Raw genomic sequence first — 57,244 nt, 5'->3', positions numbered from 1 at the left:
CGCGAGCGGCGTCTATATCGAGCGCGAGCTTTTCAAGCGGCTCGGCATCGAGGACCAGGTGAAGGCCAAGGCGAAGATGATTCCGAAGATCCCGGTCGCCTCGGTCGTCGCCAATGGCGACTATGAAGTGGGCTTCCAGCAGGTCAGCGAATTGCTGCCCGTGGCGGGCGCCACGTTCGTCGGCAAGATTCCGGAATCGGTGCAATCCGTCACGCGCTATGCCGCGGGTATTCCCGTCGGCGCGCCGCATCCGCAGGAAGCGAAAGCGCTGCTCGAGTATCTCGCGTCGCCGGATGCGCAGGCGGCGGTCCGATCGACCGGCATGGATTCGGTGCCCGCGCACTGAAGCCCTACTTGCCGCCATGGTGGGCCGAGGGTGTGCATCGCATCCGCGAATTGCATCCGCGAATTGCACCTGCGCATGTCGCCCTCACTCACTCGACTCGCGGCGCCCGCACCCCACCCCATCAAAACAGCTTGCCCGGATTCAGAATCCCGTGCGGGTCCAGCGCCTGTTTGATCGCGGCCATCGCCGCCATCTCCGCCGGCGAGCGCGAGATCGGCAAGAACTCGCGCTTGAGCAAACCGATCCCGTGTTCCGCCGACACCGAGCCATGCAGCGGCCCAAGCATCTCGTAGACAAACGCGTACACCGCGTGATGCGTGACGCCCGGAATCGAATGACCGTCCACGGTCACATGCAGATTCGAATCGCCGATATGCCCGAAGAAATACGCTTCGTTGCCCGGCCAGCGTTGATCCAGCGCGGCGCGACAACGGTCGACGAATGCGCCGATCCCGCTGATCGGCAGACTCACGTCGAAGTTGATGGCGTCGAGCCGCACCGGAAACTCCGCCGTGCATTCGCGGATCGCCCATAACGCGCGTGCATCCGCCACGGATTGCGCGATCACCGCGTCGCGGATCGCGCCGGCGTCGAGCGCTTCGCTCAACACGGCGGCAAAACGCTCGCCGTCGTCGCCGACATCGAAACTCGCATGTTCGATCAGTGCATACAGCGGATGCGACGCGGCGAACGGCGAGCGCGTACCCGTCAGCTTCACGCCGAAGTCGTAGAAATCCGGCCACATGATTTCGAATGCGCCGATGTCGTTGCCGAAACGCGTCGATAGACGGCGCAGCAGACTTACCGCCGCGTCGTAGCCGTCGAGCGCGACCAGCGCCGTATGCCGCGCGGCACGCGGCGGATGCAGCCGCAATACCGCGCGCGTGATCACGCCGAGCGTGCCTTCCGAACCGATGAACCAGTGCTTCAGGTCATAGCCCGTGTTGTTCTTGACCATCTTGCCGAGCGACGTCAGTACGTCGCCGTTGGCGAGCACGACCTCCAGTCCGAGCACCTGATCACGCGCGGTGCCCGACTGGATCACGCGATTGCCGCCCGCGTTGGTCGCGAGATTGCCGCCGATCTGGCACGAGCCGCGCGCGCCGAGATCGAGCGCGAGTTCGAAACCGGCTTGCGCCGCCGCTTCCTGAGCCGTTTGCAACGTGGTGCCGGCACGCACGGTTAGCGTGGCCGACGCGGCGTCGATTTCTTCGACACCGCTCAAGCGCTCCAGCGACAACGCAATATCCGTGGCGCGTGCAATCGCGCCGCCCGCGAGGCCGGTCATGCCGCCTTGCGGTACCACCGGTTGATGCGCCGCGTGGCAAATGGCCAGCGCGCGCGATACGTCTTCGGTGGTACGCGGCAGCAGCAACGCTGCCGGGCGCGTCGGGTCGTGGCGCGTCCAGTCGGTCATCGCGCGTTCGCCGATCTGCTCGCCCACGCGGACCGCGTCGTCGCCTAGCGCGGTACGCAGCGCGTCGAGCGTCGACGCCAGCAGCGCCGTGTCGTGCGCTGTGTCGTTTATCTTGCCGTGATCTGTCATGCAGGAGTTCCTTGCGCGCCTTCAGCTTTGCGCGGCTTCCGCGCGTTTCTTTCGATAGCCCATCGAATCGTTGATGCGCCCGAGAATATAGTCGCCCGCGGCGACCGGCTGATATCCGACCTCGGCTTCGCTAGCGCCGAGATCGCGCGGATCGACGCTCGCGCCGTAAGTCGGATCATAGAACGTCGCGATCGAATAGCGCTCGCGACCCGACGCGTTGATCACGCGATGCAAGGTGGAGCGGAAGCGGTCGTTGGTCCAGCGCGCCAGCAGATCGCCCACATTCACCACGAAACTGCCCTCGACCGGCGGCGCGTCGACCCACGTATCGTTGGCGATTTCGCGCACCTGCAGGCCGCCCACCTGATCCTGCCACAGCAACGTGATGCAGCCGTAGTCGGTATGCGGCGCGACGCCGAACTGATCGGCGTCCGATTGCGGAGGCTGCGGCGGATAGTAGACCATCTGCGTGCGCTGCATCCGTTTCGTATAACGCGGCGCGAAGAAATGCTCGTCGACGCCGAGACTCACGGCGACCGCACGCAGCAGATCCGCGCCGCACGCCGCGACCGACTCGTAGTAGCCGTACAGCGCGGGCCGCAATGCGGGCATGAACTCCGGCCAGTTGTTCGGGCCACGCAGCGCCTGGCCGGCGAGCACGTCGGGATCGTCCTCGGGCAGTTCGAGGCCGATGCTGAAAAACTCCTTGTAGTCGGGACGTTTGGCCTGGTACATGGTCGCATCGCCCAGCGCATTGAATCCGCGATGCCGGTGATTGACCGCCACGCGCCGTTTGGTCTCCACGGGGAACGCGAAGAACTCGCGCGCCGCCTGTTCAGCGGCATCGATCGACGTTTGCGGCACGCCGTGATTGACGATGTAAAAGAAGCCGATCGTCGTGCACGCCTCGTGAATTTCACCCGCCACGCGCTGCAAGGCCTGCGGGTCGCCCGCGCGTACGCCGGCGAGATCGATGATCGGAATGCGGGTCACAGGCATCGCGTGGCTCCCTGAAAGGCCGTTGCAATCTACCGACGAAAATACGGACGAAAAAGCGCCGCGCGCTTCGTGCATGTGCAGTTGTATATACCGCCAAAAGCACCCCCGCAAGTCGCATTTCAATGCGCTGGATTAGGGCTTTTCTCTAGTCGCCGGTTTATTTTTTTCGCGGCAAAAACGCGGTATATACTGCCTCGCATGACTCGCGCCGGGCTCGAACCGCTCATCGCTCATCGTTTCTTACGCCCAGCCGTTGCGCGCGACACCGCTTTGCCCACCGGAGAATCCCATGCGTATCCTTGCAGGCTGGAAGTGTCGTTTGTTGATGTTGGCGTTGTGCGCGGCAAGCGTCACCGCGCACGCGGAAGATCAGCTCGCCAAAGTGAAGAAAGCCGGCGAGCTGGTGGTCGGCACCGAGATGCAGTTCGCGCCGTTCGACTTCCTCGAAAACGGTCAGCAAGCCGGCTTCAACAAAGATCTGTTCGCCGAGGTCGGCAAGGAAATGGGCGTGAAGGTGCGCTTTATCGACCTGCCGTGGCCGAGCGTGCTGCCCGGCCTGGAGGCGGGCAAATTCGACATGGTGGGCGGGCCATTGACGGTCACCAAGGCGCGCATGGAGCGCTACACGTACACGCTGCCTATCGCGGACGCCACCGACGCGCTGCTCAAACGCGCGAACGACACCTCGCTCAAACAATCGTCGGATATCGCCGGCAAAACGGTCGGTGCGGGCAAGGGCTCGGCGCAGCTCGACCAGTTGAAGACCTACGTCGCGACGCTGCCGAAACCGCCTGAGATCCGCGAATACGTCGACAACAACCAGGCTTACGCCGACCTCGCCGCCGGCCGGATCGCGGCGGTCGCGAACTCCATGACCAACATTGCATACGTGGCCAAGCAGCGTCCGGAAACGTTCGCCGTGGTGCAGCCGCCGTTCGGCGCGAAGGTGTACTTCGCCTACTGCCTGCGTAAAGACGCGGACAGCAAGCCGCTCGCCGACGCGTTCAACGCCGCGCTAATCAAACTGCACAACGACGGCCGCCTCGCGACCTTGCAGAAGAAATGGTTCGGCGTGGCGATGGATGCGCCGACCACGATGCCCATGCCGAACTATTGATCGCGTGAGAGCGCGACGCTTATGTTCAGCACGACCGTCTTCGTTCAGGGCTTGCCGCTGCTGTTGCACGCGGCGCTCGCCACCATCGGCATTTCGCTGACGGGGCTCCTGATCGGCTTCTTCGTCGCGATCGGCGTGTGCGCGGCGCGGCTCTCGCCGAAACGCGCCGCCCGTTCATTCGGCGGCGCCTACGTGTTCTTCTTTCGCGGCGTGCCGATGCTGGTGCAACTGCTGCTGGTGTACTACCTGCTGCCGTTCGCGGGCATCAACGTGTCGCCCATCGTCGCCGCGATCAGCGCCGTGTCGCTGTGCTCCGCATCGTATATCGCCGAAATATTGCGCGGCGGTTTTCTCAGCATTCCGCCCGGCCATCTCGAAGCCGCGCGCATGCTCGGACTCTCGCCGTTCGACATGCTGCGGCGCATTCTCGTGCCGCAAGCCATTCGCTTGACGCTGCCTTCGCTCGTCAACGAAATGGTGCTGCTGATCAAGGCTTCGTCGTTGATCTCCGTGGTGGGTGTCGCCGAATTGACGCGCACCGCGCAGAACATCGCCGCCAGCACCTATCGGCCGCTCGAAGCGTATCTGGCTGCCGGGCTGATCTACTTCGTGATCTGCGGCGCGCTCGCGCTCGTCGCGCATGCCGCCGAATACCGGCTGCAGCACGCCTGACCGACACCGGACCCACGTCATGCAACAGTTCGATCCGACCGTCCTCACGCACAACCTTCAGCCGATCGCCGCGGGCTTCGCGACGACGCTCGGCACGTGGATCGCGGGCGTCGTGCTCGGCCTCCTGATCGGCTTTCTGATCGCCGTGCTGCAACTCTTTTGCGGCCGCTGGGTGCGCGGCGTTTTGCGCTTCTATATCGAGCTGTTTCGCGGCACGCCGTTTCTGGTGCAACTATTCCTGCTGTACTACGGTGGCCCGTCGTTCGGCCTCACGCTCGAACCGATGACAGCCGGCGTACTGGGCCTCGGCCTCTACGGCAGCGCCTATTTCGCCGAGGCGTTCCGCTCCGGCTTTCAATCGGTGCCGCCGGGCCATCTCGAAGCGGCGTCGTGTCTCGGGCTCACGCGCTGGCAAGCGGTGTTGCGCATTCAGGTGCCGCAAATGCTGGTGCTGATCGTGCCCGCGCTGACCAATCTGATCATCGTGCTGAGCAAGGAGACGGCGGTGTTGTCCATCGTCACCGTGCCCGAGCTTACCTTCGTGCTGACCGGCATCGGCTCGGCCACCTTCGCTTTCGTCGAAACCTTGCTGGCGCTGTGCGTGTGCTATCTCGCGCTGGTCGAGCTGACCTCGCGCGCGGGCATGTGGGCCGAGACCCGCCTCGCACGTTTCATGGCATGACTGCAATCCGGACTCCCTGATGAACGCTATCGCCGACATGCCCTCTTCCGCGTCCACCGTCACCACGGCCACTAGCGCAGCCGCACCGCTGGTCGAAGTGCGCGATCTGCGCAAACGCTTCGGCGACGTCGAGGTGCTGCGCGGCGTCGATCTGGAAATCGCGCGCTCCGAAGTGGTGTGCATCATCGGCCCGTCGGGTTCGGGCAAGAGCACGCTGCTGCGCTGCCTCGCCGCGCTCGAGACTTACGATCAGGGCGAGGTGCGCATAGAAGGCGAATTACTCGGCTATAGCGAGCGCAACGGCAAACGCGTACGGGCAACGCAAGGCGAGATCAACCGCGTGCGGCGCAACGTCGGCATGGTGTTCCAGCAATTCAATCTGTGGCCGCACATGACGGCGCTCGGCAACGTGATGGAAGCGCTGCTGCGGGTGCGCCAGCTCTCGCGCGACGAAGCGCGCCGCCGCGCCAATGCGATGCTCGAGACGGTCGGTCTCGCGCATAAGGGCGACGCCTACCCGGCAAAGCTCTCGGGCGGTCAGCAGCAACGCGTGGCGATTGCACGAGCGCTGGCCATGGAGCCGCACATCATGCTGTTCGACGAACCGACCTCGGCGCTCGATCCGGAACTGGTCGGCGAAGTGCTACAGGTGATGAAGCAACTCGCGCGCGACGGCATGACGATGGCCGTGGTGACGCACGAAATGGGCTTCGCCGCGCAGGTCGCCGACAAGGTCATGTTTATCGATCAAGGCAAGATCGCCGTGCAGGGCGCGCCGCGCGAGGTCTTTCACGACGCGGGCCAGCCGCGCTTGCGGCAGTTCCTGCAAAACTATTTCGACCGCAACGCGTTCTGGGCGCGCGGCCCCGACGACGCGCCGACGCCATGAACACGCGCGCCGCCGCGGCGCCGGCCGCGCGCTACGAACAGGTCAAGCACCACATTCGCCGCATCATCGAATCGGGTGAGCGCCAGGCGGGCGACCGCCTGCCCTCCGAACTGGATCTGGTCGCCACGCTCGGCGTGTCGCGCATGACGGTGAATCGCGCGCTGCGCGAACTCGCCGACGAAGGGCTAGTCACACGCGTCTCCGGCGTCGGCACCTTCGTCGCGCAAACCAAGCCGCAATCCACGCTGCTGATGATCGCCCATATCGGCGACGAAATCCGTTCGCGCGGCCACGAATACCGCTACGACACGGTGCTGTCGCAACGCGAAACGGCTTCCGTCATGGTGTCGAATGCGCTCGGCCTCGCGCCTGGCGCGTCGGTGTTTCATGTGATCTGCGTACACCGCGAGAACGGCTTGCCGGTGCAACTCGAAGATCGCTATGTGAATCCCGCGACCGCGCCGGCATTCCTGCAGCAGGACTTTTCAACGGTCAGGCCGTCCGAGTATCTGTATGCCGTCGTGCCGGCGCACGACGTCGAGCACGTTGTCGACGCGGGTCTGCCGACGCGCGCCGAAGCCGACCTGCTCGAAATCCGCGCCGAGGAGCCCTGTCTTACGCTAATGCGCCGCACGTGGACGAGCGGCGTGGCGGTGACGTTCGCGCGCTTCGTGCATCCGGGTTCGCGCTACCGGCTGGGTTGCCGGTTTTCGCCGGATCTGTCGCAGCGCCAGGGCTGACGCCCAAGGTGCAAAAATACCCAGGGCACTGAAGCGCTCAAGGCGCGCTAAACATTCCCCGCCAGATGAAAACGCGACGCCGGGTGCCACAACTGCACCGAGGTCGCGACATCGTCACCCACCCACGTACGGCGCCATAGCTGCAAACACGGCTCGCCGATATCCATCATCAGATGACGGCGCACGTACGCGTCGGGCTTCTGCGCATAGATGCGGAATTCCGCGCGCTGGATCGGCGCGAGCCGCACCATGTAGTGGTTCGGCGTTTCGACCGTGAAGTCCTGCTGCAGGTACTCGGGGAACACCTTCGGGTTGACGTAGCGGTCCTCGTACTGGATCGGCTCGCCCTCCTCGCTGTGCACGATGCACGAGTGAAATGCCAGGCCGCCGGCGAGACCGAGCGCTTCGAGCGCCTGCGGGTCGTCGCTCGGATCGAGGGTCAGCACGCGCGCCGAATGGCGATGCCCGCGCGCGGCGATTTCGTCGGCGATATTGCGGATCTCCAGCACGGTCGACTCGTAGCGCTGCGGCGCGACGAAGGTGCCGGAGCCTTGCACGCGCGTCAGCACGCGCTCGGTGGTCAGTTCGCGCAACGCGCGCGAGACCGTCATGCGCGCCACGCCGAACTCCTTGACGAGTTCCGTTTCGGACGGAATCAGGCCGCCCGGTTTCCAGTCGCCTTCGCTGATGCGCCGGATTACGTAGCGCTTGATCTGTTCATACGCGGGCATGGCCTTCGCCGGCGTCTCCTGACAGCGTTCCTGCGTCTCTGCGGGTTGCGCGTTTATCGTTGTGTTCACTGCGACCTCGTGGGTGGTACGCGGGTTGTACAGGGTGTTGCGCCCCAAGGCAACGCCCCCGGAATGCGCCCCGTAGGAAGTCCCTCGTGGAGGACGCCCCGCAGGAAGTGCCCATGGGGCACACCTTGGCCGGTGCACGGGCGGGTAAGCCCACGCACCGCCGTTGTCTCCATCAAGCCGTCTGCGTCGCGCCGTGCCCGTCGTTGAGCGACACAAGCGCGACGTTGGCAACATTCGCGACATCGGCGGCGCGCAGTTTGCCCGCCGCCGCCAGATTCGTGACGGTTGCAGGCGCAACCAGATCCGCGCCCTGCGCCGACGTGACCGGCCGAGGCCCAATGTTACCCGGGTTCGGCAGCGGTGGCGGCGTCTGATCGGCGATCATGCGAAACGCCACGCTCATATCGTGCGCGAGCGGCCGGTCGTCGCGATAGGTCGGCACGACGCGCCGCACGCGTTGCCACAGCGCCTCGGTGTGCGGCGCGCGCGGCGCCTCGATGCTTTGCAGGTCGTACGCCTGCGCGGCCGCCAGCAATTCGATCGCGACGATGCGCCCGGCGTTGTCGACGATTTCCAGCGCCTTCAGCGCGGCCGGCGTGGCATGGCAGAGGTGATCTTCCTGCAGGCCGGAGGTGATGCCGCCGTCGAGACTCGCCGGCAGCGCCAGACGCCGGTTCTGCGCGACCAGCGACGCCGCCGTGTACTGCGCGATCATGAAGCCGGAACAGGAGCCGCCCGGCTGCGCGAGAAACGCCGGCAAGCCGCTGACCAGCGGATTGACGAGGCGGTCGAGACGGCGCTCGGCCATGGCCGCGACTTGCGCGATCGCGGTGGCAAGGCTGTCCATGGCCAGCGCGATCGAGGCGCCGACGGCATGCGCCTGCGAATAGACGCGCGGCGCCTCCGGCGTACCGGCGACGATCGGGTTATCGGTAATCGATGCAAGCTCGCGATTGACCACGTCGGCAGTCGCGGCGAGCACGTCGCGCGCGGCGCCGTGCACGTGCGGAATGGTCCGCATGCTCAACGGATCCTGGGTGCGCTGGCCGACCACCGCCGCCAGAATGCCGCTGTCGGCGAGCGCGGTGCGCATCCGTTCGCCCACCTGGTTCAAGCCCGGCGAAATGCGCAAGGCGAGCGAATCTTCGTCGAACGCGGCCAGTTGGCCGCGCAGATTCTCGAAGCTCATCGCGGCGACCATATCGGTCCAGTCGAGCAGACGTGCCGCGCGCGCCAGCGCCAACGCCGCCAGACCGGCGACGCACGGCGTACCGTTGACGAGACTCAAGCCCTCTTTCGCTTCGAGGACCAGCGGTTCGAGCCCGAGCCGCTGCAGCGCGTCGCGTCCCGTGAGCCGTTCGCCGCGATAGCTCACGTGCCCTTCGCCAATGCAGACCAGCGCGATATGCGCCATATGGCTCAGATAACCGACCGAGCCGAACGCCGGCACCTCCGGCAAACAATCGGCATTGAGCAGGGCCACCAGTCGATCCGCCACGTCGAGGCGAATGCCGGAGTGCCCATGCGCGTAATTGTTGACGGCCGCGGCCATGATCGCGCGCGTCTCGGCAACACCGAGCGGCGCGCCGACGCCGACCGCGTGGCTCATCAGAATGTTGCGCGACAGGCTGCGCTGTTCGGCCGGCGAGACGATCACGTCGCACAGCGCGCCGACGCCAGTATTCACGCCATACGCGCGAATGCCGCGCTCGACGATCTGCTCGACGAGCACACGCGCCGCCGCGATGCGCGCGCGGGCGCCGGTGGAAAGTTCGAGCGGTTCGCCGGCGGCGACAGCCGCCACCTGAGCCCAGTCGAGAGGACGATCGGAACGGATCACGGCCATGGTAGTGCTCTGCTCAGTGGTTAGCCCGGCGACACGGCCGGGCGAGTACGGCATGCTCACGCAACCGGGCGAGCGCCCGGCAATGCGGCTCAATGCGTGGTGCGGTCCTGGTGGCTCGACACGAATTGCCGGAAGCGCTCCGACTTGCAGTCGACGAACACTTCGTCCGGCGTACCGTCGGCTTCCACCTGGCCTTGATGCAGAAACATCACGCGATCCGACACGTGGCGCGCGAAACCCATTTCATGCGTGACGACCAGCATGGTGCGGCCTTCTTCGGCGAGCGAACGCATCACGCGCAACACTTCGCCGACCAGTTCAGGATCGAGCGCCGACGTCGGCTCGTCGAACAGCATCACTTTCGGATGCATGGCCAACGCGCGCGCAATCGCCACGCGCTGCTGCTGACCGCCCGACAGATGCGCCGGATAGTGGCCGCGTTTTTCCGCTAGGCCGACTTTCGCGAGCAACGCTTCGGCCTCCTCGACCGATTCGGCGCGGCTGCGCTTCTGCACGCGCATCGGCCCTTCGATCAGATTCTCCAGCACGGTCATATGCGACCAGAGATTGAAGTTCTGAAACACCATGCCGAGTTGTGAACGCACGCGGTCCACCTGGCGGCGGTCGCTCGGTTGCAGCTTGCCGTCGCCGCGGCGCTTCATTTTCAACTCTTCGCCGCCCAGCGCGACCGAGCCGTCGTCGGGCGTTTCGAGCAGGTTCAGGCAGCGCAGAAAGGTGCTCTTGCCCGAGCCGCTGGCGCCGAGAATCGAGATCACGTCGCCCTGATGCGCATCGAGCGAAATGCCTTTGAGCACGTGGTGCTCGCCGAACGACTTATGAATGTTCTTGACCGACAGTGCGACGGGAGCCGTAGCGTTCATGGAAATCTCCAGATTCATTCGGAATGGCCGGCCGTTCAGGACGCAGCGCGATGGGCTTCGGGATTGGCGGACACCGCGCGGTTCGATGCGGCCTGCGCAGGCGCGGCGCGCAGATGGCGCGACAGCCGCGTCTCCAGCATGCCGAGCAGGCGCACGATGACGAAGTTCAGGAACAGATAGATCAGCGCGGCGCAGATGAATACTTCGCTCGTGCGATAGGTTTGCTGAATGATCTGCTGGGCGACGCCGGTCAATTCCCACACGGTCACGAGACTCGCGAGCGCGGTCGATTTGACGAGCAACACGGCTTCGGTCGAATACGCGGGCAGGCACTGACGCAACGCGATCGGCCCGATCACGCGGCGCAGCAGCGCAAAACCCGACAGGCCGATCGCATAGCCCGCCTCGATCTGGCCGACCGGCACGGCCATCAAACCGCCGCGAATGATTTCAGCGGTATAGCCGGCGGTACACAAGGCCAGCGATAACACAGCGCACATATACGGCTCGCGCAACACCGGCCACAAAAAGCTCTCGCGGATCACGCCGAACTGGCCCATGCCGTAATACACGAGGAACATCTGGATCAGCAGCGGCGACCCGCGAAACACGAGGATATAAGCGCGCGCGAAACGATTCGGCAGCCAGTGCGGCGACACCCGCATCGTGACGATCACGAGCGACAGCAAGCCGCCCAGGATCAGCGAACAGAAGAACAGCCCGAGCGTGGTCGGCACGGCGGCCAGCAATTGCTTGAGCGTGTCGAACAGGAAGTCGAAATCGAAATGCATGATGACCGTCCTCGTCAGTTGCGCGCGAAGTTGCGCTTGAAGGACCGGCCCACGCGCGCCTCGGCGCGGTTGAAGACCCGGTTCGAGATGCTGGTCATGACCAGGTACAGCGCGCCGCCCACCACGAAGAACGTGAAGTACTGATGCGTGGAGCCCGCCGCCACCTGGCTGGTGCGCAGCAATTCGGCGAGCCCCGTGACGGAGATCAGCGCCGAATCCTTCAGGCTCAGTTGCCAGACGTTGCCGATACCCGGCAGCGCGAAACGCAGCACTTGCGGAATCAGAATGCGCCGCGCCATGGTCAGCGTCGGCATGCCGATCGAGCGCGCGGCTTCGAGTTCGCCGCGCGACACGGCGAGCACCGCGGCGCGGTACACCTCGGCCTGGTACGCGCCGGAGATCATGCCGACCGCGAGCGCACCGATCACGAAGGGCGGCACGCCGACGAAGCCATCCGCGCCGAACCACTGGCCGATGGTCGTCACCAGCGTCGAGCCGCCGAAATAGAACAGATAGATCACGAGCAGTTCGGGCACGCCGCGAAACACCGTGGTGTAGATGTCGCCGATCACGCGCAACGTGCGAAACCGCGACAGCTTGGCCGCCGCGATCAGGCCGCCGAATACCGCGCCGACCGCAAGCGCGGCGAGCGTCAACGCGACCGTCATCAAGGCCGCGAGCAAGATCACGCCGCCCCAGCCATCCGGCCCGAAGCCGAGCATCTGTATCAGTGCCATTCCCTACCCCTCATCCATGACATCGGATCGAATCCGTGGACGCGCGCGGCGCGTGGGTCGCACACGCCGCGCGCGCCCGGCCCAGCGAATCAAGGCGTGACGTCGGTCTTGAACCACTTGGCGGACAGCTTCTTGACGGTGCCGTCGGCGAGCGCCGCGCCGATCGCGGTGTCGAACTTCGCCTTCAGATCGGCGTCCTGCTTGCGGAACGCGAGGCCTTCGCCCGGCCCCCAGATCGGGCCGCCGATCTTCGGACCGGCCATCACGATCGACGCGGTTTCTTTCTTGTCGATGTTGGCGGCGTAGTACGTCACGTCGTCGAACGAAGCGTCGATGCGGCCGTTGGCCAGATCCAGATCGCGCTCGGGCGAGGTCTTGTAGACGCGAATGGTGGCGACGTCTTTAAAGCCGTCGTTGATGAACTTGGTGTAGACCGTGCCCGACTGGATGCCGATGGTCTTACCCTTCAGCTGCTTGCGCAGTGCGTCGACGGTCGGCTGGTCGGCTTTCGGATCGCCCGACAGCTTGACCACGCCCGCGCCCGGCGCCGCCTTGGGCAGCACCTTCGCGTCGGCCACCGCGAAGGTGGCCGGCGTGGCGGCGTACGGCCGCGAGAAGGCGATGATCTTTTCACGCTCCGGCGTGATCGAAATCGCGTCCATCAGCACGTCGAACTTGCCCGCCTGCAGACCGGGAATCATGCCGTCCCAGTCTTGCGCCACGAGGTTGCACTGCAGCTTGATGCGCTCGCACAGATTCGCGACCAGCTCCGGTTCGAAGCCGCCGAGCTTGCCGCCCGGCAAGGTCAGGTTCCACGGTGCGTAACCGCCTTCCAGCGCGATGGTCACGGTCTTCCAGTCTTTTGCCTGCACCGGTGCCGCGAAAATTGTCGCAGCGCCGAGCACGGCGCCCATCAATGCTTTTGCTAACGTCGTGTGCTTCACTTTCACGTCGAAACTCCTTTGATTGAGGAAACCGTCGAACCGGAAGTTCTCACCACCGCTGAATTTGTATAGACAAGTCTGCATGAGTCAAAAAGCCGTCGCAAGGGGTTCGGCCGGAAAAACCGCCATTCATCGGGTAAGCCCCTATCAACGCATTCTGGCGGGGTTCTGCGGGACGGAACGTGGATTACGGAAGAGTCGTGACGCATCGAATGCACGCGTCGGCGTGGTGCATTTTGTCTAGACAGGTTGGTGCGCGATGAACCAGGGTGGGGATGTAGGAACGCGCGCGAGCCGCGCCTCGCCTCACGCGTTAAGCGACGCGACTCAGGGGCTGCCTTTACCAGATAAGCGGCACGAAGCGATATTTGACGCGGGCGGTGTAGGCGGAATAACCGTCGAGTTCGGCGTTCAGCAAACGCTCTTCGCGCACCGCGCGCCAGCCGATGCCGAGCACCATGACCGGCACGCAGGCGAGTCCCCACCACGAGCCGAGCAGCAAGGGCGTGCCGACGAACAGAAACAGCGCGGCGGCGTACATCGGGTGACGCACGTACGCATACGGACCACTGTCGATCACCTTGTGGCCACGGCTCGCCTGAATCTTCACGACGGGCGCGGCATAGCTGTTGGCGCGAAACACCGCGCGGCACATCACCAGACAGACGACGATGCACAGCGAGCCGAGACTGACGAGCACCAGAGGCACCGGCGGCGACCAATGCAGGCGCACGGCGTCGAGGCCCATCAGCACCAGCCACGCGCACCACGCCAGCGACACGCCAATCATGAACACACGGTCCCAGCGGCTTTGCTGCGCCTGCACGATCGGCGCGAGCCGCTCGGCCAGCAGCCCCGGATCGTGCCGCGCGAGCCACAGCCCGATCCACAGACTCAGCGCGCCCGTTTCGATCAGATACCACCACCCGGCCGGCCACGCGAGCGTGCCGGCCGCGCCGAACAGCAGCACGCCCATGGCGGCGAGCCAGACCGCCGTTTGCAGAACGAGGCGCTTGACCATGCAGGTGGCTGAGTTTCTAAACGTTGTGGACCGGCGTACGCACGCGGTTGAACACCTCGACGAGATCGATGTCGCCGGTATTCAGGCCGAACTGATCGCGCAGGCAGGCCGCGAGTTCGTCCGCGCTGGCGAGTTGCCGTTCGCTGACGATCTCGCCGTCCGCGCCGCGTTCGATTAACTGGTCGTTGCGCAGCGAGAGCCGGGAGTCGTCGAGCACGCGGCAAACAATCAGCGTGGTGGCAAAAATCGATTCCGGCGCCGTCGACGTGTACCAGTTCGAGGTTTCATAGTCGACCCACTCGACCGCGTGCAGATCGAAACGATAGACGCGCGTCCAGCTTTCGTCGCGCGCCTGCACGTCGAGGTAAAGCGCATTGTGCGAGGCATCGGCGAGACGGAACGTGCCAAGCGGCGTGCGCTGCGCGATGCCCGCGGCGAGACGCAACGGCGCGGTCAGCGTGACGCTGCCGAAACCGACGTCGACGATCCACGCCTCGTTCTCCAGGTCGATCCGCAGAACCATATGCGTGCGCGGCGGCGCCTCGTCGGAGTCACGACCCCACAGTACGCGGGCGAGCAGCGGTGTGACCTTGAAGCCCAGTTGCATCAGCACGTTCGCGAACAGCGCGTTCTGCTCGAAGCAATACCCGCCGCGATGATTCGTGACGAGCTTGCGCTCGACCGATTCGAGGTCCAGCTTCACCGCGCGGCGCGTGAACGGGTTCAGGTTCTCGAACGGAATGGCGCGCGGATGCAGCCGGTGCAGCGTTTGCAGTACCTCCAGCGTGGCCGCGCGCGGGCCTTCGTAGCCGATGCGGGTGAAGTAATGGTCCAGATTGACGGCGTATGACATCGGCATGTTCCCGGTTAAGTCTGAAGCGCTGAACGCTGATGGATCTCGTGCCGCCAGGCGGCCTCGGAAAAGATCATAGCGGCTTTCTTTGTCCGTTCGACGCGCAGGGTTTTCGGGTTTTCGTGGTGGTCCGGTAACAGGGTTGGTCAGCGCTGTTGTTAATGCGCCCGCCCACCCCTCCGCTTGACTCATCGCAACGCCATTGCACGCCGGGCTGTGTTATTGGAAACACCTTCTATAAGACCACAACCATACGTTTCAATTACGTTTAAATTCACGTTTCATTACGCGCAAATAGCCGTTAATAGCAGTCCGTAAAGATCAAAGTTACATGTCAGTAATATTGATGCGAATCGTTCTCATTTGTGTTGACGCACCTATTCCGCATGCGTACGATCTCGCCATCTGCTGTGCCCGGCGTCGCGACCCGTCGCAGCAAATCGCAGTCGTGACAGCAACGTCATACCGCGGTGATCAGTTCAGTCGATACAACACCAACAAGGATTTCGATGAAGTTCGCCCAACTCAACGGACCCGCTGCTCAAGCGCGTCCGCTTCGCGATTCCGCCAGGCGTGCCGGCGTCATCAGCCGCTCGCGTCTGCCCGCCATGCGGCGCGTCGCGCTCTTCACCGCGTTTGCCTGGGCTTCGCTGACCGCCGGCGTTGCGATGGCTGAAGCCAATCCCGACGCGACCCCCGAAGCCCCCGAGGCCGACCTGAACATTCAGGCCACCCAGACCAATCAGTGGACGGGTGTGTGGAATCGTCAGCAGTTGCTTGGCGACATCGGCGGTCTGCGTCCGTGGCTCGGCAAATACGGTGTGACCTTGCAGCTCACCGAAACCAGCGAAGTGCTGGCCAACGTGCGCGGCGGTCTCGCGAAAGGCGCGGACTACGACGGCCTGACGACCGCCACCGTGCAGATGGATACGCAGAAGGCCTTCGGTCTGCCGGGCGGTCTGTTCAACGTGAGCGCGCTGCAGATTCACGGCGCCAATCTGAGCGCCAACAAGCTCGGCACGCTGAACACGGCGAGCGGTATCGAAGCGCAGGACACCACCCGTCTGTGGGAGTTGTGGTATCAGCAGTCGTTCCTGAACAAGCGTATCGACGTGAAAGTCGGTCAGCAAAGTATCGACCAGGAATTCATCACCAGCACGAACTCGGCGCTGTTCGTCAACACGATGTTCGGCTGGCCCGCGCTGCCTTCGTACGACATGCCGTCGGGCGGCCCGGCTTATCCGCTCGCCGATCTCGGCGTGCGCGTGCGCGGCCAGATCACGCCTTCGTTGACGGCGCTCGCCGGTGTCTTCGACGGCGACCCGCTCGGCAATAGCCCGAACAACAAGAGCGGCACCAACTTCAACCTGCACAACGGCACGCTGTTCATCGGCGAGTTGCAGTACGCGATCAACCAGCCGGCCGACGGCGAAATGGTCGGCATGGGCGGCGGCGGCTTGCCGGGCACCTACAAGCTCGGTCTCTGGTACAACAACCAGAGCTTCGCCGACCAGCGTTTCGACAACACCGGTCTGTCGCTCGCGAATCCGGCCTCCAGCGGCGTCGCCCAGAATCATCACGGCGACTACAGCTTCTATGCGGTCGCCGACCAGATGATCTGGCGCCCGGACCCGGACGAACCGCGCAGCCTGAACGTGTTTGCCCGCGTGATGGGCGCGCCTGGCGACCGCAATCTGGTCAGCGTGGCCGCGAACGTGGGCGTCGTGCTGAAGGCGCCCTTTGCGGGCCGCGACAACGACAGCGCCGGCATCGCGCTGACGTACATCAAGATCGGCAATCACGCGAACGGTCTCGACCAGGATAACCAGGCGTTCAGCGGCGGCCCGTACGGCGTGCGCACCAGCGAAACCACGCTTGAAGCCACTTATCAGTATCAGGTCAATCCGTGGTGGCAACTGCAGGCGGACGCACAGTACACGTTCAACGCCGGCGCCGGCCAGAACCCGAGCGATCCGACGCAGCCGCTGCGCAACACGTTCGTCATCGGCGTGCGGACCAATATCACGTTCTGATGCCGCGCTCGCCTAACCTACACGCTACCGACCCATCGAATCCCATGCTTTCGATCATGACCGCCATCAACGCTTTGTGCGCCCGCACGGAGATCCAATCATGAACCAACCCACGCGCAAGTTTTCGCCGCGCGCCGCGCGGGCCCTGATCGCCGCCGCTGCCGGCGCCGTCGCGCTGAGCACGGCCGCCAGCGCCTATGCCGAACCGCAAGGTTTCCTGGAAACCATCAAGCACCACACCACGCTGATCAACACCGTGCCGGGCAACGGCGACCAGAACCCGTACGCGGTCGTGGTCGCGCCGGTGAGCGTCGGCACCGTCAAGAAGGGCGACGTACTGGTCGGCAACTTCAACAACTCGACCAATCTGCAAGGCACCGGCAGCACGATCATCAACTACCATCCGGACACTAAGGAAATGACGGTGTTCGCGACGGTGCCGCGCGATCTGAAGGCGTGCCCCGGCGGCATCGGTCTGTCCACCGCGATGACCATGCTGAAGTCCGGCTACGTGATCGTCGGCAGCACGCCGAGCAACGACGGCACCACCGGCACCAAGGGCGCCGGCTGCCTGATCGTGATCGATCCGCAGGGCAAGGTCGCCTCGACCATCACGAGCCCGAACATCAACGACCCGTGGGGCAACATGGCGGTCGTCGACAACGGCTCGAGCGCCACGCTGTTCGTCAGCAACGCCGGCTTCGGCGTGGGCGGCGCGGACGGCAATCCGCCGGTCTTCAAGCAGGCTACCGTGCTGCGTCTGGACCTCGACGTGCCGGCCGACAAACCGCCGGTCGTGAAGAAGGAAACCGTGGTGGGCAGCGGCTTCGGCGCGCAGGCGGACAAGGGCGTGTTCCTCGTTGGGCCGACCGGCCTCGCGCTGTCGGGCGATCAGAAACTGCTGTACGTGTCCGACGCGATCGGCAATCGCGTCACGGAAATCGACGAACCGATGACGCGCGACACCAGCGCCGGCGTGGGCCGCCAACTGACCGCCGACGGCCTGCTGCACCGCCCGCTCGCCATGGTCACGGCGCCCAACGGCCACCTGCTGGTGACCAACGCGCTGAACGGTCAGATCGTCGAGATCGACCCGGTCAGCGGCAAGCAGATTTACGCTCGCTGGATCGACACGGACAAGGCACAATCGCCCCCGGGCAACGGCGACCTGTTCGGTCTCGCGTTGACGCCCGAAGGCGACGGTTTCTACTACGTGCAGGACGACGTGAACACGCTGGTTCTCGCGAAATAAGCAAAACACCCCACAGCGTAATGAAGGTGAAGTAGCCATGGCACACGATCAACCCCCGCGCCCCTCACGGCGCGGATTTTTGAAGGCCGGCGGCGCCGCGGTCGCCGCCGGCGCGAGTCTCGGTGCGGCGCAAGCCGCTCAGGCCGCGCTCGCCAAAACACCGGCGCACAGCGCCGATCCGCACCTGGCCGTCGAGCCGTTTTACGGTTTGCATCAGGGCGGCATCGTCACGGCGCAGCAGAGTCACACGTACGTCGCCGCGCTCGATCTGACGACCGAAAAACGCGCCGACGTGATCGCGCTGCTGCGTGCCTGGACCGAGGCCGCCGCGCGCATGACGCAAGGCAACACAGCCGCTCCGCTGCCGACCGCCGCGACGCCGCAAGCGGCCCAGGCCGAAGGCATGGTCGACAGCACGGCCGCCGCCAAGTCCGGCGCTAAGGACGACGGCAGCGCCTACAGCCCGGTCAACGGGAAAGCCGCGCCCGATTCCGGCGACGTGCTCGGTCTCGGCCCGTGCGGCCTGACCATCACGTTCGGCTTCGGCCCGGGCCTGTTCACGAAAGACGGCAAGGACCGCTACGGCCTCGCCGCGCGCCGCCCCGCCGCGCTCGTCGATCTGCCGCGTTTCAACGGCGATCAGCTGATCGAGCAGAAAACCGGCGGCGACCTGTTCATCCAGGCCTGCGCGAACGACCAGCAGGTCGCGTTTCACGCGGTCCGGCAACTGGCCCGTCTCGCTTACGGCACGGCCGCCATGCGTTGGGGTCAGGCGGGTTTCCTGTCGGGTCCGCGCGGTCAGACGCCGCGCAATCTGATGGGCTTCAAGGACGGCACCAACAATCCGTCCACCGCGAAGCCGCAGTTGATGAACGAGTTCGTCTGGGCCGGCGCCACCGCGGACGCGCCGTGGATGGAAGGCGGCACGTACACCGTCGTGCGACGTATCCGCATCACGCTGGAACACTGGGACAACACCGAGCTGGACTTCCAGGAACAGGTGTTCGGCCGTCACAAGTACAGCGGTGCGCCGATCGGCAAGAAGAGCGAGTTCGACGCGGTCGATCTGAAGGAAGAAGACAAGGACGGCAATCCGGTGATTCCGGAGAACTCGCATGTGCGTCTGTCGAATCAGGCCAGCAACAACGGTGCGCAGATTCTGCGCCGCTCGTATTCGTACAACGACAGCACGGATTTCTACATCGAGCGCTGGCCGCCATGGCGTCAGGAAACCGAGTACGACGCGGGGCTGATTTTCGTCGCTCACCAGAGCGACCCGCGTAAGGGCTTCATTCCGATCAACGACCGGCTCGCGAAGTTCGACATGATGAACCAGTTCACGACCCACGTAGGCAGCGCGGTGTTCGCCGTGCCGCCGGGCGCGAAGCCGGGTTCGTATATCGGCGCGGGGCTGTTCGAGGCGTAATGAAAGCCCGGTAGGATGCCGTGCCGGCCGGCCGCACACGCGGTCCGCCGGCACGGTGAACAGGCAGGCGACGCATCGAAAGATCAACAACAACATCACCAACGGAACACAGGATCATGGCTCAATCATGGTTTGGCACCCGCGTGCGCCTCATCGGCAGCGCAGCAGCGCTCACGCTCGCGGCTTTCGCGACGGTGCCTTCGGCGGCGCAAGCCGCGTCGATCACGGTTTATAACGCGCAGCACGAACAGGTCGTCAACCTGCTCGCCAAAGACTTCGCAAAGCAGTCGGGCATCTCGGTGAAGATCCGCAACGGCGAAGGCCCGGCCATGGCCGCGCAGATCGTCGCGGAAGGCTCCGCTACGCCGGCCGACGTGTACTTCACGGAAAACTCGCCCGAGCTGATGCTGCTCGAAGAGAAAGGCCTGCTGAACAAGGTGGACAGCGCGACGCTCGCCACCGTGCCGGCACGCTTCAGCTCGCCGACGGGCTCGTGGGTCGCGGTGACCGCGCGTGAAAACGTGCTGGCCTACAACACCACCAAGCTGCAACCGTCGCAACTGCCGCAATCGTTGTTCGATCTCGCCAGGCCGGAATGGAAAGGTAAGGTCGGTATCGCACCGAGCGACGGCGACTTCCTGCCGCTGGTGAGCGCCGTGCTCGCGCTGAAGGGCGAAGCGCAAACGGTGCAATGGCTCAAGGGCCTGAAAGCCAACGCGCAACTTTTCGACGACGACGAAGGCGTGGTGGCCGCCGTCAATCGCGGCGGTGTCGCGACCGGTCTGATCAACAACTACTACTGGGCTCGCCTGCACGCTGAAATCGGCGACGGCAAGACCCGCAGCGCGATCTATCACTTCGGCAACGGCGACGCCGGCGCGGCGGTGAACGTGTCGGGCGCGGCGATCCTGAAGACCGCGCACAACGTGGACGGCGCGCAGAAGTTTCTCGCGTATCTGGTCAGCGATCGCGCGCAACAACTGATGGCGAACAGCCACGTCATGTTCGAATATCCGCTGCGCGCAGGTGTCGCATCGGACCCGATCCTCAAGCCGTTCACCGAACTGAAGCCGCCGGCACTGACCATCGAGCAGCTCGGCGACGACAGCCAGGCCGGCAAACTGTTGCGTCAGGCAGGTCTGCTGTAAATGAGCGAAGCCTTGTCAGCCGGTCCACCGGCTGTATCGACCGTCACGGCGCGCGCGCGTTCGCGCGCGCCGCGCGGTTTGTTCGCGGCAGCAGCAATCAGCGCTTTGCTGGTTCTGCTGCCGATTGCGTTTACGTTCTGGCGTGCCGCGAGCTTCGGCGCGGGCGAAGCGGCCGATCTGATTTTCCGCCCGCTGGTCGGCGAACTGCTGGTCAACACCGTACTGATCACCGTCTCGACCACGCTGGTGTCCGCGGTGCTCGGCACGGCGGCCGCGTGGTTCGTCGAGCGCACGCATCTGCCGGGGCGGCGCCTATGGGCAGTGCTCACGGCCGCGCCGCTCGCCATGCCCGCGTTTATTTCGAGCTATGCGTGGGTGTCGTTGAGCCAGGATTTGCAGGACTTCAACGGCGCGCTGCTGGTGCTGACCTGCGGGTATTTCCCGCTGGTCTACCTACCGGTGGCCGCCGCGCTGCGCAGCATGGACCCGGCGCTCGAGGAAAGCGCACGCGCGCTCGGCTGCAGCCGCTGGAGCAGCTTCGTGCGGGTGGTGCTGCCGCAACTGCGCCCTGCATTGCTCGGCGGCATGCTGCTGGTGGCGCTCGGCGTGCTGTCCGAATTCGGCGCGTTTACGCTGCTGCGTTTTCACACCTTCACGACGCAGATCTACGCGGAATTCCGCACCAGTTTCGACGGCGGCGGCGCCTCGCTGCTTGCCTGTCTGCTGATCGTGATCTGCCTGATCGTGCTCGCGTTCGAGTTTCGCGTGCGCGGCGCGGCACGGTATGAACGCGTCGATCGCGGCACACGTCGCGCGGTATTGCGCTACGACCTCGGCGCATGGCGCTGGATCGTCGCCGCCGGCTTTGCGCTGCTCACGATCACCACGCTCGGCGTGCCGCTCGGCATGATCGGCTACTGGCTCACGCAACCGGGCGCGGCAGCCGTCACGCCGGCCGACGTGTCGCCGGAACTGCTGTTCAACGCCACGTTGTCGTCGGTCGGTTTCGGCCTCGCCGCCGCGGCGTTGACCACCTTGCTGGTGATCCCGCTCGCGTTCCTGCTGGTGCGTTACCCGACCCGTTTCGCGACGCTGTTCGAGCGCAGCGTGTTTCTCGCGCAGGGCGTGCCGGGTCTGGTGATCGCGCTGGCGATCGTGTCGCTCGCGGTGCATGCACTGCAGCCGCTCTATCAAAGCGCGACGCTGCTGGTGGTCGCCTACGCGATGCTGTTCATGCCGGTCGCGCTGGTCAGCGTGCGCGCTGCCTTCATGCAGGCGCAGCCGCGTCTGGAGGAAACCGCGCGCGCGCTCGGCCTGAACTGGTCGCAGACGCTGTTCCGCGTCGTGTTGCCGCTGGCGGGTCCGGGACTTGGGGCCGCCGCGTCGATGGTGTTCATTTCGGTCGTCACCGAGCTGAACGCGACGCTGCTGCTCTCCCCGCTCGACACGCAAACGCTCGCCACCCAGGTCTGGGCCGACACGTCGACCATGGCGTTCGCCGCCGCCGCGCCGTATGCCGCGCTGCTCACCGGCATTTCGTTGTTCGCCTCGGGCCTGCTGTTCGCCCTGCTCGGCAAATCGGCGCTGCTCGGCGAACGCGGCTGATTCGGTGCTGATCGATGCCCCTGCTCCCCCTGCTTTAATGATCGGATTTTCATGAGCGAACTTCGTATCCGCGGACTGCAAAAATCGTTCGACGGCCACCCGGTGCTGCACGGCATCGATCTCTCGGTCGAGCGCGGCACGTTACTCGCGCTGCTCGGCCCGTCCGGCAGCGGCAAGACCACATTGCTGCGCCTGTTGTGCGGCTTCGAACGCGCGGATGGCGGCAGTGTCGAAATCGACGGCCGTAGCGTGGTCGGCGATAACCTGCACGTGCCGTCGGAACAGCGCCGCATTGGTTATGTGCCGCAGGAAGGCGCGCTGTTTCCGCATCTGTCGGTGGCGGACAACATCGTGTTCGGCTTGCCGCGCACACAGCGGCGCGCGCGGCATCGGGTCGCCGAGTTGCTGGAGCTGGTCGGTTTGCCGGCGGACTTCGGCACGCGCGCACCGCAGCAACTGTCGGGCGGTCAGCAGCAGCGTGTCGCGCTGGCCCGCGCGCTCGCGCCGTCGCCTACGTTGGTGATGCTCGACGAACCGTTTTCCTCGCTCGACGCCGCCTTGCGGCTCGAAACCCGTCAGGCGGTAGCAAGCGCGCTGGCCGCGACCGGCGCTACGGCGGTGCTGGTCACGCACGATCAATCCGAGGCTCTGTCGCTCGGGCATGAGGTCGCGGTGCTGTGGAACGGCCGGCTGATTCAGACGGCGACGCCGCAGACCTTGTACCGGCTGCCGGTCACGCGCGAGCTGGCCTCGTTCGTCGGCGAAGCGGTGTTGCTGCCGGGCACGGTCACGCAGGATCGCGTGAGTTGTGAGCTGGGCGACTTGCCGTTGTCCACGCCGATCGGCCAGGGCGCCGTGGACGTGATGGTGCGGCCCGAGCAGATCCGCCTGTTTCGCGACGAAGATCGCCTGGTCAACGACACCCGGGCTTACGACGCGATCGTCACCGAGGTGACGTTCCAGGGGCAGGACGCCGGCGTTGCGCTGCAAATGCAGTCCGGCACGCGAACCATGGTGCGCGCCCGCGTGCCGGGCTATCTGTCGCCGCAGCCGGGCGAACGCGTGCGGCTGTCGGTGGACGGCGAGGTTACCGCCTACCCGCGCGCTTAAGCCTGCGCCGCGCTCGACGACGCCTTCGAGCGCGACTGCACCTGCGATGGCGACTGCGTCTGCATCTGTGGTCCCAACGACAAATCCTGCACCATCTGCGCGGCCAGATAATCGCAAGTCGGCCGGTCCGATTTGGCGCTGCGGGCCACCACGATTTCCAGCGGCGCGATCTTCGGCAAGCCTTGCGCTTCGCCGAGAATCGCGAGACGCGAGGGCACGCTGCAACGCGTGAGCGCGATCACCGACAACCCCGCATCCACGGTCGCGACCAGCCCCATCAGACTCGCGCTGCTGAACGCCGCGCGATAGCGGATGCGCGCGCCGTCGAGCGCGGCCAGCGTATGTTGCCGCGCCACGCAACCGGGCTCGTAGAGCCCCACCGGTAACGGCGACGCCGCCAGCACCGGTGTATCCACCGACGCCCCCACCCACACCATCGGCTCGCTGCGCACGAATTCGCCGCGCAGTTTGCGGTCGCGCGTGACGAACGCGAGATCGATCTTGTTGTCCGCCAGCATCGGCGCGAGCGAGGTGCTCTGCGCGCAGACGATTTCGATTTCCACGTGCGGATACAGCGTCGAGAAACGCCGCAACACCGGCGACAGCAGCGACGACACATAGTCGTCCGGCGCGCCGAGCACCACGCGCCCGCTCACTTCGGGCCGCACGATCGCCGACCACGCTTCCTCATGCAAGGCCAGCACCCGCCGCGCGTATTCGAGCAAGGTATTGCCGGGCCGCGTCAGCGAAAGATTGCGCGTGTTGCGGGCGAACAGCGTGGTGCCGAGCATGGTTTCGAGCCGCTTGATCTGCATGCTGACCGCCGCCTGCGACCGATGTACGGTCGCCGACGCCTTCGTGAAACTGCCCGTTTCCACCACCGCGATAAAGCTGCGCAGCAAATCGACGTCGAACTCGGGATGCATGATTTATCAATCCAGCTTATGGAATTACTCAATTTAATTCGTTTGTCGGTGCCATGCAAGCCGCGCAATACTTGGCGGCATCAACTCACGGAGACCGCTTCGCATGTCCCTCACCCAACGTCAACAAGGCGCCATCACGCTGGCCAGCGGCGGGCTTCTGATGGGCACGATCGGCGCCTTCGTCGAGGAAGCGCGGCTCGGCGCGCTGACCCTCGTGTTCTTTCGCTGCCTGTTCGGCTTTCTGTCGCTGGCCGCGTATTGCGCGTGGAAGGGCTATTTCACGCGCGCGCATTTCACGCGCCGCACGGTCGTGCTGGCGCTGGTTTCCGGCGTGCTGATGGTCACACAGTGGGTCGGCTTCTTCGACGCGATCCATCGCACCAGTATCGCGGTCGCGACCGTGGTGTTTCATGTGCAGCCGTTCTGGGTCGTGCTGATCGGCGCCGCGCTGTTCAACGAGCGGCTCGGCATCGACCGGCTCGGCTGGATCGCGACGGCGTTCGTCGGTCTCGTGCTCGCGTCGGGCGTGGCGGCCACGGAGAATCTGCAAGGCCATACGAGCTATCTGATCGGGATCGGCGAAGCGCTCGCGGGGTCGGTGCTTTATGCGAGCGTCACGTTGATCGCCAAAGGGCTCGGTGAGTTGCGCCCGCATCTGCTGACGCTCGTGCAGTGCGCGGTCGGCGTGGTGTGTCTGCCGTTCATCGCGCCGCTCACTGCCGTGCATATCGGACCGACGCAATGGTTCTGGCTGGTGGGCATGGGCGTGCTGCATACGGGGCTCTCGTATGTGCTGATCTACGGCGCGCTGCCCAAGCTGACCACGCCGATCATCGCCGTGTTGCTGTTCGTTTATCCGCTGACCGCGATCGTGGTCGATGCGCTCGTGTACGGACGCGCACTCTCGATGCCGCAACTCGCGGGCATGGCGTTGATCGTCGTCGCGAGTCTGGGGGTGAATCTCGGTTGGCCGCTGCTCACGCTGTTGCGGCCCGGCGCGCGAGCGCGACGGCATGCGGATTGAATTTACAAAAACCTGTGTTTTTCCATTCAATTAGCACAGTCGAGAATCGTTCTCGTTTATAATTTCAAGATATTACAAGCTGGACACTGATCCGGCTTCTGCTGCACCTCCCAACCCCACATCGACATGCCATTCCGAGGCAGCCGATGTCACGTCCGCACCCTTCTTACGCTGACGCACGGCGCCCCGGCCGTTTCAATTTCGAACTCATCCGATCGCTTCAGGGGACTTCACCACTTCGCTTCAACTGACCGACCACACGGCGTTCCGCTTTGCCGTGCGCGTGCGCTTTTGCGTACGTTTTTGCCGTACTCCAAACCGATAACACCACCGATCCATACTCGAAGAACGTCTTCATGAACGTCAAAAAGAAAACTTACCGCGCGTTGCTGCTCGCCACGTCGCTGGCCAGCGCCCGTCCTTTGCTGGCTCAAGAGGCCGCGCCCGCCGTCGGTCCGGCCGACAACACGCTGCCGGCGATCGCCGTCAAGGCCGCCGCCGACCGCTCGTACGACGGCAGCACCTCGAACACCGCGACGAAGATGAACATGTCGCTAATGGATGTGCCGCAAACGGTCAACGTCGTGCCGCGCGCGCTACTCGACGAACAGAACGCGACCTCGTTGCAGGACGCGTTGCGCAACGTGCCGGGCATCGGCTTCTCCGTCGGCGACGGCCAGCGCGACCAGATCACGCTGCGCGGCTTCAACAACATCACCGATCAATACGTCGACGGCATTCGCGACGATGCGCTCTACTACCGCGACCTCTCGAACGTGGAACGCGTCGACGTGTTGAAGGGACCGGCCGCGGTGCTCTACGGACGCGGCTCGGCCGGCGGCCTGATCAATCGCGTGTTGAAAAAACCCAGCGCGAATCCCGAGCAATCGGTCGGCGTGACGCTCGGCACCGAAGGCGAGCGGCGCGGCGAGTTCGATCTCGGCTGGAATGCGAACGACGCCGCGCGTTTTCGCATCACAGGCGCGGCCGAGAACTCGAACAGCTTTCGCGACCAGTTTCAGTTGAATCGTCAGGCCGTGGCGCCGTCGGTGCAATTCCGGATCGATAAAGACACCACGCTCAATCTCGAAGCCGACTACCTGCACGATCGCCGCACTTCGGACCAAGGCTTGCCGGCTTATCTCGGCCGCCCGGTCAACGTGCCGATCAACACGTATTACGGCTCGGCGAACGCGGCGAACACGTCGTATAACGACGTCGACGCAAAGAGCGCGACCGCGTCGCTCGATCATCGCTTCAACGATTCGTTGTCGCTGCACACCGCCGTGCGCGCGTACGACTTCTCGCTCGAACGCAAAAACTACGTGACGTACGAGCCGATCAAGACCGCGTTGAATCCGGTCGTGACCCTCGATCAGAGCACCCGCTTCCGTCAGGATCACGGCGTGGACGGTCTCTTCGAACTGACGCAGAAAACCACGCTGTTCGGCATGAAGCACGAACTGCTGTACGGCGTCGAACTCTCGCAGCAGCAGAAATTCGACACGATCTACTCGACCACCAAGGTCGCCACCTACAACCTGTACAACCCACAACTGGTGAATCTGCCCGGCGTGAGCCCGGGCGTGCCGGCCAGGACGAACGCGGCGACGGTGCTGGGGCTGGCCGGCGTCTACGCGCAGGACCTGATCTCGCTGACCGAGCACTGGAAGATTCTCGCGGGCTTGCGCTTCGACTATCTGACGCAGACGCGCAACGACTACACGTCGGCGCACGTCAATCTGGACCGCACGGATCGCGCGTGGAGTCCGCGCGTCGGACTGATTTACGAACCGCTCGACTGGGTGTCGCTGTACGCGTCGTATAGCCAGTCGTTCTCGCCGCTGGCCGATACGCTGATCAGCAGCGGCGCGTTCGCGAACGGTTCGGCGCTCGCGCCGCAAAAAACCACCGCCTTCGAAGTCGGCTCGAAATTCGACCTCGGCCGCGCGAGCGCGAGCGTCGCGCTGTTCGATATGAAGCAGACCAATCAGCAGATCGCCGATCCGGCGAATCCCACTTACGCGCTGCCGATCGGCACGCAGCACACGCGCGGACTGGAACTGTCGATGACCGGCGAAATCGCGCCGAAGTGGTCGGTCTACGCGGGCTACGCGTACCTGAACGGCAATGTGGACGGCTCGCCGCAAGCGAGCTCGGCCGGCCTGCTGTTGAACCAGAACACGCCGGGGCTGATGCCGCGTCACAGCGCGAGTGTCTGGATCAAGCGCGATCTGAAGTACGGTTTTTATGCGGCGGGCGGCGCGCAATTCCAGTCGGCGCGTTATACGTCGGCCAGCGACGCGGTGACGTTGCCGTCGTTCGTGACGTTCGATCTCGGCGCGGGTTATCACGGCAAGAACGTCGACGTGGCGTTGACGCTGGATAACCTGTTCGACCGCAAGTACTTCATCGCGGCGCACGGCAATGCGGACATGTACAACATGCCGGGCGCGCCGCGCACGCTGACGGCGTCGGTGCGGTGGAAGATGTAAGCGCATCGGCACGCGAGGCGCGCCTGGCGCGCCGCGGACGTCAATGAAAAAACCCGGCGTTTCTCGCGAAGCGCCGGGTTTTCCGTTTAATCCTCGTAGTAGAAGCGACAGGCGATCACTGCGGCAACACCTCCCCTTTCGTTTCCGGCGCGAACGGAATGACGAACAGTCCGACCACGAACGCGAGCGCCGTCAACGCCACCGGCACGCCGAGCGTATGCATATGCAGCACCGCCGCGCCGAGCAGAAAGTTGACCCCGGCCCCGACAAAACGCCCGAACGACGTGCAGAACGCGAACGCCGTCGCCCGTACGCGGGTCTCGAATTGCTCCGGCAGCCATAAGCTGAACAGCGCGAAGTTTCCGCCGAAGAACCCCAGCACGAACAGCCACGCGATAAACGGCGCGAGTCCGTTCGGCAGATAGAACGCCCAGCCGAAACTGCCGACGATCGCGATCGCCATCCCCGCGAAGTACACCGCCAGCGTCTTCTTGCGGCCAATCCGTTCAGCCATCGGCGGCAATGCGAGGCAACCGAGAATCGTCGCGATGGACAGCAGCCCCGTGGCCAGCGAAGCGGTCCTGATCGCGTCGTTCTTCGCCATGCCGGCCTTGGTCGCCAGTTGAATCACCGCGGACGGTTCATACACCGCGCCGGCCCACAACCCGATAATCGCGATCGTCAGCAGAATGCACGCCACCCACGTGCGACGCCGATACGCCGGCCCCATGATTTCGCGCAGCGGCCTGGCGCGCGCGGCGCCGGCCTCGGCCTTCTGCCACTTGTCCGTTTCCTTCACGCGCAACAGCACCAGAATCGCCACCACCACCGGCACCGCGCCGGTCAGGAACATCACGCGCCAGCCGTAGTGCACGCCGACCGTGTAATTGAGCGCGGCCGCAAGGAAGAAGCCGGCGTAATAGCCCGTTTGCAGATAACCGGCGCCCATCTTGCGACGATCTTCCGGCCAGGATTCCGCTACGTAGGTGCCGGCCAGCGCCCACTCGCCGCCGATCCCCACGCCCGCGATAAAGCGGTAAATGCCCAGCTCCCACACGTTATGCGAGGTCGCCGCGAGGCCGGTGAAAATCGCGAATGTGAAGATCGTGCCGGCCAGTACCTTGGTGCGGCCGAAGCGATCCGCCAGCGGCCCCCAGATAAACGACAGGCCCCAGCCGACCAGGAACAGCGCGAACAGGATCGACCCGGCGAGGCCGACATTGGCCGGCGTGGCCGCGTAACCCGAACGCGGCAACAACTCGGTCAAGGCCGGTGTCAGCACCAGCGCATAGATGAACGAGTCCATGCCGTCGAGCGTCCAGCCGGCCCACGCGCCCCAAAAACCGGCGATCTGCGAACGATTGAGCGGCGTGCGCCGCCGCGTGACCGACGTGCGGTCGGTTAGTGAATTCATCTTGCTGCTCCTCCGGCCCTGCAGTTGACGTACGGGTTTGGGTGCCCATCAAGGGAATCGACGAAACGGCGCACGGCGGCTTGAACGAACCGCGCCGTCCTCGTACAACAAAGAGGAACGGTCCGCGGCGAGCCGAAAAAACTTTCCGGGTTTGCCGGGTTTGTCCCATCCATAAATGCTCTTTTTTATATATAATATTCAATATTATGAGCGACGCAATAGATGGTTTTCCCCTGGACGCTTCCGCGCGCAGCCCGCTTTTACCGGCGGCGGCGCCCCGTGAGAGCACGTCCCGCGTGATCGCGGAGGCGCTGCGCGCCGCGATTGTCGACGGCACGCTGGCGCCTGGCGCGCCGCTGCGCCAGGACGCGATCGCGCGGCATTTCTCGGTCAGCGCAATTCCCGTGCGCGAAGCCTTACGCCTGCTCGAAACCGAAGGCTGGGCGAAAGCCGCCGTCCACAAAGGCGCAACCGTCGCGCCGTTGTCGGCGGACGAAGCACGCGAAATCTACGAGATCCGTTCGGCGCTGGAGAGCCTGGCCATCGGCCTCGCCATTCCTCATCACACGGCCGCCACGCTGCGCGAAGCCGCGAAGCTCTGCCGCGCCGCCGAACGCGAACCGGACCCCGCACTGTACGTAGCACGCAATGTCGCGTTCCATATGAGCCTGTATGCGCCCGCCGCCCGTCCGCAACTCGAGGAGATGATCGGAACGCTGCATCGGCGCGGTGAACGCTATCTGCGGCTGAAGCTGGACCTGCCGTCGCGCAAGGGCGAATCGGACCATGAACACACCGCCCTGCTCGACGCCGTGCAGCGCCGCGATATTCCCGCCGCACAGGCGCAGGTCGTCGCGCATCTGCTCGGCACCGGCGACCTGCTGCACCGTTTTCTGACCGAACGCGCGCAGGCCGAAGCCGCGCTCGCCAATCAACCCAAGCCGCGCGGCCGACGCCCGCGTCTTGCCACCGGGAGTTGACTGAGCCGATGAACCAAGCTGCCGAAATCACCGCTGCGTCCGCCGCTACATCGCCGCCTGCCGCGCGCTCGTGGACCACGCGCCGCGATGAAAAAAACCGCCGCCTCGCGGCCATCGCACCCTGGCTGCAAGACGGTGTGCTGCCTACCCACCGTATCGTCGATGCACTGGAAACGCTGATCCGCCCCGGCGACCGCGTCGCACTCGAAGGCGACAACCAGAAACAGGCCGACTTCCTGTCGCGTTCGTTCGCCCAGGTCGATCCGCAAAAAATTCACGACGTACATCTGCTGATTTCGAGCATTGGCCGTCCGGAACATTTGACGCTGTTCGAGCGCGGCATCGCGCATAAGGTGGACTTCTCGTTCGCCGGGCCGCAGAGTCTGCGGGTCGCGCAACTGCTGGAAGACGGCCAGCTCGAGATCGGCTCGATCTACACCTACGTCGAGCTGTACGCGCGCATGTTCGTGGATCTGACGCCGCACGTCGCGCTGCTATGCGCGGAAAAAGCCGACCGTCACGGCAATCTGTACACCGGCGCGAATACCGAAGACACCCCCACCATCGCCGAGGCCGCCGCGTTCCGGCATGGCATCGTGATCGTGCAGGTCAATGAGATCGTCGACGAACTGCCGCGCGTCGACATTCCCGGTTCGTGGGTCGACGTGGTCGTGCAAGCCGACCGGCCGTTCGCCGTCGAGCCGCTGTTCACGCGCGATCCGCGCCATATCGGCGACCTGCAGGTGTTGACCGCGATGATGGTGATCCGCGGCATCTACGAACCGTATGGCGTGACGTCGCTGAATCACGGCATCGGCTTCGACACCGCCGCGATCGAATTGCTGCTGCCCACGTATGGCGAAGCGCTCGGCCTGAAGGGCAAGATCTGCCGCAACTGGACGCTCAATCCGCATCCCACCATGATTCCGGCGATCGAATCGGGCTGGGTCGACAGCATTCATTGCTTCGGCAGCGAGGTCGGCATGGAGGCGTATATCGAAGCGCGTCCCGACGTGTTCTTCACCGGCAACGATGGCAGCCTGCGCTCGAATCGCGTGCTGTGCCAACTGGCCGGGCAATACGGCGTCGACCTGTTTATCGGCTCGACCTTGCAGATCGACGCGGACGCGAATTCCTCCACCGTCACGCGCGGCCGCCTGGCCGGTTTCGGCGGCGCGCCGAACATGGGCCACGATCCGCGCGGCCGGCGTCATTCGAGCGAAGCCTGGCTCAAGCTGCTGAAAGATCAGGGTCCGGTGTCGCGCGGCCAGAAACTGGTCGTGCAAATGGCCGAGACGTACAAGAAAGGCGGCGAGCCGACCTTCGTCGATGAACTCGACGCGGTCGCGGTCGGCGCGAAGAGCGGCATGCCGATCGCCCCGGTCATGATTTACGGCGACGACGTCAGCCATGTGGTGACCGAGGAAGGCATTGCGCATCTGCACAAAGCCGAAGGCATCGACGAGCGGCGCGCGGCGATTGCCGCCGTGGCGGGCGTCACGCCGATCGGCCTGCGCGCCAAGCCTGAGAAGACGGCGGAGTTGCGCCGGCGCGGCATCGTCGCGTATCCGGAAGATCTCGGCATTCGACGCGGCGAAGCCAAGCGCTCGCTGCTGGCGGCACGCAGCATCGACGATCTGGTGACGTGGTCGGGCGGTCTGTATGCGCCGCCGGCACGCTTCAGGAGCTGGTAAGCATGGCGCCCGCTGCGTTGTTGAAGCGTGTCGAGCGGTCGTCCGCGCGGGTCCCCGCCCTGCCTTCCGACGCGCAACTTGCCCGCTACGCGGTCACCGCGCTGATCGACGAAGTCCAACTCACCCCCAAGCCCGCGCTGGTCGATCGGCGCGGCAGCGGCGCGCATCGCGATCTCGATCTCGCCCTCATGCTGCGCTCGGCGCATTCGCTCGAACCGACCTTCGCGGCGCTCGCGCACGCGGCGCGCCGCCGTGGCGAACCGTCCGCGTTGTTGCGCGCCGAGCTGGCGCAGATCGGCCGCAGCGGCGAGCAGGACATGCTGCGAGCCACCGGCGGCAGCAACGCGCATCGCGGCGCGATCTGGATCGTCGGCCTGCTGGTTGCGGGCGCAACGATGGCGACCGGCGACAACGCGACGAACCGGTCGAAAGCCTCGCGAATCGGCACCTATGCCGCGCAAATCGCCTGCTTTCCGGACCGCTTCGCCGCGCCCTCCGACAGTCACGGCGAACGTGCACGCCGGCGCTACCAGGTCGGCGGCGCGCGCCGCGAAGCGCAGGACGGCTTCCCGCATGCGATCGACGTCGGCCTGCCCGCCTTGCTCGCGGCGCGTGCGCGAGGCGTCGACGAAAACGCCGCGCGCGTCGACGCGCTGCTCGCGATCATGGCCTCGCTCGACGACACCTGCCTGCTGCATCGCGCGGGTTTGGCGGGTTTGCACGCCGGCCAGCATGGCGCGCAACGCGTGCTGGACGCCGGCGGCAGTTCCACGCCGGCAGGCCGCGCCGCCCTCGCCGCACTCGAACACGTATTGCTGTCGCTTAACGCCTCGCCCGGCGGCGCAGCCGATCTGCTCGCCGCCACCCTTTTTCTCGACATGCTGGCGCATCACGACGCCGGCGGGAGCCCGGACTCATGGAACATCTGACCTTCGACTATCCGGCGCAACGCGCCGTCACGACCCGCGCGCATGTCGGCGTGGTGGGTTCGGGCGATCTGGAAGTGCTGCTGGCGCCCGCCGATTCCTCCGCGGCCACGGCCGCGCTGAGCGCGCATGTGGTGGTGCGCACTAGCGTCGACGGTTACAGCCACATCTGGAAAAGCGTGCTCGACCGCTTCTTCACCCGCTACGACGGCGCCGCGCAAATCGAAATCAACGACTTCGGCGCAACGCCCGGCGTAGTCGCCTTAAGACTCGCGGAAGCCGTCGAAGCCGCTGAACAAGGAGACGCCGCATGAACACCGTCGCGAATCTTCAACCCGCGCCAATGTTGCGCGACAGTTTCATCGAACTGCCGGCGCGCGAACGCGCGCGCTCGCTGCTGGATGCCGGCAGCTTCCGTGAACTGCTGGGCCCGTTCGACCGGATCGAATCGCCGTGGCTGCCGCTGCAAGGCGTGGTCTGTCAGGCCGACGACGGCTGCGTGATCGCGCGCGGCACCATCGACGGCGAGCTTGCCGTGGTCGCCGCGATCGAATCGGCGTTCCAGGGCGGCAGCATCGGCGAAGTATCGGGCAGCAAGATCGCCGCCGCGCTCGAACTGGCGCTGCGCGATTGCGAGCGCGGCAAGCTCGTGCGCCCGGTCGTGCTGTTCGAAACCGGCGGCGTGCGGCTTCAGGAAGCCAATCTCGGCCTCGCCGTGATCGCCGAAATGCAGGCCGCGATCGTCGCGTTGCGCCGGCATGTACCGGTGGTCGGCGTGATCGCGGGCATGGTGGGGTGTTTCGGCGGCATGTCGCTCGCGGCGTCGCTGTGTTCGTATCTGGTCGTCACGAAGCAAGGGCGGCTCGGCATGAACGGTCCCGAGGTGATCGAACAGGAAGCCGGTATCGACGAACTCGATGCGAGCGATCGCCGCCGCGTGTGGCAACTGATCGGCGGTGAACAACGCGCCGCGACCGCACTCGCCGATCGACTGATCGACGACGACGCCGACGCCGTGCGCGCCGCCGTGCGTGCCGCGTTCGCTCGAGGCGTGCCGGCCGCGCATCGCAGCGAACAGGTCGACCTGTTTCTGAACCGTCTCGCGCAAATCGATCCCGCCAGCGTCACGCCGGAAAGCATGCGCGAGGTCTTCAACCAGCACGCCGCAACCGAGCCGCGCAAGGAGCAAGCATGAGCGATACCACTCTCAGCCCGTTGAGCCGCGGCGCGCGCTGGTTTCACGCGCTGGCCGGCGAACCGTCCAGTGCGGCGCCCGTGTGGAGCGGCGACGCGTCGCTCGGCGGCGAGACCGCGCGCTTCGTCACGGTCGTGCCCGATCCCGCCAACCGCTTTCCGCGCGCGACGGATAACGTCGTCGGTCTCGAACAGGGCTGGCTGCTCGCCCGCGCCGTGCGCGAAGCGGTCGCGCAAGACGCGGCGAGCGGTACGCGCCGCCCGATCGTCGCGATCGTCGACGTGAAAAGCCAGGCGTATGGCTATCGTGAGGAAATGCTCGGCATTCATCTCGCCTGCGCGGCCGGGGTCGATGCGTACGCAACGGCTCGCGACGCGGGGCATCCCGTGATTGCACTGATTGTCGGACCGGCCATGTCGGGCGCGTTCCTCGCGCACGGCTATCAGGCCAACCGCATCGTCGCGCTCGACGCGCCCGGCACGATGGTTCACGCCATGGGCAAGGAAGCAGCCGCGCGCGTGACGCGCCGCACCGTCGAAGAACTCGACGCGCTCGGCGAAACGATCGTGCCGATGTCGTATTCGATGGCGTCGTTCGCCAAACTCGGCCTGCTCGATCAACTGATCGACGGCGTCGACGCCGATGCGCCGGACGCGTCGCACATCGAACATGTGCGGCAGGTGCTGGCCGAACAGATTCGTAGCGCGCGCAACGATAGAAGCAAGGGCCTGTCGCATCGGCTGGAATCGGCGGCGGCGCGGAAGAATCGCGCGGCGTCGATCGAAGTGCGCCGGCGCCTCGCCGAACAATGGGATGCCGTCTGATGCAGACCTGCGCGGCCCCGCCGTTCGTCGTCGAGCACGCGTTGTCGTGGGATACGCGATGGCAGCCGCACGATCTGTTGCGGCTGCGCCATTTGCAGGTTGTCGATAATGAGCCGCCGTGGGTTCGCGAGGCATTTGCACGCGCGCCGGTTGCGGTGGTGAGACGAGCCCTGGCTGCTGAAGGCTTCGTCGCGATCGGCGTGCGCGGCGCGGGACGCGCGCAGCGTTATGGCACGTGGGCGCGCGTCGCGGACATCGAAACGGTCGTGGCACCGCAGATGCTTGCACAATCCGAACCGCTTGCAACGCGCGGCGGCCTGGCTGCGTTTGTTGCGCTCGCCGCGTTGCAGCGCGATGCAGCGGGTCCACTGCACGGCTTCGTCTGGGGCCCGACGGGCAGCGCCGGGTTTGAACTGGCTACACAAGTGCCCAGCGTGAGCGCATCGAGCGATCTGGATCTGCTGATCCGCACGCCGGAATCGCTCACGCGAAACCATGCGCTGGCGTTGCTGAACCAGTTGCAAACGCACGCAAAAAACGCCGGCATCCGTGTGGATGCGCAACTCGACACGCCGGCTGGCGGCGTTGCGCTCGCCGAATGGGCAGCGGACAAACCGCGTGTGATGGCGCGTCACGCAAGCGGCCCGCAATTGATCGCCGATCCGTGGGCCGTCGCTCACCGCGACGGGCTCGCCTGATGCTCGCGCTGATCTTCCCCGGCCAGGGCGCGCAAACGGACGGATTTCTGCACCGTCTGCCGTTGCATCCCACGGTACGCGACACGCTGGACGAAGCCTCCCACGTGCTCGGCGCCGACGTGCTGACGCTCGACACACCGGAGGCGTTGCGCTCGACGGTGGCCGTACAGATCGGCTTGACGATCGCGGGCGTCGCCGTGACGCGTGCATTGGCCGCCGAACAACTCGCACCTGAAATCAGCGCGGGGTTGTCGGTCGGCGCTTATGCAGCGGCGGTGAGTTGCGGCGCGGTGCGCTTCGACGACGCGTTGCAGATGGTGCGGCGGCGCGCCGAACTGATGGAAACGGCTTACCCGTCCGGCTACGGACTCGCGGCGGTGTCGGGCTTGACCGAGCATCAACTGGAAGCGCTCGCGGCGCAGCACGCGAACGAAGAGCAGCAACGCGTTTATATCGGCAACGTCAACGCACCGCGCCAGATCGTGATGGCAGGCGCGAATGACGCGCTGGACAGATTCATCGAGCGCGCACTCGCGGCAGGCGCGCGCAAGGCCACGCGACTCGCCGTGAGCGTGCCGTCGCATTGCGATTTGCTCGCTCATGCCACGGACGAACTGGTGGCCTACGCGCAACAGGTGCCGTTTCACGCGCCGCGCAGCATTTACATCGGCAATCGCGGCGCGCGTTCCCTCTACACGGCGGACGCCATCCGCGACGATCTCGCGACCAATATGCGCCACACCGTGCGTTGGTTCGATGCGCTGACCGTCATGCAGGAAATGGGCGCCCGCGTGCTGATCGAAGCACCGCCTGGACAGGTCTCGACGGATATCGTGCGCGAGTACTTTCCGGATAGCGCCGCGCTCGCGGCAAGCGGCTTTTCATTCGAGCGACTGGTCGCGACCGCGCGGCGGCGGATGGACATGCGCTGAGTTGCACCCTCTTCCTCACCTCTCTTCACCGCTTCTCGATCAACTGCCGCCCCATCTTCTTCGCATACCGATCGCACGCATTGCGGGCCACCCGCGACGCCGCCAGCACGCCGACGTCCGCATCGTCGCGGTAATACATCGCCACGTTGATCGGCGGCGGCAACGGACGCACCTGCAATTGCGCCAGCTCGCCGCTGCTCAGGTAAGGCTCGACGAACAGCGCCGGCACCGCGGCAATTCCATAGCCGTCGCGTAAAAGCTTCACGATCACCGCGACCGACGGCATGCACGTGACCTGAGTCTCGGCAAGCGGCACGCCCGCGCGCTTCGCGAGCGTCTGCACGATTGCTTCGACCGCGAGTTGCGGCGCCGTGCCGCGACCGAACGTCAACACCGGTTTGCTCAACAGCGTCTGAACGTGTTTCGCGCGGCCGGCAGGAATCAGATCGCTGCGCGCGATCCAGCGCACCGGGTAGCTCGCCAGCAACGCCGACACGATCGACGTTTCGTGCACGGCGGCTTCCTCCACCTGGATGACCAGATCCAGTTCGGCCGCCCGCAAGCGCGGCCCGAGCACCGCGCTCGAATCGACCGTGAGGTCCACGACGATACGGTGATACTCCGCGTTCAGCATGCGTATGTAGTCCGGCAGCCAGCTATGCACCACCGTTTCGATCACGCCCAGCCGCAGCCGCGTGGCCAATTGCGTTTCGTCCTGCGCGGCCAGTTGCAGCGAGCGCGTGGCCTGCACCACGGAGCGCGCATGCGCGAGCAGCCGCTCGCCGTTGGCCGTGAGCTGAAACAGCGCCGCCTCGCGTTCGATCAACTCGACGCCAAGCTCCGCTTCAAGCGTTTTGATACGCAGCGAGATCGCCGCGGGCGTGGCGTGCATCGCGACCGCGGTCGCGCGAAAACTGCCCAGACGGGCGAGCGTCAGAAATGTTTCGACGAAGCGGGTATTCATGGCGGACGCTCTCCAGTTGACGACGAATCACACGCGATCATCGCCGCAAACGCGCTGTGAGTCGTCCCGATAGCGTTAAGTTTAATTTAACGAAACACAATAAAAACTCGCTGGATGGATATTTTTGACGTTACTAATCTGGCTCCATCGCTGGCCCATTGATCGGGCCGCATCGGCGACGTCATCGACCTGGAGCCAGCACGTCCATGCCTTACAACCCATACGAGTTTCGTCAGCAGATTCGCACGCGGCGCCTGTCCGGTCCGACCGCCGGTTATTGCGGCGACTACGCGCAGGCCAATCTGGCGATTCTGCCGAGCGAGTATGCCGGCGACTTCCTGCGCTTCTGCACGCTCAACCCGAAAGCGTGTCCGCTGCTCGGCATCGGCGAGCCGGGCGACTGGCGCGTACCCGCACTCGGCGCCGGTCTGGATATCCGCAACGACGTACCCGCGTTTTACGTCTACCGTCACGGCGAACGCACCGAGGAGGTCCGCAGCCTCGACGAACTGTGGCGCGACGATCTGGTGGTGTTCGCGATCGGCTGCTCGTTTTCCTTCGAGGAAATGCTGCAACGCGAAGGCATCGCGCTGCGCCATATCGAACAACAGGTCAACGTACCGATGTATCGCACGCGCGAACGCAACGTGCCGGCTGGCCCGTTCAGCGGCCATCGCGTTGTCTCGATGCGGCCGATGAAAGCCGCCGACGCAATCCGCGCCATTCAGATCACCAGCCGCTTTCCCGCAGTGCATGGCGCACCGGTTCATATCGGCGACCCGTCGCTGATCGGCATTCGCGATCTGGCGCAGCCCGATTTCGGCGACGCGGTCGACGTGCGCAGCGATGAATTGCCGGTGTTCTGGGCTTGCGGCGTGACACCGCAAGTCGCGATAGAAAGCGCGCGCTTGCCGTTTGCGATCGCGCACAAGCCAGGGCACATGCTCGTGACCGACATTCCCAACACCTCGCTCGCGGTGTTGTAAGCGAGGCCACTTTTCCCCTAAGTGCCTCGAGCGCTTCAAGCGCCTTAATCGCCTCAACCCGAAGCCGCGCGCCAGCACGACGCACGGCCCACCACGACGACCGGAGTTCAAGCATGGAAACCGAAGCGCAGTTGACCGCAGACGCCGAGCGCTACGACGCACCCGGCCCAGGGAAAGGCCCGTTCGCGTGGTACCGGCAGATCTCCGCGAGCGAGAAGCGCGCGTTCTGGAGCTGCAAGATCGGCTACGTGCTCGACGCGATGGACACGCAGTTCCTCAGCTTCGTGATCCCGACGCTGATCGCGACGTGGGGCATCACACGCGGCGACGCCGGCCTGATCGGCACGGTGACGCTATTGAGTTCCGCGCTGGGCGGCTGGGCCGCCGGCGTGTTGTCGGATCGTATCGGGCGGGTCAAGACCTTGCAGATCACGATTCTCTGGTTCGCGATCTTCACCCTGGCGTGCGCGCTGGCGCAGAATTTCTCGCAACTGCTGTGGGCGCGCGGCTTGATGGGGCTCGGTTTCGGCGGTGAATGGACGGCAGGCGCCGTGCTGATCGGCGAGGTGATTCGCGCGCGCGACCGCGGCAAGGCCGTGGGGCTGGTACAGGCCGGCTGGGCAATCGGCTGGGGCATCGCGACGTTGCTGTTCATGGCCGTTTTTTCGCTGGTGCCGGCCGACTACGCGTGGCGCGTGCTGTTCGCGATCGGCATTGCGCCGGCGCCGTTCGTCATCTGGATTCGCCGTTTCGTCGACGAACCGGAAGTGCACCGGCAACAGAAAGCGGCGCAGGCCGCTACGCAGACGCGCAGCGCGTTGCTCGATATCTTTCGCGGCGAGATCGTCTGGACCACGCTGCGCGCGTCGATCCTCGCCACCGGCGTGCAAGGCGGTTACTACGCGGTCACCACGTGGCTGCCGACGTATCTGAAAACCGAACGGCATCTGAGCGTGATCGGCACCGGCGGCTATCTCGGCGTGGTGATCGTCGGCTCGTATTGCGGCTATCTGACGGGCGCGTATGTCAGCGACCGGTTCGGCCGCAAGCGTGCGTTCATCGGCTTTGCGTTGGCCTCGTGCGCGATCGCGCTGCTGTACACGCAACTGCCGCTCGATAATCTGTCGATGCTCGTGCTCGGCTTTCCGCTAGGGTTTTGCGCGTCGGGCATTTTCTCGGGCATGGGCGCCTTTCTCACCGAACTGTTTCCCACGCGGATTCGCGGCTCAGGCCAGGGCTTCTGCTACAACGTGGGCCGGGCGGTCGGCGCGACCTTTCCGTTTTTGATCGGCTACGTATCGCAGACCATGACACTCGGGCATGCGATCGGCGTGTTCGCAGCCGTGGCGTATGGGGTCGTGATTCTTGCCGCGCTGACGTTGCCCGAGACCAGGGGGCGCGAGCTGGGCGCCTGACCGGAGGCGCGGCGGGTGCTGTGCTGTGTCGCTTAACGCGCGGCTCGCGTGTCGCCGCATGGCACGCCGGTTCCCCACGCGGCAACGCATGTTCAAGCCTGCTCCGGCGCTCGCCCGAGCACATGCGAGTCCGACGACGCCGGTCGGTCGCCATGGCCGCGTTCGCGTCCCGCCGTGACCGCCGCCGGGTCGGTGCCGCCAGGCCGGCGCACCGATTTCGCGTGCCGCTCGATCAACCGCTGCAGCAGGCAGAAGGCGCACAGCAGCGCGCCGATCACGATACGGGTCCACCACGAGCTGAGCGTGCCGTCGAACGTGATCAGCGTCTGGATCGTGCCGAGAATGCCGACGCCGAACAGCGAACCGATCACATAGCCCACGCCGCCCGTCAGCAGCGTGCCGCCGATCACCGTCGCCGCGATCGCATCGAGTTCCATGCCCTGCCCTTGCAAGCCGTAGCCCGACAGCACATAGAACGTAAACACCGCGCCGCCGAGCGCCGAGCAGAAACCGCTCAGCGCATACACGCCGATGCGGGTGCGCGCGACCGGCAAACCCATCAGCAACGCCGAACGCGCATTGCCGCCGACCGCATACACGTTGCGGCCGAAACGCGTGAAATGCGCGACGTAAATCGCCGCCAGCAGCGCGACGAGTGCGATCAGCACATTCGCCGTCACCGAGCCCACGCCGATGTTGAGCCGGAACGCGGAGATCTTCTGAAAGGTCGGATCGGTGATCGTGATCGATTGCGTCGTGATCAGAAAGCACAAGCCACGCGCGAAGAACATGCCGGCCAGCGTCACGATAAACGCCTGCAAGCGGAAGAAGTGAATCAGCGCGCCCTGCACCGCGCCGAACACCGTGCCCATCAGCAGCACGATCGGCACGATCACCCAGACGGACAGGTGCAGATGTTCGGACAGCACGGCTTCGACGATGGTTGTCAGTGCAACGACCGAACCGACCGATAGATCGATCCCGCCGGACACGATCACGAACGTCATGCCGATCGCGACGATCAGCAGAAACGCATTGTCGACCAGCAGATCGAGCAGCACCTGCCACGAAAAGAAACCGGTGTACATCACCGAGCCGAAGCCGAATAGCGCGCAGAACAGCACGATCGTGACGGCGATCGGCAGCGTACGCGGATCGACCAGGTGAGCCCACGCGTCGAGGAGTCGTCTCATCGCGCCACCCCGCGTTGCCCGAGCAGCGATCTGCCGAACGAGACGGCGAGCGCGCGCGCCGCCGGCGACTGGATCACGCTCACCGCGAGCACCACGGCCGCCTTGACGACCAGCGTCGCCTCCGGCGGCACGCCGATCGAATACGTGGTGTACGTGAGCGTCTGAATGATCAGCGCGCCCAGCACGGTGCCCGCGAAACTGAAACGGCCGCCGAGCAGCGAGGTGCCGCCGAGCGTCACCGCGAGAATCGCATCGAGTTCGAGCAACAGCCCGGCGTTGTTGCCGTCGGCGCTGCGCACGTTCGAGCTGATGAGAATGCCCGCCATCGCCGCGGTCAATCCCGAGAAGCCATAGACCGCGAAGACCAGGGCTTTGGAACGTAGCCCGACCAGACGCGTGGCCACCGGATTGATGCCGATCGCGCGAATGAACAGGCCGAGCGCGGTGCCTTCCACGAGCGCCGCGGTAACGAGCACCGCCACGGTGGCGATCCACACCGAACACGGCACGCCCAGCCAATATCCGCCGCCGACGAACAGATAGCCCGGCGCGCCGATCGGAATGATCTGTCCCGCTGTCAGCAATTGCGCGACGCCACGACCGGCCACCATCAGAATCAAGGTTGCGATGATCGGCTGCATGCCGACGAACGACACCAGCACGCCGTTCCACATACCGCTCAGCACGCCGACCGCCAGCGCCGCCACCAACGCCTGCGCGATCAGCGGCGCGCCCGGCTCGGGTTGCGTCGCGAGTATCGTGGCCGCCGCGGCGCCCGCGATCGCCACCACCGCGCCGACCGAAATGTCGATACCGCGCGTGGCGATCACCAGCGTCATGCCGGTGGCCACCAGCACCAGCGGCGCGGCGCGATTCAGCACGTCGATGGGCGCGCCGAACAGGTGACCGTCGAGCATCCGCAGCGACAGGAAGTGCGGATTGACCCACAGGTTCAGGCCGCACAACAACGCCAGCGTGACGCACGGCCAGATCAATGGACGCTCGGCGCCGTCGCGCACGAACCAGTTCGCCAGTTTCATTCGCCGCTCCCCGCGATGAGTCGGTAGATGTTGTCTTCGTTCGACGCCTTGCCCGCGACTTCGGCGATCTTGCGACGGTCGCGCAACACCGCGACGCGATGACTGACGCGCAGCACCTCGCCGATCTCCGACGAAATGAACAGGATGCTCAAACCGTTCGCGCACAGCGCCAGCAGCCGGTCCATGATGTCGAACTTGGCGGCGACGTCGATGCCGCGGGTGGGTTCGTCGAGGATCAGCAGTTGGGGGTCGGTCGCGAGCCAGCGCGCCAGCAGCGCTTTCTGCTGGTTGCCGCCGGAGAGCAAGCCGATCGGCTGCTCGGCGTCCGCCGCCTTGATGCCGAGCCGCTCGATCCATAGATCGGCCAGCTCGCGCGCACGTTGCCGGCTGATCTTGCGCCACCAGCCACGCCTTGCCTGCAGCGCCAGCAGAATGTTGTCGCGGATCGACAGTTCGGCGACGATGCCCTCCTTCTTGCGGTCTTCCGCGCAATAGCCGATGCCGTGGCGGACCGCGTCGCGCGGCGAGCGTAGCTTTACCGCGCGGCCGTCGATGAAGATCGCGCCGCTGTCGGTGCGGTCGGCGCCGAACAGGAGCCGCGCTGTTTCCGTGCGACCCGAACCGAGCAGGCCGGCGAGTCCGAGGATCTGGCCTCGCTGCAGGTCGAGGTCGATGGGCTGCAGCGTGCCGCGGCGGCCCACGCCGTGGAGTTCGATGAAGGAATGGGTGGGCGGCGTGGGCTCCCCGGTCTGCGCGGTCTGCGCGGTTTGCGCGGTTTGCATGGCTTCGGTTGCCTGGGTTGGCGCTCCGGCGGTCTGCGTGACGGGTTGCTCGGCGCGGCCCTCGTGACTCGCCTGCCCTTCATGCGCGGCCTCGCGCAAGCGTGCGCTCATCCGCTCGTGGCCGACCATCTTCGCGACCAGTTGATCCGCCGGCAAATCGCGCGCGAGATATTCGCCTTCGCGCTCGCCATTGCGCATCACCGTGATGCGATCGGAAATGGCATATGTCTGCTCGATAAAATGCGTGACGAAAAGAATCGCTATGCCAGACTGTTTAAGATGCCGAAGTATTTTGAAAAGCTGGCCGACCTCGCCATCGTCGAGGCTCGAGGTCGGTTCGTCGAGAATCAGCACTCGCGCGTCGACCGACAGTGCGCGCGCGATCGCCACCATCTGCTGCACCGCGATCGGGTAGGCGTCGAGCGAACGGGTGACGTCGAGCGACACGTCCAGGCGCGCCAGCGCAGCCTGGGCACGGCGCTTGATGGCGGGCCAATCGATCGCGCCGAAGCGGCGCGGTTGCCGGCCCGCGAAAATATTCTCCGCCACGGAAAGGTTCGGACAGAGGTTCACCTCCTGATACAAGGTGCGCACGCCGGCCGCTTCCGCTTCCTGCGGCGACGCAAATGCCACGACTTCACCGCCGAGACGGATCGTGCCTGCGTCAGGCGCGACCACGCCGGTCAGTACGTTGATCAGGGTGGATTTGCCGGCGCCATTCTGTCCCATCAGCGTGTGGATCTCGCCGGGGAACAGACGAAAATCGACCCGCTGCAGCGCTTTGACGCCGGGGAAGGTTTTGGTGACAGCGGTGGTGGCGAGGATGGGAGCGCGGGCGTCGGGGTTGGCCGAGGCGCTGACGATGTCCATGCCGTCAGCCGTTGCACTAGTGGCGGCGCTCGTAACCTGCAGGTTCGGTTCGGAAGCGGGATGCGTCATAGACCTCGCTCGATGGGTGGTGCAGCGGTTCAGGGCGCCAGGGCTTGCAACTGTGCCTTTAAAATTCTCTCGATGGCGGTGGCAGGCGACGGTTGTTGGCGGCGCTTGGCGGCGTCAGCAACGGGCGGCGACATCGGCGGCATCGGCGGCATCGGCGGCATCGGCGGCATCGGCGACATCGCCGGCACCGACGACTTCCGCCCACGCCCAGCGGCATTCAGCAGCACACGTTGCCATCCAGCGCCATCCAGCGACGCTAGCCGGACCTCAACGGACTTCAACGACTCAGCCACCCTCACCGGAAAATAGACCGCCCGCTGCCGAAGCAACCGGGCGGCCAGGCACCGCTGGAGAAACCTTTTCGCTCAACCCGCACGTCACTTGCTCTGCCTCGCGCTTTCCTCAGTAACCCTGAGTACTTCGTCGCGTGGCCTCACTCAGCCTCAGTACTTACGCGTCGGCAGCGTCTGCGCCGCGACGCTCATCGGGAACACCGTCTCCTGCGTGAGAATGCGCTTGGGCAACGGCTTGCCGGCCACGACGTCCTTCACCGCCGACATCAACTGCGGCCCCAGCAGCGGACTGCACTCCACGTCCACGTTCATCTTGCCGGCGGCCATCGCTTGGAAGCCGCCCTTGGTGGCATCGAACGACACGACGGTGATGTCCTTGCCCGGATGCATGCCGGCCTCCTCCATCGCCTGGATGGCGCCGAGCGCCATATCGTCGTTATGCGCATAAACTACATTTATTTTATTTCCATAAGTTTTTATAAACGCTTCCATGACCTGCTTGCCGCCGGCCAGCGTGAAGTCGCCGCTTTGCGACGCGATGATCTTAAATTTGGGATCGTTCTTGATCACTTCCAGCAGGCCGGAATGCCGGTCATTGGCGGGCGCCGATCCGACCGTTCCCTGCAGTTCAGCGATGTTGACGGGACCTTGATCGCTTTTATAGTGATCTTCGAGCCAATGCCCGCCGCGACGCCCTTCTTCCATGAAGTCGGAGCCGATCATCGTCACGTACAGGGAGGTGTCTTTCACGTCGATATTGCGATCGGTCAGGATCACCGGAATCTTCGCCGCCTGCGCTTCACGCAGCACCGGTTCCCAGCCGGATTCGACGACCGGCGAGAACGCGATCACATCGACCTTCTGCGCGATATAAGAGCGGATCGCCTTGATCTGATTTTCCTGCTTCTGCTGGGCGTCCAAGAATTTGAGCTTGATCTTCGCGTCCGCCGCCGCGGACTTCACCGACTCGGTGTTGGCGGTTCGCCATGCGCTTTCCGCGCCGACCTGCGCGAAACCGAGGGTGATCTGCTTGTCTTGCGCGTAAACGCCCGGCGCGCTCAGCGCTAGCGTCCCGATGCCCGCGCAGAGTGCGAGCGCGCCCAACGCACGACATGCGGCGCGTCGTGTATTCGCCATGACTGTCTCCTGATCGTTGTAATGTCGGCGATCCATCGAACCTGCCCGGTGCTTGCGGCCCTCACGGTGCGTGGATCGTGATGTAGCGTAGTGTGTGGGGCGTTAACCGTCCAATCCTATGATTCGCGTTCGCGATACCAATTTTGGTATAGGTGACCGGATCGGGCGCAAGGCCGATCGGTGGTTTTTGCCGAGCGGCCGCACCGAGACGCATCACTACGCGTTGATTGCCTCAACGGCAAGCGCAGCGGGGCCGCCCAGTTGAGCCGCGCCTCATCTCGGCGTCACCCAGCGAAACGTCAGATTGATCCTCTCCCCGGCCACGCGCGGTTCTTTCGGCACGCGATGCCGCCAGTCCGCCTGCGTGTCGCCCTTCATCACGAGCAGGCTGCCGCCTTTCAGCGAGAACGACTGCACGACGCCGGTCTTGTTGTGGCGCAAGTCGAACGTGCGCGCGACGCCCAGACTCACCGACGCGATCACCGGACGCACGCCAAGTTCGGGCTCGCGATCCGCATGCCAACCCATGCTGTCGGCGCCGCTGCGATAGCGGTTGATCAGCACGCTGTTAAAGCGCGCCTCGCAAACCGCCTCCACCGCGGTCTTGAGTTCCGCGACCGTCGACGTCCACGGCTGCGGCAGATTGCGAATGCCCGAGTAGACGTAGACGGCGTCCGGCTCGCCCTGCCACGCCGTCAAGCGCGGCAACGGCACGCGACCGGCAGGCGTGCCGATCACGTCCTGACGCCAGCCGACTTCGTCGATCAGTTGCGTCAAAGCCTGCGTGGCGAGCGCGGGCGTCAACCAGTCGGGATACCAGTCGACGTCAGGCGTGGGCAGGTCGTCGGCAGAACCCGCGAAAAGATCCGTCATGAGATGCCCCGATACCAATGCGAATGTCGCTGCTAAAGCGATGGCGCACGCAAAGCGCGCGCGGGTAGAAACCTTGGCTATTATGGCGGCACCGAAGACGCCGTTGGTACGCGCGGCTTGCGCTGTCATCCGGTGGCTTCATGCGGACTTTCCGGTTCATGCCTTTACCTTCAACTTCCCAGACCTTTCAAGGACTTTCACCATGACGCTATCCGACCAGGCACTCGATCAACTCTTTCGCGAAGCGCGCGCGCATAACGGCTGGCAAGCGAAACCGGTCGACGACGCCGTGCTCAGGCAACTCACCGAACTGGTCTTGCTCGGCCCGACCTCGGCCAATTCGAGCCCCGGACGCTTTGTGTTCGTCAAAACGCCGGAGGCTAAGGAAAAGCTGCGACCTGCGTTGTCGGCGGGCAATCTCGACAAGACCATGGCCGCGCCGGTTACGGTGATCGTGGGGATGGATATGGCGTTTTACGAGCATCTGCCGAAGCTGTTTCCGCACGCGGATGCGCGCAGCTGGTTCGTCGGCAACGATAAATCGATCGCGGACACCGCCTTTCGCAATTCGACGCTGCAAGGCGGCTACCTGATTCTCGCCGCTCGGGCGCTCGGCCTGGACACGGGGGCGATGTCCGGTTTCGACGCCGCCAAGGTCGACGAAGCGTTCTTCGCCGGGACGACCGTCAAGTCGAACTTCCTGATCAATCTGGGCTATGGCGATCCGTCGAAACTGTTCGCGCGCAGCCCGCGCTTTGCTTTCGACGAAGCCGCGCGGATTGTCTGACACGTAGAAGTGGAGACCGCCGTCGCGTTCAACTGAAGAGCGCGACGTAGAACACCACGGCGCCGATCAACGCGCCGACGAAGCAGAAGCCTTCGCCTTCGCCGGCGTCGTCGCCATTCGAACGCACCCAGGCGCCGACGACGCCGAACAGGCCCGCGATCCCCAGCGCCACGCAGAGCATCACGACGTCGAACAGCGCGCTTCGGCCCAGCTCCGAGAAGTCGATGCCGCGCACGCTGTAGTACAAGCCGATCGCCATGAGAGAAAGAACGACGAGCGGCAGCATCACACGCTTGCCCTCGCGTCCGACATGATGGGCGTGGTGCCCGTGATGCAACTCGTTGCCTGATCTGAGTAGTCTCATGATGCCCCTCCCGCGTCGCCCTGTTACGGCGACAAATCCGACCGGCTCGAACCGCCGCATGGCCGCGTCTGCGTGCGCGGTCGCCCTGTTACAAGACGGTTCTTTTTGAGCATAGTCCACACGCGAACACAATTCAAAGCCCATTTAATTAGGTTGCCGAGGCAATCAGATGGTCCTCGGGAACCACGCGGGATGTTGCAATGCGGTAGGCGTTCCTGGCTCGTTTTGGAACGGCGGCCTGGCCGCCGTGGCCGCGAATCTGGCGCCGCCGGCAAGCCGATGCGCATGCCGGTAGAATGATTCGACTCGCACGGCGCTGCGTTGCGTTGTGTTAGCGCGGCCGGCGAGTCTGCGCCGGTGCACCGCTCGCGCCGGCCCCTTCCCGCCCCTCTGCCCACTATGCGCCGCTCATCGTTTCTTGTCCGCATCATCCTGATTGGCATCCTGCTGCATCTCTACGTCGGCTTGCGTCTGATCCCGGACATGCCGGTCGACGCCACCGGCCGCTGGCTGTGCGCGCTGTGGCTCGTGCTGTCCATCTTGCTGATTCCGATCGGCATGCTGGCGCGTACGATCAAACGGCAGCCGCTCGGCGACCGGCTGGCGTGGGTCGGCCTGCTGGCGATGGGCTTCTTCTCGTCGCTGCTGGTGCTGACCTTCGCCCGCGATCTGATGCTCGCCTCGCTGCTGACCGTCGACGCGATCTGGCCGAACACCCTCAGCATCGCGCATTGGCGCCTGGGGTCGGCAGCGGCGGTGCCCCTGCTCGCGTTGCTCTCGACGCTGGTTGGCCTCTTCAACGCCCGCCGGCGCGCGAAGGTCGTCACGATCGACGTGCCGATCGACGATTTACCGCCCGCGCTCGACGGCTTCACGATCGTCCAGATCAGCGATATTCACGTCGGCCCGACCATCAAGCACCGCTATGTCGATGCGATCGTCGACGCGGTGAATCGGCTGAAGCCGGATCTGATTGCCGTGACGGGCGATGTCGTGGACGGCAGCGTGCCGCAATTGACCCGCCACACCCAGCCGTTGTCGCGTCTCACCGCGCGTCATGGCGCGTTCCTCGTGACCGGCAATCACGAGTACTACGCCGGCGCGAACGCATGGATCGCCGAGTTCCGGCGCCTGGGCCTCAACGTGCTGCTCAACGAACATGTGATCGTGGATCATGACGGCGCGCGCGCCGTGATTGCCGGCGTGACCGACTATTCGGCGGGCCATCACGATCCGTTGCATCGCAGCGACCCGGTTGCGGCGCTCGCCGGCGCACCGGGCGACGTGCTGATCAAGGTGCTGCTCGCGCACCAGCCGCGCTCAGCCGAAGCCGCGGCCGCCGCGGGGTTCACGTTGCAACTGTCGGGGCATACGCACGGCGGCCAGTTTTTCCCATGGAATTTCTTCGTGCGATTCCAGCAACCGTTCACCGCCGGCCTCGCCCGCCTGAATGGCCTGTGGGTGTATACGAGCCGCGGCACCGGCTACTGGGGCCCGCCGAAGCGCCTCGGCGCACCGTCCGAAATCACACGCCTGCGCCTCGTGCCTGGCGAGCCGGACTAACGCCCCGGCCCGCCGCTTACTGCGCAGGCGCGACCGCGACGTCGACCTGCTGCGCGAACGCCACCATGACCTGCATACCCGGCGCGACGCCCGCGACCTTGGCCGGTTCGCGACCCTGGATATGAAACACCGCGCCGTTCGCGCTCTTCAGCGCCATGATGCCGGACGCATGGTCGATGGTCTGGACCTCGGCGCTCACGTTGCGAGCCGTGTTGGGCTGCGTACTCTGCGCGCCGTTGCCGTGGCCGTCCGCGCCGCGCGTCACGCTGATCACCGCATTGCGCACCATACGAACATGGACCTTGCCGCCTTGCCTGATCTGCGCGAGGTTGGCCGGGTCGGTGATATTGAACGACGCTTCGCCGCCCTGGGCGTCGAGCACGGTCACCGAATGTTTCACCTGGTCGACCGATTTCACGAAACCGTCCGCCTGCAGCGTGCTGCTGCCTTCAAACGGCGCGGGCAGACCGGCGGCGAACGACACGAGCGGAGCGGCTACGATCAATGCACCGGCAATGATGCCAGGAGCTTTAGCTTTCATGGATTCCTCGATTGGGATGAACAGCGACAAACGGGCGACGCCGTGCGGATGGATCGCGCCTTAAGCGTTGCGTTGCGCGGCGCGCACGACACGTTTCGAAGCGAGCGAATAGTCTGTTTTCCAGGACGACCTCCGTCAATATTCGGAGTCCGTATTGACGCGCGGATAATTCCTCACGCACCACTCCACTCTTCCTAGGCCCACGACAAAACGTTCTGCACCTCGCGTCATCGCAGCTTGACTTCGCTTTGCAGAGCTGCCTAAAATTCGGCCAGTTCATTTAACCGGAATCACGATCTTGGACAGTAGCAGTTGTACCAGTCGAGCTTCGATTCGCCCGATCGCCTGATCGGCAAGATTTCCGCGTCAGTCTTTTTCTGTCGCCGTCTTGCCTTCGGGCCAGTCGGTGCACGTCGTTGATACCCTCGTACTGCCAGTGAAGTGCCGCGTGGCTCGACACCATGCCGACACGAATGCATTACAGCGCCGCAAGCCTCGCTTGTGCGCTCCGTCACGCCTGTCGGCCGCCGCATTCCGTCGAGGAAAGCGTGCTGCTGTCATGCGTTGGGTTCACACTGTGCGAATACGCGCCTCAACCTTTCTTTACGATGACAATTGAATTCGTCTGGCGGCTCTTCGCCGCTTTCGCCTGTGGCGTCGCGATCGGCCTCGAACGGCAGATGCGGCAGCGCAATGCGGGGCTTCGCACCATCACGCTGGTCGCGAGCGGCGCGTGCCTGTTCGTCACGCTCGGCGTACTGACCGGCAACGGGACGGCCGGCATCACGCAGATCGCGGCGTATGTCGTGTCCGGCGTCGGCTTTCTCGGCGGCGGCGTGATCATGCGCGACAAGGGTTCCATTCAGGGGATCAACACCGCGGCGACCTTGTGGTGCTCGGCCGCGGTCGGCGTGCTGTGCGGTGCGGGTCATTACGGACCGGCGCTGGCCGGCACGGCGGTCGTGCTGCTGACCAACACGGTGCTGCGCGAAGTCAGCCGGATGATCAACGCCACGCCGGTTTCCAACGCGGATCTGGTGCGCGAATATGTGCTGACGATCGTCTGCCGCGAAGCCGACGAGATCCACATTCGCACCGCCGTGTCCAACTCGATGTACTCGACGCCGCTGTCGTTTCAGAGCCTGACGAGCGAAGACGTCGACGACGATTCACAACGCATTCGCGTCACCGCGATCGTCAAGCTGCACCCTAAGGATCAGCCGAAGCTCGAACAGATGGCCAGTCGCATCAGCATGGAAAAGAGCGTGTCCAGCGTCAGTTGGACCGCGCGAGAAGCGGAGCCGACGCCCGAATGAACGCCGCGTGTAAGTCCCCCATTTTCGCGCGCATCGTCTACACTTAGCTTGCAACAGATTCAGACAACGTTAATTCCGCGTCCTGAATATGGACTGTCCCATAAGCTTCGACTAAGCTCTGTCACCGTGAATTTTTCACACTCAACTAGGGAGTCTCGATTATGGAACACGGCATCATTGCATGGCTCATCATCGGCGCGATCGCTGGCTGGCTGGCCGGCGTGCTCGTCAAGGGCGGCGGCTTCGGCCTGATCGTCGACATCATCGTCGGGATCGTCGGCGCGTTCATCGGCGGCTGGCTCGCCGGCGTGCTGCATATTTCGCTGGGTGGCGGCTGGATCGGCTCGATCATTACGGCGGTGATCGGCGCGGTCATTCTGCTGTTTCTCATCCGGCTCGTGCGACGAGGCGGCTGAGTACCGCATCAGCCCATCTGCGCATATGACATGAATAACGGCGTCAGCGGCGAAAGCCGTCTGACGCCGTTATGGCTTTCATACGCTTATATACGTTAGCTAGGCCAACCGATTCAAAGTCTCGCCTCTTCCGCCGGCAACATCGAGCCGGTATCGCGCAACCGGATATGCCAGGCGAAAGCCTGATCCAACTGGTGCGGCGTTTGTCCACCCCACTTCAAAGCGTCCCGGTAGTAGTCGCGCAGCAGATCGCGATAGAGCGGATGCGTACAGTTCTCGATAATCAACGCCGCGCGTTCCCGCGGCGCCAAGCCGCGCAGATCGGCCAGCCCCTGTTCCGTCACGACCACGTCGACGTCGTGTTCGTTGTGATCGCAATGCGGCACCATCGGCACGACGCTGGAAATACGACCGCCTTTCGCCATCGACTTGGTGGCGAAGATCGCGCACGACGCATTGCGCGCGAAGTCGCCCGAACCGCCAATGCCGTTCATCATGTGTGTGCCGCCCACATGGGTCGAATTCACGTTGCCGTAGATGTCGAATTCCAGCGCGGTGTTCAACGCGATCAACCCGAGCCGGCGAATCACTTCAGGGTGATTGCTGACTTCCTGCGGGCGCAGGACGAGGCGCTCGCGATAACGTTCGAGCTCGCCGAACACCTGCGCCTGGCGCGCGGCCGACAACGTGATGGACGCGCCGGACGCGAACGTGACTTTGCCGGCGTCCATCAGATCGAAGGTGGAGTCCTGCAGCACTTCCGAGTAAATTTCGAACGGCTCGAACGGGGCGTTGGCGAAACCGGCCAGCACTGAGTTGGCAATCGAGCCGATACCGGCCTGCAACGGCGGCAGGTTTTTGGGCATGCGCCCAAGCGCCACTTCGTGCTGGAAAAATTCGATCAGATGACCGGCGATCAACTCGGTCTCCTTGTCCGCCGGCAACACGGTAGACGGACTGTCGGCCATGTTCGTGATCACGATCGCCGCGATTTTTTCGAACGGAATCTCGATCGCCGGCGTGCCGACGCGGTCTCGCGGATACATGATCGGCAGCGGCTCGCGGTTCGGCCGGCGGCCCGGAATCCAGATGTCGTGCAAGCCTTCGAGCGCGAGCGGCTGCGCGAGATTGAGCTCCACGATCACCTTGTCCGCGAGGATCGCGAAGCTGGCCGAATTGCCGACCGAGGTGGTCGGCACGATGCCGCCGGTCTCGGTGATCGCGGCGGCTTCGATAATGGCGATATCGAGTTTGCCGAGCTGGTTCGCACGCAGCATTTCGACCGTTTCGGACAGATGCTGATCGACGAACATCACTTCGCCGCGATTGATCGCGTCGCGCAAGGTTTTGTCGACCTGGAACGGCAGGCGGCGCGCCAACACGTGCGCCTCGGTGAGCATGCGGTCCACGTCATGGCCAAGCGATGCGCCGGTCATCAATGTGATCTGCAGCGGCTTGCCTTCCTGCCGCACGCGCTCGGCGAGCGCAACGGGGACGGCCTTCGCGTCGCCCGCGCGCGTGAAGCCGCTGGCGCCGACCCGCATGCCGTCCTGAATCAGCAGCGCTGCCTCGGCGGCCGACGTGATTTTTCCGCGCAACGCGGCACAGCGAATCCGGTCTTGGTACATGAAACCGAGTCTCTCCATAGTCAGCAGTCCAGTCTACCGGTGCGCACATCTGCGGTACGCTCCGCGCGGTAGCCGGATTGTCGCACCGACCGCGGCGTCGCGGTCAGGCGGTTTGTCGCTCGATCATTCGTGCGACGGGTCTTGCAGATACGGCGTCTGTTGCACGTGGCGCTGCTTAGCTGCCGAAGTAGAGATTGCAGAAGCTCACGGGACCGACGCACTCCTCGGCCTTGGCATTCCCTTTAGCGGCCGGTATGGCGACGCGGTTTTGCTCGGCGACGCCGTTCGCTCGCTGCGCGCTTGCCTGGGCGAGCTGTTGTTCGGGAGCAGCGGGCGCCGTTTGCGCATGAGCGACGACAGCGGAAAAAGAGCAGGCAATCAGGGCAATCTTCAATGCGTTCATTTCGTTCTCCAGGGCTTACGGTTACTGCTCGGCGGTGACTTGTGGTGACTGCGTCGCAGTGATGAAACTATAGGGCTGTGGTCCCTGCAGATATACGGGGCTGGGCGGAAGTGATATTTCCATCTGGAGGAAGGATCGAGGTTTGCACGTGCTGGAGCGTGGGGTCGATGCGTGGGGTTGATGCGGGTGGTAGGTCGGCGTGATTGATGCGAGCGGTTAGGCCGCGTGGTCTATCCGCGCAGTTAGTCCGCGTCGCTGGGACTGTCGCGCTGGACGCTAGCAATCGCTTATGTGCCGACGCACACCATTCGACCGCACGAACTAAGCGCCGCGATCATCCCGCATTGAAAGGCGCGTCCTTATCGAGCAACGCCGTACGAATGAAATGCAGGCAGCTCAGAATTCGCTGCACGTCATGACGTTTATCGCGCTCGGCATGCACGGTGCCGAGGACCTCCTGCGCGATCCAGGTCGCCGCGCGGACCGACGCCAGCGCACGTTCGAGCGCCTGCGCATCCGGGCGCGCAAAGAGTCGCGCGAGGTCGTCGCAAGTCCGCGCCAGGGCGCTGCGCCAGCGCGGATGAAGCGCCGCCGCATAAGCAGCGCGTGCCGCCTCGTTGCGCAGATCGATGACGGCGTGCCCTACCTCGATCGTCGCGAGCATCCAGCGCAACGCATCCCGTCGACACCGGGAACGCCGTGTCAACAGCATGCGCAACTGGGCGGTCAGATCATGCGTGCTCGATTGAAACCGCTGGTTGAGACCAGGCAATTCGTCCTTGCACGCGGACACGACCTGCGCGCGCAAATCGCCCATCATCCGTTCGACGAGCCACGGCATATCCGCTGGAAAAATCACGGCAAAAGTCAACGCCGCCACCAGCATCGACGCGGTCAACGCGATGCCGTTGTTGATCAGCAGATCCGGCGCGTACGTCACGACATTGTCCGGTCCGGCGAGCAGACAGAAAAACACCGAGAAGCCGATGCCATAGCCCGCCGCGCGCTTACGCGTCGCGATGAATGCGCCCAGCGCCAGGACGGGCGCGAGCATCGCGCAAAGCAGCGGCAAGCCGTCGATGTTCGGATACACGTAGCACGTGAAGAGGTAACCCGTCATGGTGGCCAGCACGGCGCCGGCTGCCATCTGCATGGCCATTTTCGATGCATTCGGCGCCGTGGAGGTCAGCGCGCATGCCAATGCCGCGCCGATCACGGCAAGACCGCCGCTCGGCCAATCGGTCTCGATCCAGAACCAGCCGACGATCGCCATGACCGCGGCGGACCGGATAAACGTGAACGCGACCACAAAACCGTTCGTCTTGCTGACATAACGGCTAGCGCTGCGTTGCCGCCTCTGCGCCGGCTTGTGGCGCGCGGCTAGCGACGCGTAAGTCTCCGAATAGCGGATCCATTCGTCGACGAAACGGTACAACAACTCCGCCGACGTATCGAAGTCCGCCAGCGATTCGGTGGGCGCCGCCTCGAGCGGTCGTCTCGTTTCACGCACGCGACGCGGCAAGCGCGCCTGAAACAGCCGCAATCGGCCGGCGACGCTGGTCGCGTCGGCCATGGCGGGCGTCCTGGACGGCAGCGAAAGAAGGCCAGCCAGCTCATCGAAATATGGCTTGATGGCCCCGACTTTCGACTCCGAGCCGCTGGCTCGAAGACGTTTGAGCAGTTGATGAAGTGCATGCAGACGCGCGCAGGCGTCCATGAATTCGCCGTTCAGGCGGCCGAGATGCTGACTGCGCGAACGCATCGCCGGATCTTCGAACGTGGCGAACGTCCGGGTCGCTTCGAACCCGACGATTTCGTCGACGAGGTCCGCGAAACGCCGCTCGAACTGGCCTCGCTTGATGCCGCGGTTCAGCACATCGGCAGCGAACGCAGTAAAATTTGCGTAACGGATTTGCAGCGCGCGACGCAGCGCGAGACTCGATCGCTGCGGCACGATCAACGCGCTCACCGCGCTCGAACACACAATCCCGACCGCCACCTCCGCTGCGCGCGTAAGCGCCGCCAGAAACAGGTCGTGCGGCGCCGTGACATTCGGAATGCCGATCAGCGCGGCGGTATAACCCGCGAGCACGAAACCATACCACCTGAAATGCCGATACCGGACCGCCGCCGCGATACACGCGCTTACCCAGCCGATCATGCCGAGCATGTACAACTCGGGCTGCTGGACGAACAGCGCGCCGAGCACCAGCGCAGCGAACGTGCCGACTGCCGTGCCGAGAATCCGGTAGAAACTTTTCGCGAGCACCATGCCGCTGAACGGTTGCATCAGCACGAACACCGTCGTCATGGCAATGCGCGGTTGAGGCAGATCGAGCAGCATCGCCATGCCCAGCGCCAACAGACCCGCCGCGACGGTTTTCAGTAGATGAAGCCAGATCAGAGCGTCGCTGCTCATCCAATCGCGAAGCGCCGGGCTGAGCCTGTGCAACATGACGCTCCACTGCCGGCGAAAGTCCGCCGTCGGTCTGATCGCATGTTGACGTTTCATCGGAAAACCGTGCGCTCTGGGTTGCCACAAAAAAAGCGCCGGTGAACAGGATGCTGGTGCGCACCGGCGAGCCAGGCGCCGATTGTAGGAGCCTGCAATGCGCGCATTAAGAAGGGTGCGGCGGAACGTCCCTTCCAGAACGAACAACAATGCGCTTGCCCGGCAGGCGGACAATACGGCTTCAGCCGTGAAATAGAAGGATCGATGGATACGTTACAAAATATGCGAGTGTTCGTGCGCGTGGTCGAAGCCGGCAGTTTTACCGGCGCCGCGCAGTCGCTCAGCTCGACGACCGGCGCGATGTCGCGCGCCGTTTCGGAACTCGAAGCTCACCTGCGCACCCGCTTGCTCAACCGTTCGACGCGACGGCTCGCCCTCACCACGGCTGGCGAGCGTTATTTGACACGATGTCAGCAGATACTCGCCGATGTCGGCACGGCCGAAGAAGAAGCGAGTTGCGCACACGAACGACCAAGCGGCGCGCTGCGCATGCATAGTTTTGCCAGCATCGGCCAACACTACGTGTTGCCGGCTATTTCGCGCTATCGCGCGCAATACCCGGAGGTGACCGTCGAGTTGACGTTGTCGCAACGCATGCCCGATCTATTCGAAGGCAGCGCCGACGTCGCGGTGATCGGTGCGTCGACGCTACCCAATTCAGATCTCGTGTCGCTGCCGCTGGGAACGACTTTCAGCATTTTGTGCGCGTCGCCGGGTTATGTGCGCGCGCATGGTGCACCGCAAAAGCCCGCAGATCTCGCGCATCACGAATGTCTGATTCTGCACACGCCGGCCTTTCCACCGCACGATTGGGTGCTCGACGGCCCGAACGGCAGCGAGATGATGGAGGTGAATGGGCCTGTGCATGTCAACATCGCCGAATCGCTGATCGTGGCAATTCGGGAGGGAATGGGGATCGGCATGGTGCCGCTCTATGCGGCGATTTCGGGATTACGTGACGGCACGTTAGTGCGTGTGTTACCGGAATACACGTTACAGAAGATGAATGTCTATGCGCTGTATCCGTCGCGTAAGTTTATCGACGCAAAAACACGGACGTGGGTTGAATTCCTACGCACACATCTGCCAAAAGTGATTGCACGCGATGAAGCGTTGCTGGCAGAAGTCGGCCAGATGACTAGCGATGCGGTGGTCCCTGCAGACGCCTGCGGTAAGGGGGAGTTTAGCGCAAAGTGATCGAACCGACGACGCGTGACGCTGCGTATCGGGAAGAGGTACGTGAGACGTGCGGAGGCGAACGTCGGGGTTGGCGCTACCGGGCATCGACGGGCGATGCAGCGATGCAAACACGTAACGAACCGACAGGGATGGTGGTGTCGTTCGGGTCCGCCGGTGGCGGTGACATGGCGGGTTGCCCATCGGCCGGGTATGTCCGGTGGGCGGCATGCCAGTGCTTTTCGCGACCGTAAACGACAGAAACCCCACCTTTCTGGGTGGGGTTTCTGTTTTCTGCATGGGAGCCTGACGATTACCTACTTTCACACGGGCAATCCGCACTATCATCGGCGTGGAGTCGTTTCACGGT

The 57,244-nt window shown here is 64.6% G+C and carries 53 protein-coding genes (1 of these 53 cut by a window edge); 29 read left to right on the top strand and 24 right to left on the bottom strand.

Going from position 1 to position 57,244, the window contains the following annotated elements:
- Positions 1-346: the 3' portion of a substrate-binding domain-containing protein gene (locus BX591_RS22640; RefSeq protein WP_111933613.1), read on the top strand. It extends 437 nt beyond the left edge of the window; only the last 346 of its 783 coding nucleotides appear in the window; its start codon lies off the left edge, out of view; its stop codon occupies positions 344-346.
- A 121-nt stretch (positions 347-467) separates the two neighbouring features.
- Here the strand turns inward: BX591_RS22640 and BX591_RS22635 are convergent, their stop codons facing one another.
- Both BX591_RS22635 and BX591_RS22630 read right to left on the bottom strand, forming a co-directional pair.
- Positions 468-1,892 (bottom strand): FAD-binding oxidoreductase, encoded by a 1,425-nt coding sequence (locus tag BX591_RS22635; protein ID WP_111933541.1) that lies wholly within the window; start codon positions 1,890-1,892, stop codon positions 468-470.
- 21 nt (positions 1,893-1,913) lie between these two features.
- A complete protein-coding gene (locus BX591_RS22630; protein ID WP_111933540.1) occupies positions 1,914-2,891 on the bottom strand; it encodes an isopenicillin N synthase family dioxygenase in 978 nt (325 codons plus the stop codon).
- A gap of 289 nt (positions 2,892-3,180) precedes the next feature.
- On the opposite strand from BX591_RS22630, the gene BX591_RS22625 reads away from it, so the two are divergent.
- The 5 genes from BX591_RS22625 to hutC (BX591_RS22605) are packed head-to-tail and all read left to right on the top strand — an operon-like array spanning position 3,181 to position 6,991.
- Positions 3,181-4,008 (top strand): transporter substrate-binding domain-containing protein, encoded by an 828-nt coding sequence (locus BX591_RS22625; RefSeq protein ID WP_111933539.1) that lies wholly within the window; start codon positions 3,181-3,183, stop codon positions 4,006-4,008.
- A gap of 21 nt (positions 4,009-4,029) precedes the next feature.
- Positions 4,030-4,680, top strand: a complete 651-nt coding sequence (locus BX591_RS22620) for an amino acid ABC transporter permease (protein ID WP_111933538.1) — start codon at positions 4,030-4,032, stop codon at positions 4,678-4,680.
- 19 nt (positions 4,681-4,699) lie between these two features.
- Positions 4,700-5,362, top strand: a complete 663-nt coding sequence (locus BX591_RS22615) for an amino acid ABC transporter permease (protein ID WP_111933537.1) — start codon at positions 4,700-4,702, stop codon at positions 5,360-5,362.
- Positions 5,363-5,381: 19 nt separating this feature from the next.
- The gene (locus BX591_RS22610; protein ID WP_111933536.1) at positions 5,382-6,251 is read left to right on the top strand and encodes an amino acid ABC transporter ATP-binding protein; all 870 of its coding nucleotides are present in this window, start codon (positions 5,382-5,384) and stop codon (positions 6,249-6,251) included.
- Positions 6,248-6,991: a histidine utilization repressor gene (gene hutC / locus BX591_RS22605; protein ID WP_111933535.1), complete on the top strand. Its 744-nt coding sequence runs from the start codon at positions 6,248-6,250 to the stop codon at positions 6,989-6,991. The genes BX591_RS22610 and hutC (BX591_RS22605) overlap by 4 nt, the downstream gene beginning before the upstream one ends.
- Before the next feature lie 47 nt (positions 6,992-7,038).
- Here hutC (BX591_RS22605) and hutC (BX591_RS22600) read toward each other — a convergent pair whose 3' ends face one another.
- The 8 genes from hutC (BX591_RS22600) to BX591_RS22565 all read right to left on the bottom strand — a co-directional run bounded on the left by hutC (BX591_RS22600) (position 7,039) and on the right by BX591_RS22565 (position 14,864).
- Positions 7,039-7,722, bottom strand: coding sequence for a histidine utilization repressor (gene hutC, locus BX591_RS22600; RefSeq protein ID WP_176343115.1), 684 nt, complete (start codon positions 7,720-7,722; stop codon positions 7,039-7,041).
- A 241-nt stretch (positions 7,723-7,963) separates the two neighbouring features.
- Complete coding sequence (locus BX591_RS22595) at positions 7,964-9,637, bottom strand: aromatic amino acid ammonia-lyase (protein WP_111933533.1); 1,674 nt, start codon at positions 9,635-9,637, stop codon at positions 7,964-7,966.
- 89 nt (positions 9,638-9,726) lie between these two features.
- The gene (locus BX591_RS22590; RefSeq protein ID WP_111933612.1) at positions 9,727-10,518 is read right to left on the bottom strand and encodes an ABC transporter ATP-binding protein; all 792 of its coding nucleotides are present in this window, start codon (positions 10,516-10,518) and stop codon (positions 9,727-9,729) included.
- 35 nt (positions 10,519-10,553) lie between these two features.
- The gene (locus tag BX591_RS22585) at positions 10,554-11,309 is read right to left on the bottom strand and encodes an ABC transporter permease (protein ID WP_111933532.1); all 756 of its coding nucleotides are present in this window, start codon (positions 11,307-11,309) and stop codon (positions 10,554-10,556) included.
- A 14-nt stretch (positions 11,310-11,323) separates the two neighbouring features.
- Entirely contained in the window at positions 11,324-12,046 is a 723-nt protein-coding gene (locus tag BX591_RS22580) for an ABC transporter permease (protein ID WP_105509601.1), read from the bottom strand.
- A gap of 89 nt (positions 12,047-12,135) precedes the next feature.
- On the bottom strand, positions 12,136-12,960 hold the full coding sequence (locus BX591_RS22575; protein WP_418939854.1) for a transporter substrate-binding domain-containing protein: 825 nt from the start codon (positions 12,958-12,960) through the stop codon (positions 12,136-12,138).
- 370 nt (positions 12,961-13,330) lie between these two features.
- Complete coding sequence (locus BX591_RS22570; RefSeq protein WP_111933530.1) at positions 13,331-14,011, bottom strand: methyltransferase family protein; 681 nt, start codon at positions 14,009-14,011, stop codon at positions 13,331-13,333.
- 16 nt (positions 14,012-14,027) lie between these two features.
- A complete protein-coding gene (locus BX591_RS22565; RefSeq protein WP_111933529.1) occupies positions 14,028-14,864 on the bottom strand; it encodes an arylamine N-acetyltransferase family protein in 837 nt (278 codons plus the stop codon).
- 509 nt (positions 14,865-15,373) lie between these two features.
- Here BX591_RS22565 and BX591_RS22560 point away from each other — a divergent pair.
- The 6 genes from BX591_RS22560 (at position 15,374) to BX591_RS22535 (ending at position 23,438) form a co-directional block, all read left to right on the top strand.
- On the top strand, positions 15,374-16,897 hold the full coding sequence (locus BX591_RS22560; protein ID WP_111933528.1) for a carbohydrate porin: 1,524 nt from the start codon (positions 15,374-15,376) through the stop codon (positions 16,895-16,897).
- 100 nt (positions 16,898-16,997) lie between these two features.
- Positions 16,998-18,149 (top strand): NHL repeat-containing protein, encoded by a 1,152-nt coding sequence (locus BX591_RS22555; RefSeq protein WP_111933527.1) that lies wholly within the window; start codon positions 16,998-17,000, stop codon positions 18,147-18,149.
- 37 nt (positions 18,150-18,186) lie between these two features.
- Entirely contained in the window at positions 18,187-19,575 is a 1,389-nt protein-coding gene (locus BX591_RS22550; RefSeq protein ID WP_111933526.1) for a Dyp-type peroxidase, read from the top strand.
- Between the two features lie 116 nt (positions 19,576-19,691).
- Positions 19,692-20,723, top strand: coding sequence for an iron ABC transporter substrate-binding protein (locus tag BX591_RS22545; protein ID WP_111933525.1), 1,032 nt, complete (start codon positions 19,692-19,694; stop codon positions 20,721-20,723).
- Positions 20,724-22,328, top strand: coding sequence for an ABC transporter permease (locus BX591_RS22540; protein WP_111933524.1), 1,605 nt, complete (start codon positions 20,724-20,726; stop codon positions 22,326-22,328).
- A 51-nt stretch (positions 22,329-22,379) separates the two neighbouring features.
- Positions 22,380-23,438 carry an ABC transporter ATP-binding protein gene (locus BX591_RS22535; protein ID WP_111933523.1) on the top strand — a complete coding sequence of 353 codons (1,059 nt, stop codon included), beginning with the start codon at positions 22,380-22,382 and terminating at the stop codon, positions 23,436-23,438.
- Here BX591_RS22535 and BX591_RS22530 read toward each other — a convergent pair.
- Positions 23,435-24,364, bottom strand: a complete 930-nt coding sequence (locus tag BX591_RS22530; protein ID WP_111933522.1) for a LysR substrate-binding domain-containing protein — start codon at positions 24,362-24,364, stop codon at positions 23,435-23,437. The genes BX591_RS22535 and BX591_RS22530 overlap by 4 nt on opposite strands.
- A 103-nt stretch (positions 24,365-24,467) precedes the next feature.
- Between BX591_RS22530 and BX591_RS22525 the strand changes: the two genes are divergently transcribed.
- Together BX591_RS22525 and BX591_RS22520 are read left to right on the top strand one after the other, a co-directional pair.
- Complete coding sequence (locus BX591_RS22525; RefSeq protein WP_111933521.1) at positions 24,468-25,388, top strand: DMT family transporter; 921 nt, start codon at positions 24,468-24,470, stop codon at positions 25,386-25,388.
- A gap of 356 nt (positions 25,389-25,744) precedes the next feature.
- Complete coding sequence (locus BX591_RS22520; RefSeq protein ID WP_111933611.1) at positions 25,745-27,883, top strand: TonB-dependent receptor; 2,139 nt, start codon at positions 25,745-25,747, stop codon at positions 27,881-27,883.
- A 115-nt stretch (positions 27,884-27,998) separates the two neighbouring features.
- Here BX591_RS22520 and BX591_RS22515 read toward each other — a convergent pair whose 3' ends face one another.
- A complete protein-coding gene (locus tag BX591_RS22515; protein WP_111933520.1) occupies positions 27,999-29,297 on the bottom strand; it encodes an MFS transporter in 1,299 nt (432 codons plus the stop codon).
- A 206-nt stretch (positions 29,298-29,503) separates the two neighbouring features.
- Here BX591_RS22515 and BX591_RS22510 point away from each other — a divergent pair, with 206 nt between their 5' ends.
- The 8 genes from BX591_RS22510 to mdcH are packed head-to-tail and all read left to right on the top strand — an operon-like array spanning position 29,504 to position 36,546.
- Positions 29,504-30,277: a GntR family transcriptional regulator gene (locus tag BX591_RS22510; RefSeq protein ID WP_111933519.1), complete on the top strand. Its 774-nt coding sequence runs from the start codon at positions 29,504-29,506 to the stop codon at positions 30,275-30,277.
- Positions 30,278-30,285: 8 nt separating this feature from the next.
- On the top strand, positions 30,286-31,971 hold the full coding sequence (gene mdcA / locus BX591_RS22505) for a malonate decarboxylase subunit alpha (RefSeq protein ID WP_111933518.1): 1,686 nt from the start codon (positions 30,286-30,288) through the stop codon (positions 31,969-31,971).
- A 2-nt stretch (positions 31,972-31,973) separates the two neighbouring features.
- Complete coding sequence (locus BX591_RS22500; protein WP_111933517.1) at positions 31,974-32,900, top strand: triphosphoribosyl-dephospho-CoA synthase; 927 nt, start codon at positions 31,974-31,976, stop codon at positions 32,898-32,900.
- A complete protein-coding gene (locus BX591_RS22495; protein WP_111933516.1) occupies positions 32,888-33,211 on the top strand; it encodes a malonate decarboxylase subunit delta in 324 nt (107 codons plus the stop codon). Before BX591_RS22500 ends, BX591_RS22495 begins: the two co-directional genes overlap by 13 nt.
- Positions 33,208-34,092 (top strand): biotin-independent malonate decarboxylase subunit beta, encoded by an 885-nt coding sequence (locus BX591_RS22490; RefSeq protein WP_111933515.1) that lies wholly within the window; start codon positions 33,208-33,210, stop codon positions 34,090-34,092. The genes BX591_RS22495 and BX591_RS22490 overlap by 4 nt, the downstream gene beginning before the upstream one ends.
- Positions 34,089-34,916 (top strand): biotin-independent malonate decarboxylase subunit gamma, encoded by an 828-nt coding sequence (mdcE, locus tag BX591_RS22485; RefSeq protein ID WP_111933514.1) that lies wholly within the window; start codon positions 34,089-34,091, stop codon positions 34,914-34,916. Before BX591_RS22490 ends, mdcE begins: the two co-directional genes overlap by 4 nt.
- A complete protein-coding gene (locus BX591_RS22480; RefSeq protein WP_111933610.1) occupies positions 34,916-35,614 on the top strand; it encodes a malonate decarboxylase holo-ACP synthase in 699 nt (232 codons plus the stop codon). Before mdcE ends, BX591_RS22480 begins: the two co-directional genes overlap by 1 nt.
- Entirely contained in the window at positions 35,614-36,546 is a 933-nt protein-coding gene (mdcH, locus tag BX591_RS22475) for a malonate decarboxylase subunit epsilon (RefSeq protein ID WP_111933513.1), read from the top strand. The genes BX591_RS22480 and mdcH overlap by 1 nt, the downstream gene beginning before the upstream one ends.
- Before the next feature lie 25 nt (positions 36,547-36,571).
- Here mdcH and BX591_RS22470 read toward each other — a convergent pair whose 3' ends face one another.
- Positions 36,572-37,510, bottom strand: coding sequence for a LysR family transcriptional regulator (locus BX591_RS22470; protein WP_111933512.1), 939 nt, complete (start codon positions 37,508-37,510; stop codon positions 36,572-36,574).
- Positions 37,511-37,716: 206 nt separating this feature from the next.
- On the opposite strand from BX591_RS22470, the gene BX591_RS22465 reads away from it, so the two are divergent.
- Positions 37,717-38,496: a putative hydro-lyase gene (locus BX591_RS22465; RefSeq protein ID WP_111933511.1), complete on the top strand. Its 780-nt coding sequence runs from the start codon at positions 37,717-37,719 to the stop codon at positions 38,494-38,496.
- Between the two features lie 113 nt (positions 38,497-38,609).
- A complete protein-coding gene (locus BX591_RS22460; protein ID WP_111933510.1) occupies positions 38,610-39,911 on the top strand; it encodes an MFS transporter in 1,302 nt (433 codons plus the stop codon).
- A gap of 92 nt (positions 39,912-40,003) precedes the next feature.
- Here the strand turns inward: BX591_RS22460 and yjfF are convergent, their stop codons facing one another.
- The 6 genes from yjfF to BX591_RS22435 all read right to left on the bottom strand — a co-directional run bounded on the left by yjfF (position 40,004) and on the right by BX591_RS22435 (position 46,168).
- Complete coding sequence (gene yjfF / locus BX591_RS22455; RefSeq protein WP_111933509.1) at positions 40,004-41,104, bottom strand: galactofuranose ABC transporter, permease protein YjfF; 1,101 nt, start codon at positions 41,102-41,104, stop codon at positions 40,004-40,006.
- On the bottom strand, positions 41,101-42,144 hold the full coding sequence (locus tag BX591_RS22450) for an ABC transporter permease (protein WP_111933508.1): 1,044 nt from the start codon (positions 42,142-42,144) through the stop codon (positions 41,101-41,103). Before BX591_RS22450 ends, yjfF begins: the two co-directional genes overlap by 4 nt.
- Positions 42,141-43,796, bottom strand: a complete 1,656-nt coding sequence (locus tag BX591_RS22445) for a sugar ABC transporter ATP-binding protein (RefSeq protein WP_420849406.1) — start codon at positions 43,794-43,796, stop codon at positions 42,141-42,143. Before BX591_RS22445 ends, BX591_RS22450 begins: the two co-directional genes overlap by 4 nt.
- Before the next feature lie 183 nt (positions 43,797-43,979).
- Positions 43,980-44,102 carry a hypothetical protein gene (locus BX591_RS37175; RefSeq protein WP_276330777.1) on the bottom strand — a complete coding sequence of 41 codons (123 nt, stop codon included), beginning with the start codon at positions 44,100-44,102 and terminating at the stop codon, positions 43,980-43,982.
- Between the two features lie 206 nt (positions 44,103-44,308).
- Complete coding sequence (locus tag BX591_RS22440; RefSeq protein ID WP_111933506.1) at positions 44,309-45,295, bottom strand: ABC transporter substrate-binding protein; 987 nt, start codon at positions 45,293-45,295, stop codon at positions 44,309-44,311.
- 273 nt (positions 45,296-45,568) lie between these two features.
- Entirely contained in the window at positions 45,569-46,168 is a 600-nt protein-coding gene (locus BX591_RS22435) for an alpha-ketoglutarate-dependent dioxygenase AlkB family protein (RefSeq protein ID WP_111933505.1), read from the bottom strand.
- A 202-nt stretch (positions 46,169-46,370) separates the two neighbouring features.
- Here BX591_RS22435 and BX591_RS22430 point away from each other — a divergent pair, with 202 nt between their 5' ends.
- Positions 46,371-46,955 carry a malonic semialdehyde reductase gene (locus tag BX591_RS22430; protein WP_111933504.1) on the top strand — a complete coding sequence of 195 codons (585 nt, stop codon included), beginning with the start codon at positions 46,371-46,373 and terminating at the stop codon, positions 46,953-46,955.
- Positions 46,956-46,983: 28 nt separating this feature from the next.
- Here BX591_RS22430 and BX591_RS22425 read toward each other — a convergent pair whose 3' ends face one another.
- Entirely contained in the window at positions 46,984-47,319 is a 336-nt protein-coding gene (locus tag BX591_RS22425; protein WP_111933503.1) for a hypothetical protein, read from the bottom strand.
- 399 nt (positions 47,320-47,718) lie between these two features.
- Between BX591_RS22425 and BX591_RS22420 the strand changes: the two genes are divergently transcribed.
- On the top strand, positions 47,719-48,882 hold the full coding sequence (locus BX591_RS22420) for a metallophosphoesterase (RefSeq protein ID WP_111933502.1): 1,164 nt from the start codon (positions 47,719-47,721) through the stop codon (positions 48,880-48,882).
- A 16-nt stretch (positions 48,883-48,898) separates the two neighbouring features.
- Here the strand turns inward: BX591_RS22420 and BX591_RS22415 are convergent, their stop codons facing one another.
- On the bottom strand, positions 48,899-49,423 hold the full coding sequence (locus BX591_RS22415; protein WP_111933501.1) for a hypothetical protein: 525 nt from the start codon (positions 49,421-49,423) through the stop codon (positions 48,899-48,901).
- Between the two features lie 608 nt (positions 49,424-50,031).
- On the opposite strand from BX591_RS22415, the gene BX591_RS22410 reads away from it, so the two are divergent.
- Positions 50,032-50,739 (top strand): MgtC/SapB family protein, encoded by a 708-nt coding sequence (locus tag BX591_RS22410; RefSeq protein ID WP_111933500.1) that lies wholly within the window; start codon positions 50,032-50,034, stop codon positions 50,737-50,739.
- Between the two features lie 161 nt (positions 50,740-50,900).
- The gene (locus tag BX591_RS22405) at positions 50,901-51,155 is read left to right on the top strand and encodes a GlsB/YeaQ/YmgE family stress response membrane protein (protein WP_111933499.1); all 255 of its coding nucleotides are present in this window, start codon (positions 50,901-50,903) and stop codon (positions 51,153-51,155) included.
- 113 nt (positions 51,156-51,268) lie between these two features.
- On the opposite strand, the gene BX591_RS22400 is transcribed toward BX591_RS22405, so the two are convergent.
- The 3 genes from BX591_RS22400 to BX591_RS22390 all read right to left on the bottom strand — a co-directional run bounded on the left by BX591_RS22400 (position 51,269) and on the right by BX591_RS22390 (position 55,698).
- Positions 51,269-52,783 (bottom strand): acetyl-CoA hydrolase/transferase family protein, encoded by a 1,515-nt coding sequence (locus tag BX591_RS22400; RefSeq protein WP_111933498.1) that lies wholly within the window; start codon positions 52,781-52,783, stop codon positions 51,269-51,271.
- Positions 52,784-52,958: 175 nt separating this feature from the next.
- The gene (locus BX591_RS22395) at positions 52,959-53,186 is read right to left on the bottom strand and encodes a hypothetical protein (RefSeq protein WP_111933497.1); all 228 of its coding nucleotides are present in this window, start codon (positions 53,184-53,186) and stop codon (positions 52,959-52,961) included.
- Positions 53,187-53,520: 334 nt separating this feature from the next.
- Positions 53,521-55,698, bottom strand: coding sequence for an FUSC family protein (locus BX591_RS22390; protein ID WP_111933496.1), 2,178 nt, complete (start codon positions 55,696-55,698; stop codon positions 53,521-53,523).
- Between the two features lie 204 nt (positions 55,699-55,902).
- Between BX591_RS22390 and BX591_RS22385 the strand changes: the two genes are divergently transcribed.
- Positions 55,903-56,895 (top strand): LysR family transcriptional regulator, encoded by a 993-nt coding sequence (locus tag BX591_RS22385; protein WP_111933495.1) that lies wholly within the window; start codon positions 55,903-55,905, stop codon positions 56,893-56,895.
- Positions 56,896-57,244 lie beyond the last annotated feature (349 nt).

The sequence above is a fragment of the Paraburkholderia bryophila genome, assembly GCF_003269035.1.
Taxonomy (GTDB): domain Bacteria; phylum Pseudomonadota; class Gammaproteobacteria; order Burkholderiales; family Burkholderiaceae; genus Paraburkholderia; species Paraburkholderia bryophila.
Note: the sequence above shows the minus strand (reverse complement) of the source record. Positions and strands in the feature narration are given on the sequence as shown.

Coding starts and splice junctions, on each gene's coding strand:
- BX591_RS22635 (WP_111933541.1), bottom strand. CDS start 1,892: ATGACAGATCACGGCAAGATAAACGACACAGCGCACGACACGGCGCTG.
- BX591_RS22630 (WP_111933540.1), bottom strand. CDS start 2,891: ATGCCTGTGACCCGCATTCCGATCATCGATCTCGCCGGCGTACGCGCG.
- BX591_RS22625 (WP_111933539.1), top strand. CDS start 3,181: ATGCGTATCCTTGCAGGCTGGAAGTGTCGTTTGTTGATGTTGGCGTTG.
- BX591_RS22620 (WP_111933538.1), top strand. CDS start 4,030: ATGTTCAGCACGACCGTCTTCGTTCAGGGCTTGCCGCTGCTGTTGCAC.
- BX591_RS22615 (WP_111933537.1), top strand. CDS start 4,700: ATGCAACAGTTCGATCCGACCGTCCTCACGCACAACCTTCAGCCGATC.
- BX591_RS22610 (WP_111933536.1), top strand. CDS start 5,382: ATGAACGCTATCGCCGACATGCCCTCTTCCGCGTCCACCGTCACCACG.
- hutC (WP_111933535.1), top strand. CDS start 6,248: ATGAACACGCGCGCCGCCGCGGCGCCGGCCGCGCGCTACGAACAGGTC.
- hutC (WP_176343115.1), bottom strand. CDS start 7,722: ATGCCCGCGTATGAACAGATCAAGCGCTACGTAATCCGGCGCATCAGC.
- BX591_RS22595 (WP_111933533.1), bottom strand. CDS start 9,637: ATGGCCGTGATCCGTTCCGATCGTCCTCTCGACTGGGCTCAGGTGGCG.
- BX591_RS22590 (WP_111933612.1), bottom strand. CDS start 10,518: ATGAACGCTACGGCTCCCGTCGCACTGTCGGTCAAGAACATTCATAAG.
- BX591_RS22585 (WP_111933532.1), bottom strand. CDS start 11,309: ATGCATTTCGATTTCGACTTCCTGTTCGACACGCTCAAGCAATTGCTG.
- BX591_RS22580 (WP_105509601.1), bottom strand. CDS start 12,046: ATGGCACTGATACAGATGCTCGGCTTCGGGCCGGATGGCTGGGGCGGC.
- BX591_RS22575 (WP_418939854.1), bottom strand. CDS start 12,960: ATGGGCGCCGTGCTCGGCGCTGCGACAATTTTCGCGGCACCGGTGCAG.
- BX591_RS22570 (WP_111933530.1), bottom strand. CDS start 14,011: ATGGTCAAGCGCCTCGTTCTGCAAACGGCGGTCTGGCTCGCCGCCATG.
- BX591_RS22565 (WP_111933529.1), bottom strand. CDS start 14,864: ATGTCATACGCCGTCAATCTGGACCATTACTTCACCCGCATCGGCTAC.
- BX591_RS22560 (WP_111933528.1), top strand. CDS start 15,374: ATGAAGTTCGCCCAACTCAACGGACCCGCTGCTCAAGCGCGTCCGCTT.
- BX591_RS22555 (WP_111933527.1), top strand. CDS start 16,998: ATGAACCAACCCACGCGCAAGTTTTCGCCGCGCGCCGCGCGGGCCCTG.
- BX591_RS22550 (WP_111933526.1), top strand. CDS start 18,187: ATGGCACACGATCAACCCCCGCGCCCCTCACGGCGCGGATTTTTGAAG.
- BX591_RS22545 (WP_111933525.1), top strand. CDS start 19,692: ATGGCTCAATCATGGTTTGGCACCCGCGTGCGCCTCATCGGCAGCGCA.
- BX591_RS22540 (WP_111933524.1), top strand. CDS start 20,724: ATGAGCGAAGCCTTGTCAGCCGGTCCACCGGCTGTATCGACCGTCACG.
- BX591_RS22535 (WP_111933523.1), top strand. CDS start 22,380: ATGAGCGAACTTCGTATCCGCGGACTGCAAAAATCGTTCGACGGCCAC.
- BX591_RS22530 (WP_111933522.1), bottom strand. CDS start 24,364: ATGCATCCCGAGTTCGACGTCGATTTGCTGCGCAGCTTTATCGCGGTG.
- BX591_RS22525 (WP_111933521.1), top strand. CDS start 24,468: ATGTCCCTCACCCAACGTCAACAAGGCGCCATCACGCTGGCCAGCGGC.
- BX591_RS22520 (WP_111933611.1), top strand. CDS start 25,745: ATGAACGTCAAAAAGAAAACTTACCGCGCGTTGCTGCTCGCCACGTCG.
- BX591_RS22515 (WP_111933520.1), bottom strand. CDS start 29,297: ATGAATTCACTAACCGACCGCACGTCGGTCACGCGGCGGCGCACGCCG.
- BX591_RS22510 (WP_111933519.1), top strand. CDS start 29,504: ATGAGCGACGCAATAGATGGTTTTCCCCTGGACGCTTCCGCGCGCAGC.
- mdcA (WP_111933518.1), top strand. CDS start 30,286: ATGAACCAAGCTGCCGAAATCACCGCTGCGTCCGCCGCTACATCGCCG.
- BX591_RS22500 (WP_111933517.1), top strand. CDS start 31,974: ATGGCGCCCGCTGCGTTGTTGAAGCGTGTCGAGCGGTCGTCCGCGCGG.
- BX591_RS22495 (WP_111933516.1), top strand. CDS start 32,888: ATGGAACATCTGACCTTCGACTATCCGGCGCAACGCGCCGTCACGACC.
- BX591_RS22490 (WP_111933515.1), top strand. CDS start 33,208: ATGAACACCGTCGCGAATCTTCAACCCGCGCCAATGTTGCGCGACAGT.
- mdcE (WP_111933514.1), top strand. CDS start 34,089: ATGAGCGATACCACTCTCAGCCCGTTGAGCCGCGGCGCGCGCTGGTTT.
- BX591_RS22480 (WP_111933610.1), top strand. CDS start 34,916: ATGCAGACCTGCGCGGCCCCGCCGTTCGTCGTCGAGCACGCGTTGTCG.
- mdcH (WP_111933513.1), top strand. CDS start 35,614: ATGCTCGCGCTGATCTTCCCCGGCCAGGGCGCGCAAACGGACGGATTT.
- BX591_RS22470 (WP_111933512.1), bottom strand. CDS start 37,510: ATGAATACCCGCTTCGTCGAAACATTTCTGACGCTCGCCCGTCTGGGC.
- BX591_RS22465 (WP_111933511.1), top strand. CDS start 37,717: ATGCCTTACAACCCATACGAGTTTCGTCAGCAGATTCGCACGCGGCGC.
- BX591_RS22460 (WP_111933510.1), top strand. CDS start 38,610: ATGGAAACCGAAGCGCAGTTGACCGCAGACGCCGAGCGCTACGACGCA.
- yjfF (WP_111933509.1), bottom strand. CDS start 41,104: ATGAGACGACTCCTCGACGCGTGGGCTCACCTGGTCGATCCGCGTACG.
- BX591_RS22450 (WP_111933508.1), bottom strand. CDS start 42,144: ATGAAACTGGCGAACTGGTTCGTGCGCGACGGCGCCGAGCGTCCATTG.
- BX591_RS22445 (WP_420849406.1), bottom strand. CDS start 43,796: ATGGACATCGTCAGCGCCTCGGCCAACCCCGACGCCCGCGCTCCCATC.
- BX591_RS37175 (WP_276330777.1), bottom strand. CDS start 44,102: ATGGCAACGTGTGCTGCTGAATGCCGCTGGGCGTGGGCGGAAGTCGTC.
- BX591_RS22440 (WP_111933506.1), bottom strand. CDS start 45,295: ATGGCGAATACACGACGCGCCGCATGTCGTGCGTTGGGCGCGCTCGCA.
- BX591_RS22435 (WP_111933505.1), bottom strand. CDS start 46,168: ATGACGGATCTTTTCGCGGGTTCTGCCGACGACCTGCCCACGCCTGAC.
- BX591_RS22430 (WP_111933504.1), top strand. CDS start 46,371: ATGACGCTATCCGACCAGGCACTCGATCAACTCTTTCGCGAAGCGCGC.
- BX591_RS22425 (WP_111933503.1), bottom strand. CDS start 47,319: ATGAGACTACTCAGATCAGGCAACGAGTTGCATCACGGGCACCACGCC.
- BX591_RS22420 (WP_111933502.1), top strand. CDS start 47,719: ATGCGCCGCTCATCGTTTCTTGTCCGCATCATCCTGATTGGCATCCTG.
- BX591_RS22415 (WP_111933501.1), bottom strand. CDS start 49,423: ATGAAAGCTAAAGCTCCTGGCATCATTGCCGGTGCATTGATCGTAGCC.
- BX591_RS22410 (WP_111933500.1), top strand. CDS start 50,032: ATGACAATTGAATTCGTCTGGCGGCTCTTCGCCGCTTTCGCCTGTGGC.
- BX591_RS22405 (WP_111933499.1), top strand. CDS start 50,901: ATGGAACACGGCATCATTGCATGGCTCATCATCGGCGCGATCGCTGGC.
- BX591_RS22400 (WP_111933498.1), bottom strand. CDS start 52,783: ATGTACCAAGACCGGATTCGCTGTGCCGCGTTGCGCGGAAAAATCACG.
- BX591_RS22395 (WP_111933497.1), bottom strand. CDS start 53,186: ATGAACGCATTGAAGATTGCCCTGATTGCCTGCTCTTTTTCCGCTGTC.
- BX591_RS22390 (WP_111933496.1), bottom strand. CDS start 55,698: ATGAAACGTCAACATGCGATCAGACCGACGGCGGACTTTCGCCGGCAG.
- BX591_RS22385 (WP_111933495.1), top strand. CDS start 55,903: ATGGATACGTTACAAAATATGCGAGTGTTCGTGCGCGTGGTCGAAGCC.